This is a genomic window from Candidatus Competibacter phosphatis, assembly GCF_012939995.1.
Lineage (GTDB): Bacteria > Pseudomonadota > Gammaproteobacteria > Competibacterales > Competibacteraceae > Competibacter > Competibacter phosphatis.
In genome coordinates this window covers 1-57,671 of record NZ_SPMZ01000004.1, presented here as the reverse complement: position 1 = coordinate 57,671, position 57,671 = coordinate 1, and the positions used below count along the sequence as shown (strand labels likewise).

Here is a 57,671-nt window from a genome sequence, read left to right as displayed (position 1 = left end):
TTCGCGCGGCTGGCGCGGGTCGTCGCCGGCCTGTTGGCGGGCTACTTGCTGCTGCGCTGGGGCGATCTGGCCTATCGCGGTTATCTGGGTTTGGCCTTCGCCGGCGATTGGGACGGCAATCTATTCCTGATCGAGACCGCGCTGTTCCTGGTGCCTCTCTTCGTACTGGTTTCGCATCGCCGGACCCGCCAGCGCTGGCAGTTTCTGGCAGCGGTCTCCCTGCTCGCCGGCGGTTCGTTGTATCGGCTTAACGCCTACCTGATGGCCGTGCGGCCTGGCAATGGCTGGACCTATTTCCCCTCGGCGCCGGAGCTGATGATCACCATCGGCGTCATCTGTCTGGAAATCATGCTCTATTTGCTGTTCATCAAGACCCTGCCGGTGCTGCACGGCGCCCATCAGGCCCAACCATGACGATCGGAGACTGTCCGTGGCCAGAATAACCATTGATCCCATCACCCGCATCGAGGGTCATCTGCGGATCGACTGCGAGGTTAACAACGGCAAGGTGAGTAACGCTTGGTCGTCTGGGCAGATGTGGCGTGGCATCGAGATCATCTTGCAGGGCCGCGACCCGCGCGACGCCTGGCTGTTTACTCAGCGCATCTGCGGCGTTTGTACCACGGTTCACGCCATCGTGTCGGTGCGCGCGGTCGAGAATGCCCTGGATCTGGAGGTGCCGCTCAACGCTCAGTACATCCGCAACATGATCGTCGCCGCGCATGGCATTCACGATCACATCGTGCATTTTTATCAATTGGCGGCGCTCGACTGGGTCGATATCGTCTCGGCCTTGTCGGCCAGCCCCGAGGGCGCGGCCAAGCTGGGGGCCAGTTTGTCCGACTACCGCCGCAACGGCTTGCCGGAGATTCGCCAGATCCAGGAGAAGCTCAAGGCCTTCGTCGGTAGCGGCCAGTTGGGAGTGTTCGCTAGCGGTTATTGGGGTCATCCGGCGATGAAGCTGCCGCCAGAGGTGAACCTGTTGGCGGCGACCCATTATTTGCAGGCGCTGGAGTATCAGCGTATCGCCAACCGCATTGTCGCCATTTTGGGTTCGAAGACCCCTCACATCCAGAACCTGGCCGTTGGTGGAGTGGCCAACCCGATCAACCCGGACAGCCAATCCACGCTGACTCTGGAACGGCTGTTCGCCATCAAGGCGGAGATCGACAAGCTCGGCGAATTCGTCAATCAAGCGATGATTCCCGATGTAGCGGCGGTGGGCGCGCTGTACGCCGACTGGACCCGCCACGGCGCCGGTGTTACCGACTATCTGTCGGTACCCGACCTGCCGCTGGATACCAAGGGCACGCAGTTCGAACTACCCGGCGGTTATGTACCCAAGGGCGATCTATCCCAATTCAAGCCGATCGCCAGCTATCGGGACGCCTACTTTCGTGACGGGGTCAAGGAGAGCGTCAAGCACGCTTGGTATCAGTACAAAGGCAACGACGCGGCACGCCATCCCTACGAGGGTCAGACCCACCCGCATCACACCGCCTTCCAGGACGATGGCAAGTATTCCTGGGTCAAGGCGCCCACTTTTTACGACCAGCGAGTCCAGGTGGGGCCGCTGGCGAACGTGTTGGCCATGGTTGCCGCCGGCCATGAGCCGACCCAACGCCATCTCAAACGCTTGCTCGACATTGCCGGCGCGGTGGCCGGCTCGCCGATCCCGGTCGAGGCGCTGCACTCGACCATCGGCCGGATCGCCGCCCGAGCGGTACGTTGCGCGGTGTTGCTGGAATCGCTACAAAATCAGTGGCAACTGTTGATCAACAACATCGCCAAGGGGGATTTCACCACCTTCAACCGGCCGGTGTTTCCCAAGGGCGAGATTCGCGGTTTCGGTTATCACGAAGCGCCGCGCGGGGTCTTGTCGCACTGGACGGTGATCGAGAACGGCAAGATCAAGAACTATCAGGCAGTGGTGCCCAGCACCTGGAACGCCGGCCCACGCGACGACGCCGATGCGCTGGGGCCGTATGAGGCATCGCTGGTCGATAATCCGGTCGCCGATCCCGAACTGCCTTTGGAAGTGTTGCGCACGGTGCATTCCTTCGATCCCTGCTTGGCTTGCGCGATCCACCTGACCGACACTCGTCGGCGTTCCACCGTCCAGGTGAAAGCGTTCTGATGAGAATCGTGGTCTTGGGTCTCGGCAACATCCTGCTGCGCGACGAGGGGGTCGGCGTCCGGGTGGTCGAGGCGCTGGCTGCGCGCTACGTCCTACCGGCGGTGGTCGAGGTGGTCGACGGCGGCACCACTGGCATGGAACTACTGGACACCCTGGCCGGTTGCGATCATCTGCTGGTGTGCGATGCGGTGCAAACCGGTGCGCCGCCCGGGTCGGTGGTAAAATTGGCCGATGCTGAAGTGCCGGCTTTGTTTCAAGCGCGCTTCTCTCCGCATCAGTTGGGTTTAGCGGAGGTGCTAGCGACCTTGATCCTGATGGAAGAAGCGCCGACCACATTCACTCTGGTCGGGGTGGTGCCGGTCGATCTGGAATTGGGAATCGAGCTGTCGCCCGAAGTGGCGGCCGTGGTGGAACACGCGGTGGCGTGTCTGGTGGACACGCTGCATAGGCTTGGTTTTCCCCTGACGCCGCGTCGTGCCGCGCCGGTTGCGGCGATCTAGCTTCATGTGCATCGCTATTCCCGCCCAAGTGATCGAAGTCCGCGACGCCAGCGCGGTGGTGGAGCGTTACGGTGAGCGGCTGGAAGTGAACCTGCTGCTACTTCAGGACGAGGTCGCGGTTGGCGATTTTCTGATCCTGCAAGCGCGCGCTTTCGCCGTGGAAAAGATCGAGCCCGAACAGGCGGCCGAGATTTACCGCTTGTTCGACGAGTTCGTCGGCGCGACCAGCGACAAGGCGGCATGACGGCGAAGTCGGCCGGCATGTTGCCCGATCTTCTCATCGTTCCGCGACGAAATTGTCAGTCCTGACATGACGGACGGCGTGGCTAGCGGAGTCGAAGGTGGCCTGAACATCCAGGTCGTGGTGCAAGGTGGTGTAATCACGGCGGTCGATGTGTATTCGAGCCGGCCGGTGAAGCTGTGCGCCGCGCTGGTGGGACGCGATGTCGGCGCCGCCATGGCGTTGCTGCCGCGATTGTTCGGGGTGTGCCGCATCGCGCAGACCATTGCTGGTCTTGCCGCCGTCGAAGCTGCTCTCGGTGTTGTCCCCGCATCTCCGCAACTGGCCGCCCGCCGTTTTCTGGTGGCCGCCGAATCCCTCGAACAAACCGCTTGGCGTCTGTTGCTGGATTGGCCGCGTTGCGTCGGCGTGAGTCCCGCGCTCGACACCCTGAAACGATTGCGGCAACTCTTGTCTGTCCTGCCGCGCAAGCTATTCCCCGACTTGGTCTGGAATCACATCGGTGGCGCGCGGCTGGCACCGGCTCGGGCGGATCTTGCCGCGATGCTCGATCAACTCCAGCATGAAATCCACCAAGTGGTTTGCGGCGACGCGACCCGCAATGACTGGCCATTGACCGATCGTCGAAATTTCGAGTGCTGGTTGCGCCACGCCTCCACACCGGCGGCATTGACGCTGCGTTGTCTGTGCGAGCAAGGCTTGGCGGATTTCGGAGGCGGATCGGTGGAGCCACTGCCGGCGTTCAATCTCGCCGTGCTGGAGCGGCGGATGGCGGCAGCCGACGGTTATGCGTTTTGCGCCCGCCCCGATCTGGATGGCGCGGTCCATGAAACCGGCGCCTTGGCCCGGTGGTGGCGGCATCCACTGATTGCCGATCTGCGCGCCGACCATGGCAATGGTCTACTCACTCGTTGGGCAGCGCGATGGGTGGAGATGGATGGGCTGCTGGCCGAACTCCACGCACAGTTTGCGCTGCTGGAGGCGCATCCTGGAGCATCGATGGAGCAGAACGGCACCGGTACCGGCCTAGATTTGGTGGAAAGCGCGCGTGGTTGTTTGTGCCATCGGGTGGCGGTGGTGGCGGGACGGGTGAGCGATTACAAGATTCTCGCGCCGACCGAATGGAATTTTCACCCGGAAGGACCGTTGACCCGCGGTCTATTGGGCGCGCGGGTCGCTGAAGCCGCCGATCCGCCGATCCGCCGCGCCGTTGCTCTGTTGGCGACGGCACTCGACCCTTGCGTTGGTTTCGAGTTGGTCGTCGATGAATCCTGAACGGCCATGTGATAAAACGCAAAATTTATTGCAGTGCAACATTCGATTTGTTAGGATATCTGCAATTCGGATGCACTTAGAAGGAAAGCTGGGCCTCTTGTCAGCAGGAAAGAGAGGTGTTCCGCCACAGGCAGTTTCTATCATGACTCGTTTACAGGATACCGAAGCACGAGTCTCCACACGCTGGGCGGCGCGCCGGAAGGTTGGGTCAGCCTTTGCTCGATCATTTTGATCCCGGACGGCAAGCGCACTGTCAGAATACGAAGCCGCCCGCAACTGAGCTTCTGACATCTAAACAGATGGAGGACGCCGGTGGTCTCTGTCCTGAGAGATTGGGTTTCCACTGCGTAATATCATGAGAAACATCATCAAAATAGCAGTTCTAGCAATCGTGGTTTTGGCCTTGTCTCCCGCGCTGGGTTTCTGGATCGTCGCACTGGTTGGCGCGGCGCTATTCCTGCTCCCCGCCGGCGCGGCGGTTTCGGTGCTCTTTCCGAAAGCGTGGCGGCATATTGAAGACAGCTTGTTTTCCAGAACACATCTATTGACAAGTATTTGATCCAAGGCGATTTCGCCAAAAAAACCCGGGTAAACCGGGTTTTTTTGCGCCCTTTGCCGGGATTTCGCGATCGAGTCGCGGATCATCGCGAATCCCACATGCGAAGCGGTGGAATCGACTACTATTTCCATGACGTGCGCCGCTGGTGATCCTTGGGCAAATAACGGCGACGGAACGTGAGGAGAGAGGCGACATGTTCAAGACAGCGCATCGCGAAAGTCGGGTGGTTGCCGTTTCCACCGAGCGGATGTTCGACCTCGTCGCCGATGTGGAGCGCTATCCGGAATTTCTGCCGTTGATGCGGGAGGCGAGGATCGTCAGCCGCCACGCTAGCGGCTATGAGACGGAACAGGTGTTGATGCTGGGTTTGCTGGCGTATCGTTTTCGTACCCGCACCGAACTGGAACCCCCTCATGCCATCGCCGTCACTTCGGCCGACCGCAACTTCCGTCGTTTCGAGATCCGCTGGTCGTTGGCGCCCGCGACCGAGGGGGGGTGCCGCATCGATTTTTCGCTTGACTGCGAGGTCCGCTCGCTCTGGTTCAAACCCCTGGGCGATGTATTGGTGACGCAGATGGCGTTGACCACCGTCAACGCCTTCGCGGCGCGGGCACGCCGGCTGGAGGCCGGACAAGCCCTGTCGGTCCAGCGCCCTAGAGCGTGACGACCACCTTCTGATACAAGCCGCCGAAAAAAGTCTCCTTCTTGACGGTTGCGGTCCGCGCCCGTTCTTCCGGTATCCATTCGGCGATTTCCTTACGCCACAGGTCCATGGCGAAAGGTTCCAGCGTGGTGAGAATAGGCACCATGACGTAGCGGAACGGGTTGCTCAGCTGCGGGCGATGGTAGTCGACGAAGATTACCTTGCCGCCTGGTTTGACCACGCGCAAGGCTTGCGCGACGGTTTGCGCGCGGACCTCTTCCGGTTGTTCGTGCAGCAGGAAGAACAGCACCACGCAATCGTAGCTGGCATCGGCGAAATGCAGGTTGCTAGAGTCCTGGTGGTGTAGGGCGATACGTGAAGCGCCGCCGTCCAGCTTGGCCTTTAGATTTTCCAACTGGACGGGCGCCACGTCCACTACATCCAGCCGCGCGGTCGGCTTCAGCCGTTGGGCCAGCCGTTCGGTGAAATCGCCGTAAACGCAGGCGACCTGCAGGATGTTGCCGTCGATGGTGGCGCCCATTTCGTCCAGGGCGACGTCGCGCAGTTGGGCGAAGTTACCCCACAGGATCAAATTGACCAGCCACTGCCGTTCGAATACCCGTACCGCGGCGGGGTGAAGGTACGCCCACCAGTAGACCTGTTGCAGATAAGCCGGCAACGGAACCTGCGCCGGGGCGGAAATCTCCTGATCGGGCTCCTGGCGATGGGCCGCGTTTTCGACATCGGTGCTTACTGGCTCCAAGACCATGTCTTTATCCGATGATCGCAGCCGAACCAGCGCGGCCGTGGCAGGTTGGGAACTCATGGGGAGTTTTCCTCAATGATTGTGGGGTGCACGCGCGCCCGCGCCGGGTTTGGCCAGCGTGGACACCACGTCGACGGTGGTTATCCCGGAACAGTTTCGCACGGTACGCCTCGATTAAAAGGGCAAGAGTTTACGGGGATTGTGGTCGCTTTAGCCAGATTCCGTCCGCCCCAACAGACAAGACGCCGCTTTCCGCGATAGCGGGAAGCGGCGCCACAGTGATGGCGAAGCGGCTATATTCGCGCCCCGCTTCCGCGAACCTGGGCGGGCTCGCGAAATCGGGGCTGGCGGGATTCCTTGGCCCGTCAGATGCGCAGCAGATAAATGATCGTCAGCAGCGTGCCCAGACCCGCCAGCCCATAGACGACATAGGCGACCAGCGTGTCGGCGCGGACGCCGAAGTCGTGAACGGTGACCCGTAACCGGTGGGCGGCGTGCCACAACGACAGCAGGATGATGCCGAAGATGACCAGCTTGCCCAGCCAATTCGCCGCAAAGGCATGCAGGTACTCATAGGTGAACAGCGCCGGCGAGAAACGCATGGCGGCGAACAGTGTGATCAGCACCAGCACCGGGGTCACGAACGCCGTGACCGTGCCGCCCGCGGCGAACAGTCCCCAGAAGATCGGTTTGTTGGATTTGGCCATGATTACACTCCCAGGAACAGGACGATCAGCGAGACCACCGCCCAGGCACCGTAATGGGCGCTGACGATGATCTTGCCCGGTACGAACTCTTCACCCATCTGAATGGGCATGGCCTGAGGCGTGACGTTGAACCACGACATGCTGTGATACACCGTCGCGATCAGGACCGCCACGTTGAACAACACGCCCAGTGGACTGCGCAGCGCGTCCAGGAATTCCTGAAAAGCATCCGGCCCTTGCGCCAGCCGTGCCAACGCCACGATCAGTAGGAACGTGTAGGCAAAGATGAAAATGCAGGTGACTTCGCGGGCCATGTAGCGCTTGTAGCGTGGCTGGCTCAGAAACCAGGTCGTTTTGGACATCTCTCGGACATAAGGTTTGCTGCTCATTTTTTCACCCAGGGCATCAAGTGTTCTTTGTACCAGTCGATGGTGCTGGCCACCTTGACCTGCTGCAGGGCGCCGGCGGGGTCGACATGCTTGGGGCAGACTTCGGAGCAGGCACCGACGAACGAGCATTCCCACACGCCTTCGTCGGTGGCGATTACCTCCTGACGCTGGTCCCGGCCACCATCGCGGGAATCCTGGTTGTAGCGGTGCGCCATGGAGATCGCCGCCGGGCCGAGGAATTCCGGCACCAGGCCGTATTGCGGACACGCGGCGTAGCACAACATGCAGTTGATGCACAGCGTGTACTGCTTGAACTTCTTCAATTCCGCCGGCGTCTGCTTGAATTCGCCAGCGCTGACGGGCTGATCCGACTTGGGAATCAGGTAGGGCTTGACGCTGGCCAGCTTGGTGATGAAGTCCTCGACCGTCGTGACCAGATCGCGCTCGATGGGGAAATTCGCCATCGGTTCGACCTTGATCTGATCGCCATACTCGTGGATGAAGGCCTTGCAAGCCAGTTTCGGCTCGCCATTGACCATCATGCCGCAACTGCCGCAGACCGCCATGTGGCAGGACCAGCGATAGCTCAGCGTCGGATCGAGGTGATCCTTGACGTAGTTCAGCGCATCCAACACCACCCATTCGTTGAGGCAGGGCACGGAATAGGTCTGATACCGGGGCGCGGTATCGGTCTCCGGGTTGTAGCGGAGCACCTCCAGTTGGATCTGGCGTTTCTGGAGTTCGCTCATTTCTTGGCTCCTGAGTAGTCCCGGACACCGGGCTGCGACTTGGTGATGACGACATCGAGATACTCGATGCGCGGTGGCTCCGTGGGATGGTAATGGGCCAGCGAATGTTTGAGCAGGTTCTCATCGTCACGGGCGGTGAAATCCAGTCGCTGATGCGCGCCCCGCGATTCCTTGCGATCCCGTGCACCCACCGTGACTGCTTCGGCACAGTCGAGCATCGATCCCAGTTCCAGCGCCTGCATCAGATCGGTGTTGTAGACGTGGCTCTTGTCGGTCAGCGCGATGTTGGCGTAGCGCCGACGCAGCTCGGCAATCTTTTCGCACGCCGCCGCCAGACCTTCGCCGGTGCGATAGATGCCGACGTTCGCTTCCATGGTGTCCATCATTTCCTGACGCAATCCCGCGATGGTCTCCGTGCCGTCGCTCTTGTCGAACAAGGCTTGGATGCGGTTTTGCGACTCTTTCGCCTTCGCCGCGAGCGCCGCGTCGCTGCTGGGGGTCGGATTGGATTGCAGATGGGCCATGGCGCTGAGCGCCGCCCGCCGCCCGAAGACCAGCAGTTCGGTCAGCGAGTTGGAGCCGAGTCGGTTGGCGCCGTTGATGCTGACGCAGGCGCATTCGCCGGCGGCGAACAGTCCCGGCAGCCGAGTCGCGGCCTGCACATCGGTATGGATGCCGCCCATCATGTAATGGACGACCGGGCGAATCGGAATCGGCTCCTTGACCGGGTCCTTGCCCAGGTAGCTGATGCACAGATCGCGCACCAGCGGCAGCCGCTCGTCGATTTTCTTTTCGCCCAGATGGCGCATGTCCAGCAACACGCAGTCGCCCCATGGGGTTTTGACCGTGTTGCCCTTCTGCTGCTCGCCCCAGAATGCCTGGCTGAGTCGGTCGCGTGGACCCAGTTCCATGGTCTTGAGCACCGGCTGACCGACCGGCGTTTCCGGTCCCATGCCGTAGTCCTGCAAATAGCGCCGGCCGTCCTTGTTCAACAGAATGCCGCCTTCGCCGCGGCAACCTTCGGTGAGCAGGATGCCGTTGTTCGGCAGGCCGGTGGGATGGTACTGGACGAATTCCATGTCCTTGAGCGGCGTTCCGGCGCGATAAGCGAGGGCCATGCCATCGCCGGTCTTGATGTTGCCGTTGGTGGTGAACGGGAACATCTTCCCGCCGCCGCCCGCCGCGATGATGACCGCGCCCGCCTGAAACTGCTTCATTTCCCCATTGCGAATTTCCAGGGCGGTGAGTCCTTGACAGCGCCCGTCCTCGACCAGCAGGTCGGTGGCGTAGTACTCGTCGAAGCGCTGGATGCTGGGATACTTCAGCGAAGTCTGAAACAAGGTGTGGAGGATATGGAACCCCGACTTGTCGGCGGCGAACCAGGTGCGCTTGATCTTCATGCCGCCGAACGGGCGTACGGCGACGGAACCATCCGGCTCACGGCTCCACGGACAGCCCCAATGTTCCAGTTGGGTCAGTTCCTTGGGTGCCTCGTTGATGAAATACTCGACGGCGTCCTGATCGCTCAGCCAGTCGCCGCCGCCCACCGTGTCGTTGAAGTGCAGGTCGAGGCTATCATCGGACTTGACGACACCCGCGGCTCCGCCCTCGGCGGCACAGGTGTGACTGCGCATGGGATAGACTTTCGAAATTAAGGCGATGCGTAATTTCGGGTCGGCTTCAGCGAGGGCGATGGCGGCTCGCAGCCCCGCGCCTCCCGCTCCGACGATGGCAACGTCGGTTTTGATGATCTCCATTACTTCGGCTCCTCGGCGTGATGCCAGGCAGAGTGGGTGAATTGACGAGAGAGTACATGATGTCGATCCGACAGTTTAGCTTGTTTCCGTAAGGTGGCGATCAAGCACAATCCACGTCGCGGTTTGCCGTTGGGGTCGGGGCATTTTGTGGACGAAAGCACGGACACCGGGGCGGTGGTGTCCACTCTGGGGATGATGGCCTGGAATGGTTGCCATCCCGTCGAACCCCGGAATTATAGGATATGTTCGGCCAGGTCAAGTCCTGGGATGCGCGCGCAAGCCATGACCGCTGGGCATCCGCTCACGGCGCCGCGGTTTCGACCGAGTAGGGTGGGGAGCCGATCTCAGCCCAGGGCTGCTGCTTTCAGGACCCCCGGTTCGACTTGCAGCGGTACCACATCGACGCTGTCGAGGCGGGCACAGTAGTCCAGATCCTGCTCGCAGCCCAGCGCCGCCAGGCCGCGACCGTGATGAGCGTAGCGCAGTAATTGCGGTAAGCGGGTCTGCCAGCGTTCGAACAACGCCATGGCGGCGATCGACTCGTCGTCGCCGGCGCAGTCGCTGTCCCGTTCGACGCTGAGGGCGCAGGCGATGGCCCCGGCACAGATGGTGTCCTCCAGCGAAAACCCACCACGCCAGCCGGCGGCCACGATCCATACCGTGTGCGGCTGTTCCCACAGTAGATAACGCACCACCGCCGCCCGGTTGGTCAGCGAGGCCGTCAGCAGGATCGGTACTTGCCGCACCCGTTCCAGGGCACGAGTGCCGTTGGTGGTGCTCATGAACAGCCGCTTGCCGCCGACCCGCGCGGGGGTGCATTCCGACGGCGAATTGCCGAGGTCGAAGTCTTCCAGTTTTTCGCCGCCGCGCTCGCCGGCCAACAACCGCCGTTCGGCTGGCCAGCGTTCGCTGGTCCGGAACAGGACGTCGAGATCGTCGAAGACCTGGATGGCTTCCGCCCCCGATTCCAGTGCGGTCGCCATGGTGGTGGTGGCGCGCAGCACGTCGATGACGATGGCGCAGGCCGGCAGATCGAGCGTGAGGCCACCCTTGCGAGCCTCTTTATTTATGTCGGGGACTTGATCGGGGGTGTGGTAAACGAAGATTTCCATGGTGGCTGTTCTAGTGGGTAACGATGTGGCTTGGCTTGGCTTGGCTTGGCTTGGCTTGGCTTGGCTTGGCTTGGTTCGGGGAGGATTGGCCGGGGATTATCGGCCTGTTTTTTATAAGGTTAATCCAACACGGCACAAAGCGCCATAGCTCGGGCATGGCGGGTCCGTGAAGTGGTGGATGTCCGGACCGGAACGGTTCGCTGATGATCGCTTCCCGATGTCCTACAACACGAACATTGGGTGCGGAGAGTGCTTGCATTCCGAACTCGAACAGCACCAAACCGGTTAGCATCAAACCGCGACGATAGTGAAATCTCGCTGTTCCGCCAGCGTCCGCGCGTTGCTTAACACCGCGCAGCGGGCCTGTTCCGGTTGCAGGTAGCTTGTCGCCACTCTCTTGAGGTCGTCCAGCGTAACCGCCGGCACCCGTTGCCGATAGGCGCGGCGCTGTTCCGGGGTACGGTCGAACAGGATGCCGAAGAAGGCGCTGATGGCCTCGCCGGCTGGGGAACCGGGTTTGTCGATGGCGGCGACGACGCCGAGAATCGCTTCCTCCAGCGTTCGGGCGGGATGATCGTGGGTACGCAGCCAGTCCAATGCCCGGTCGAAATCGGCCAGTGTGTCCGCCAGTCGGGGATCACGGTAGGAGTAGAAGCGGAATGCGCCGCTGTCGGGATGGTAGCCGGCGCCGCCGCCGTAAGCGCCGCCCTGTTCGCGGATGGCCCGATGCAGGTAGCCGTTGCGCAGGAAATCGCCCAGCACATGCAGCGTCGGAGCGTCGGGGTGGTTGGGCGCGACGGTGGGGTAGGCCTTGGCGCAGAAGTTGACTTGGGTGTTGACGCTGAACCCCTGCCGGGCCGGCGATGCTTCCGGCATGGCCAGCACGAACGGTTCGATCGCGCCGGTCGCGCCTTCGCGCCAGTGAGTCGCCAGCGCCGCCGCGATGTCGTCCTGTCGTTCGGCTTCGCTGACGGCCAGCAGTTGCCGGGGCGCATGTTGCAAACGGTCGCGCAGTCGCTCCAGCCGCGCGGCGAAGGCGGCCAGCGCGGTGGGATCGTCCAACGTATCGTCCAGCGCCTTGAGGTCCCGCAAACCCTGTAAGCCATCCCAGCGATGGTTGAGCGCCGCTGTCGGACTCAAGCCGGCGCTGGCGGCGGCCAGTGCCAGCATGTGCCCGTGGTCGGTGACCGCTTCCTCGCGCTGGGCGCGCATCTGGGCGACCAGTTCCCGCAGTCGGGGCAGTTCGTCGAAGCGGGAACGGGTCAGCGTTTCCCACAATAACTCGGACAGCGCGGCCTGATTGCGGGCCAACGCCTTGCCGGCCAGGACCAGGACGCCCTTGACTCGGTGTACGTTGTCCACCCCACCACGTACGTTGGCGCGGGCGCTGATGCCACCGGTGACCGCCGCCTGTCGGGCCTGGGTGGCGCGGTAATCGCGTCCGGCGCTGCCGACCTCGGGCAGGCAAGCGCACAACAGCGGCAGCAGGTCCAGTTCCTCGGGCTCCAGCGCCGGCAGATCGAGCACGGCTTGCAGATACACCATGCCGTTGGTGCCCTGCGCGTACCAGGTGGCGGGCAGTGCGCCGACCGGCCGGGCGACGCCTTCGGCGATTTTCAGATCCGGTGGTACGTCTTCCAGTCCCACCTTGGGCAACAGTTCGGGATCGTCCTGACGTTGTTGGCGTTCGGCCAGGATGTGTGCCTGTTTGACCAGACGGACCTGGTCGGTCTCGGTCAACGCCGCGCGGATCGCGGCTAGCCGTTCCCGCTCCGTGGCCGCCTGTTTCACGCTCATCTCCGCATCCGGGGCCATGGTCAGCCGTACCCGGTGCGGATTATCCAACAGCAGTTGCCGGACCAGACGCGGGATGAATGCCGGATCGCGGCTTTCCACCCGCAACTGTTCCAGCAGCGGATTGCTGTCCAGCGCCGGCAGTGGGTCCGCGCCGTGAATGGCTGGCGTCAACGCTTCCATCAGCAAGTGCAGGCCATAAGGAAAGCCGTCGCCGGTGATTTCCCGTTCGCTCAATTCCAGTTGATGCAGGGCGGCGTCCACTGCCTCTTGCGGTACGCCATCGGCCGCGACCTGTTGCAGTACCTGGAGCACCAAGGCCTCGACGGCTTCGGCATGTTCGGGGTTGGAACCCTCCAGCCCGCAAACGAAGGTGGCTTCGCGGGTGGCGGTGTCGAAGCCGCACAGCGGCGAGGGCGCGGCGCCCAGTTCCGAGGTTTCCAGGGCATTGCGCAGCGGCGAGCTGCTGTTGTCCAGCAGCACATCGCTCAACAAGTGCGCGCGCAACGTCGCCAGTGGGTCGGTGATCGGTCCCAGCAGCCAGCCCAGCACGACGTGAGTCTGGTCGCTCAGGTCTTCGGCGTCGTCCAGGGGATAGTGGGTGAGGTCGGCGAGCGGCGCGGAATGGCGGCGTTCGTCGGGAATGGCCAAGTCCAGGGACAGCGCCTGGAAACGATTGAGTGCTTGCGCCTCGAAACGTTGCTGATGCTCGGCGGCGGGAATGTCACCGTAGGTCAGGAAGATCGCGTTCGAGGGATGATAGTGGCGGGCGTGGAAGGCTTTGAGTTGTTCGTGGGTCAGGTAAGGAATCGCCTCGGGGTCGCCGCCGCTGTTGTAGTGATAGGTGATGGTCGGGAACAGCCGGTGTTGCAGTTCTTGGCCGAGCCGCTGCACTGGCGAACTCATCGCGCCCTTCATTTCGTTGAACACCACACCCTTGAACAGCAGTTCCGAGTGGGGGTCGTTGGCTTGGGCGAATTCCAGCCGGTGGCCTTCCTGGGCGAAGTCGCGCTCGTCGAGCAGTGGGAAGAACGCGGCATCCAAGTAGACATCCAGCAGATTGTTGAAGTCCTTTTTGTTCTGGCTGGCGAAGGGGTAGGCGGTCCAGTCGCTGCTGGTGAAGGCATTCATGAAGGTGTTGAGCGACCGGCGGATCATCATGAAGAACGGATCGCGCACCGGATAGCGCCGGCTGCCGCACAGGGCGGTGTGTTCGAGAATGTGCGCCACGCCGCTCGAATCCTGGGGCACGGTAAGGAAGGCGACCATGAAGGCGTTGTGCGGGTCGTCGGCGGCCAGATGCAGATGCCGGGCGCCGGTGGCACGGTGGCGATATTCCTGAAACTCCAGCCGCAGGGCGGGAACGGGATGGCTACGCAGGTGTTCGAAGGCGGAATGAGGCATGATTTCTCTCTATTCTCCGGTCATGCCGCCCCAGGCGGGGTCGGTGGCGTGCCGTTCCAGGTACCAGTCCACGGTCTTGGCGATGCCGGTATTGAAGGTTTCTTCCGGCCGCCAGCTCAGTTCCTCGCTCATCTTGCGGGGGTCGATGGCATAGCGCCAGTCGTGACCGGGCCGGTCGGCGACGAAGGTGATCAGCCGCTCGTGCGGAGCGTGTGCCGGTCGGCGTTGATCCAGCAGCGCGCAGATCAGCTTGGCGATGTTGATGTTCGCCCATTCGTTGTCGCCGCCGATGTTGTAGGTTTCGCCCAGCTTGCCGCGCCGGATCGCCGCGTCGATGCCTCGGCAATGGTCTTCGACGTACAGCCAGTCGCGGATATTGCTGCCATCGCCGTACACCGGAATCGGCCGTTGCAGCAGGCAGGAGCGAATTACGGTGGGAATGAATTTCTCGCCATGCTGGTAGGGGCCGTAATTGTTGGAGCAGTTGGTGGTGACCACCGGCAGGCCGTAGGTGTGGAAATAGGCTCGCACCAGATGGTCGGAACCGGCCTTGGAGGCGGAATAGGGCGAGTTGGGCGCGTAGGGCGTGGTTTCGCTGAACGGTGGATCGCCGTGCTTGAGGGTGCCGTAGACTTCGTCGGTGGAAATGTGGTGGAAGCGGCAATGTTCGGCGGTTTTGCCCCCTTCCAGCCAAGCCCCGCGAGCGGCTTCCAGCAGTGTGAAGGTGCCGACCAGATTGGTTTGGACGAAGGCCGCCGGGCCGGTGATGGATCGGTCCACATGGCTTTCGGCGGCGAAGTGGGCGATGGTGTCGATGGCGTGCTCGCGCAACAGCCGGTCCACCAGCGGCCGGTCGCAGATGTCGCCTTGAACGAAGGTATGCCGGGCGGGATCGGGCAGCTCGCGCAAGTTGTCCAGCGAACCGGCGTAGGTCAACAGGTCAAGGGTGACGATGCGGGCATCCGGCTCGGTCGCCAGCAGGTGGCGGACGAAATTGCAGCCGATGAAACCGGCGCCGCCGGTCACCAGTACGTTACGGGGATGATGTTCCATGAGGACTCGGTTCAGTGGAGTTCAAGGTCGAATTCGGCGATCACCGGGGCGTGATCGGACGGGCGCTCCAGCCGGCGCGGGGCTTTGTCCACCCAACAGGCGGTGCAGGTCGCGGCCAGCGCCGGGCTGAGCAGGAGATGGTCGATGCGCAGTCCCAGATTGCGGCGGAAGCCGGCGGCGCGGTAATCCCACCAGCTAAAGGTATTTTCTTCCTGTGGAAATCGTCGAAACGCGTCCTGAAGGCCCAGATCCAGCAGCCGCCGGAACGCGGCGCGCTCGGCGTCGCTGCACAATATTTGCCCGGCCCAGGCGGCGGGATCGTGCACGTCGCGGTCTTCCGGCGCGATGTTGAAATCGCCCAGCGCGATCAAGCGGGGATGGCGGGTCAGTTCGGTTTCCAGCCATTGCGCCAGTTTGTCCAGCCAGTTCAGCTTGTAGGTGTATTTGTCGGAACCGACGGATTGACCGTTTGGAACGTAGAGATTGATGACACGTACCCCGCCGACGGTTACGCCCAATACCCGCCGTTGCGGATCGTCCAGTCCCGGCAAGTCGGCGACGGTTTCGCCAAGAGGCAAACGGCTGAGCACCGCCACGCCGTTGTAGGTTTTCTGACCGACGAAAGCGGCTTGATAGCCGGCGCTGGCGATGTCGAGCGTCGGAAAATCGGGATCGGTCAACTTGGTTTCCTGCAAGGCCAGGATGTCGGGTTGCCGCTCGCCCAGCCAGTCCAATACCTGCGGCAGGCGCACCTTCAGGGAGTTGACGTTCCAGCTTGCGATTTTCATGAATGAATAAATGATTCAAGTATTTTTAATATATATAATGAGTTAGTTGTTTTATATCATGGCCATCACAGCGGCGATATCGCCAGGAGACAGGAAAGCCAGTATAGCACCCCTCCATCACCCAAGGTGCCGATGGGGTGGGCCTCGCTGGTCGGTATTGTCAGGGTTCGTGACCCACGGCGCGTGCTGGTCGAGCAGATGCGCTCCGCCCCGACCCGTGCAAAGATGGGAGCGAATACCATTGAGCTGGGTGTGATGAATCGATCCTCCGGCCGTTTGCGGGGTGGCCTCATTTCACCTAGCGCATTTTCTTTTGCGGGATGACCCACTGATATGAGCTTTACGACACTGATCGGCATACTCGCGGTGATGGGGGTTGGCCTGTGGTTCTGGCGCGATAGCCTCGGTGCCCGCGAGCAGGCCCGCACCGCCAGTTCCCGTGCTTGCCGGCAGAGTAACGTGCAATTATTGGACGATACCGTGGCGTTGGAGCGGCTGTGGCTGCGGCGCGACCGCGATGGGCGGCTCAAGCTGGAGCGGCTGTACGTGTTCGAGTTCACCGACACCGGCCAGCACCGTCAGGTCGGGAGTGTGTTGCTGGTCGGCTGGCGGGTGGAAGTCCTGCATATGGAAGGTGGCGACCTGTTGCTGCCTTGAGATATCCATTTGAACGCGGGCGATCGTTTCGAGAACCCGCTGCTGTCGCCTCAGGCTCCCAGCAGCGCCGCATAAACGTGCAGCAACGCGATGGCCACCCCCAGACATTTCAGGACGTAGCCGGCGTTCCAGCGTAGAAAGGCGTAGCCGTCGATCCCATAGCGGCCTTGCATCATCAAATGCAGACCGGACAGCGGATTGGCCGGCACGCCGATGGCCCAACTCATCAACAGGGTGATCGCCAGCAGGTTGGGCTCGGGATGCAGCGGCGCCAACCAGACGCCGAAGCTGGCGATGGCGATGACCGGGTGTACGCCCAGCGCGGCGGCGCCAACCATGACGATGAGCAGCAGGCTGGCCTGCGGCGCCCCGAAGCGCTCGAACGGCAGCCAATCGCCCAGCGATCCGGTCACGCTGATCAGCCCCGCCGCCAGCACGCCCGCCGCCAGGAACAGTGCCAGTTCGTTGACCGTGCTGGCCAACCCTCGCGCGATGTGCTCCCTGAGCGGAGGCCAGGCCTCGAATCCCCGTTGCGCGATCAGAATCAGAATCGTCAACAGCGGTGCGCTGAAGGCGATGATGGCCAGGATCGACCAGTCCGGCACCAAGGCGTGGACGGTCAGCACGATGAGCACTAATAGGCCGGGAATCCACAGAGCGCTGAAACGCATCGGGTAACCGATGAACGGCGCACCCAGCTTGGGGTCCTCGGGATCGATGTCGCGGGTGGTCAGCCAGAGCGCGAGCGCGGCCATCGGCAGGCCCGCCAGCACGACCACGCTCAGCCGCGCGCCCGGTGCGTAGGTCAGCGCGGCGGCCATGGCCGAAAAGAACGGCGACCAGAACGCCGCCGCCGCGAAGCCCCGGGTCAGCGCCAGCGCCCGGCGCTTGCCCAAGCGCCCGCGAGTGGCCATCCGGTCGCCCAGAATGACCACGGTGGATAAATTGATCACCGCGCCGAACAGATGTACGCCGAGCAGGGTTCGCCATAAGGCTTTTCGACCGCGCGGCGCGGGTAGATCGAGATCCATTCCTCCTGGTCGGGCCACCAAGCGCAGGAACGACACCGCTGCCAGCAGGCTGACCAGTCCCTGATTGCTGGCGAATATCGGGCTCGCCTTGAATGGCGTTCCGTGCAGCGTGCCCCAGGCGATGCCGGCGCCGCCGAGCCCGATCAACCAGGCGCTTTGAATGCGCTGCCGTCGGCCCAGCCGGTAACTCAGCAGCAGGGCGGCGGCCCAACCCAGTAGCCCGGCGGGGAGCAGCGACACGCCCGGGGCGACCGAGGCGGCGATCATCAGCGTCAGCAGGATGCCGGCCAAGGCGTCACGCCGAGCTGGCGGCGGAATGGCTGGAAAGAAGCGGCTTTGCACGGCGATGTGGGATAGGGTGGCGGCGAGCGGTTCAGTCGCGATTCTAATGTCGCTGATTATGTTGAGCGATGGGTTTAGCTATAATGCCCGACCAATTTCAATTCGAACAATGCCGATGTGCGACGAGGTGGACGATGCGATTGATGAAGACGACAGCGACTGTGGCGGTGGTATTGGCGGCGGGCCTGGTGTTGAGCGGTTGTCCGGCCAGTATGTCCGGCGGTGCCTATAGCCGTGATCAGGCCCGCGAGGCCCAGGAGGTGCGTTTGGGCTATGTGGAGAGCGTCCGCCAGGTTTTGATCGAGGGGACCAAGAGTGGCGTGGGCGCGGTGAGCGGCGCGGCCTTGGGTGGTGTGGCCGGTAGCACCATCGGCAGGGGTCGGGGCCAGGTGGCCGGCGCCATCGGCGGAGCGGTGCTGGGCGGGTTGGCCGGTTCGGCGATCGAGGAGAACGCGACCCGGCAGCCGGGTCTGGAAATCACCGTCCAATTGGATAACGGTCGGATGGTGGCCGTCACCCAGGCGGCCGATGAGCCGTTTTATCCCGGCGATCGGGTACGGGTGTTGATCGGTAACGACGGCACGACCCGGGTTGCGCATTATTGAAATGCTTTTCCCGCGCTCGGACCCTTTCCCGTTACGGGACAGGGCCGATGACGCGGTGGCTTATCGGTTGTTCCCACCCTGCTAATGCAGCCGCTCCGTCGATGCCGGCAGGTCGGCGACGGTCGCGGCCCGCAAGTTTCGCCCGCGTTCCGAGTACAGTAGCCGTCCCGGATGCAGGACCTGTCGCTCGACGGCTTGTTCGTCGCAGCGTTGGATCAAGCGGTCGATGATCGTATTCAAGCCCTGCGGTCGCAGCGGGTAGTGATGCTCCAGCCGCAACAATTGCCCATTGTCGTCCAGGGTGGTGACCGTATAGGCCAGCGTGCCTAGCTCCGGGTCGGCCTGATTGGTGATCGACATCCGCCGTTCCGGATGCTCGTTGTCGTTCTGGAAAATCGCCTCGACCAGATAATCCCCCGACAGGCAGGGAATTTCCCGGAACGCCGCCAGCGCCGCCTCGTCGTCCGCAGTGGCCAGCGTTGTCTCCAGTTGCGGGTTGGCCAGCACCCAGCGCACATGCAGTCCGTAGGCTTCCAGCGCCAATGCATATTGTCGCTGCAAGCGCGCCCAACGCCGGTAGCCCTCTCCCAGTTCCATCGCCGGCAGGGCACGACCTGGCCCAAACTGCGCCCAGTCATCGAAGGTGTAAAACGGGGTATGGGCGTGATCGCCGGCCACCAGAAAGCGGTTGCCGCCGTCCAGGGTCGCGGAACGCACGCCGGGCCGCTCGAACCAGGACTGCTCCAGCAATTCCCAGAGTGGCAGCAACCCGTTGCCATCCAGTTGTACCCGCAGCAGCGCGCACAGGTCACCGATGGTGGCGTAGGACAGATTCATCGCGGTCAATCCGAACGCTTCCTGGACCGCCTCGCGCGTGGCTTGCGAGGTTTCGCCATTTTGCAGCAGGGTATCTTCCATGACACGCGCCAATCGGGCGATGTCGTCGCGCGGGCCGACGAAACAGAACGGCAGCAGTAGCAGGGGCCCGGAACCGGGCCGGCGCCGTGGATCGATGCCGGCCACCGGGAAATAGCCGCGGTCGCTGCCCAAGGCGATCAAGCGGGGTTTGAAAATCCGGTCACGGTCGCTGCCGCTGTATAATTCGGTCAAGGCGTCGATCAAGGGGAAGCCGGGGCGAAGAATCTCGGTCTGATCGTACAGCGCCCCCGGCAGGATCAGTCCCAGATGGTGAATGCCGTCGAGAATGCGGTCCAGATCCTTGGCGAGATGGCCGGCCAGGGCGGTGGCGGCCGCCACGCTCAAGGGCTCGGGGTGGCACGTCGCTGAAATCGGCCCGTTGCGGGTCCAGTTCGAGCGCCAGCAAGCCGGCGTAGTGGCTGATTTTGTTCGATGCGGTAGAAGAGGTTGTGGCCACGATAAGTCTCTTGCGGTGCGGCGCCGCGCCGGAATTTCGGAAGCGCCGGCATGACGATGGGAGGGGGGATCGGGGGGAGTCAGGATCACGCCCCTGCCCCGAGAATTTCGGATTATAAGGGATAATCGCCAGTGAGCCGATCCACTCTCGCCAGAACCGGCAAGACGGTTCACGACGGTCGTTTTCGGAATGCAAGCGGCCGATTTCCGCCGGGATTTTTTGCCGCTGTGCCGGTTCAGGTCGTGTGCTCCAAGCGATTTTCCCTTACACTTCGCGGTTAGAACTTACTAAATTTATGGTTTTCGCGAATAACCGTCACCAGATGAGGTAAACCCATGTCCGCACCGATCCAGAATCCGGCAGAGCAGTTGCAGCAGGCCGTCCTGGCGCTGAACGCCGTCCAGAAAGCGCTCGACTTCGCGTTGGCGGATCTCAAGGAACGGACCCAGAAAGCCGATGGCAAGGTATCCGCCGCGCTGCTCGACCAACACCAATTGGCGAGCTACGACTTGGCGTTGTCCTGCGCGGAAGTGACCGGTGCCCGCTTCATGCTCGATTACGCCGCGCGCGCGCGCGCGGCCGGTGGCGGTTCGACTAGCGAGGCGATCCTGGAAGAGCGGTTCGCGTTGCTGTTCACCGCCGAGGCTTTACAGGGGGTCCGCAACCGTTTGAGCGCTCGCCCGGCCGATTTCGGCCTGAACGACAACTGGCTGAGCGCCACCGTGGATCATCCGGCGGTGCGGGGGTTCTGTGTGGCGCAACTGCCGGCGGCCACGCTCGCCGACCTGGGGCAGCGGGTACGCAGCCAGGATGGCGTGACCGGCGCCTATCTGTTGGACGATCATCACGAGATGATGCGCGACACCTTCCGCCGGGTGGCCGAGGAAGTGGTGATGCCGCTGGCGGAGGAGATCCACCGCCACGATCTCGACATTCCCGACACCATTCTCGATCAGGTCCGGGAAATGGGTTGCTTTGGCATTTCCATTCCAGAGCGCTTCGGCGGCATTCAGAGCGACGAGCACGAAGACAATCTGGGCATGATCGTGGTGACCGAGGAGCTGACTCGCGGTTCGCTGGGCGCCGCCGGTAGCCTGATTACCCGGCCCGAGATCCTGTCCAAGGCGTTGCTCAAGGGTGGCACCGAGGAGCAGAAAGAGAAATGGCTGCCGCAACTGGCATCCGGCGATCTGCTGTGCGCGGTGGCGGTGACCGAACCCAACTACGGTTCCGACGTGGCCAACATGCGGCTGAAGGCCACCAAGACCGAGGGCGGCTGGCTGCTGAATGGCGCCAAGACGTGGTGCACCTTCGGCGGTAAGGCGGGGGTGCTGCTGATTCTGGCCCGCACCAACCCCGATATTTCCGTTGGCCATCGCGGCCTGTCGATGTTCCTGCTGGAGAAGCCGAGCTATTCCGGTCACGCCTTCGAGTTCACGCAGGAAGGCGGCGGCAAGTTGGGCGGCAAGGCGATTTCCACCATCGGCTATCGCGGGATGCACTCCTTCGACCTGTTCTTCGACAATGTCTTCGTCCCGGACGAAAACATGCTGGGTGGGCCGAAAGGCGAAGGCAAGGGCTTCTATTTCACCATGGCCGGTTTTTCCGGCGGCCGCATTCAAACCGCCGCTCGGGCGATAGGCGTCATGCAGGCGGCCTACGAACGGGCGCTGAGTTACGCCCAGGAACGGGTGGTCTTCGGTTATCCCATCGGTGACTACCAATTGACGCAGGTCAAACTGGCGCGGATGGCGACTTATCTGGCCGTGAGCCGTCAATTCACCTATTCGGTGGGCCGGTTGATGGATCAAGGCAAGGGTGACATGGAAGCCAGCATGGTCAAGTTCTTCACCTGCAAGACCGCCGAATGGGTAACCCGCGAGGCCTTGCAGATTCACGGTGGCATGGGTTACGCCGAGGAAATGCCGGTCAGTCGCTATTTCATCGATGCGCGGGTGCTGTCGATCTTCGAAGGTGCCGAAGAAACCCTGGCCTTGAAGGTCATTGCCCGTTCGCTGGTGGACAATGCCAAGGCCAAGGCGGAAGTGGAGGTTTGAGCCATGAGTTTCTCGATGCGACTGAGCGAACAGGCGGAAGTGGCGGGGTCGGTGGCGGTCAACCTGGAATGGGTGCGCCGGCCGCAATACGGGCGTTATCTGGATGAATTCGTGCCGGGGCAGGTGTTCGTCCATCCGCGCGGCTATACCTTCGAACGTGGGCCGATGTTGGATTTCGCCCGAGTGTTCATGCAGTGCAATCCACTGTATCTGAACCTGGAATACGCCAGGGCACACGGTTTCCAGGATCTGCCGGCCAGTCCGCAGATGGTATTCAACGTGGTGTTGTCGCTGGGTGTGCATAACGACTCCGAGAAAGCCATCGCCAATCTCGGTTATTACAACGTGCAATTCCTGCGGCCGGTCTATCCGGGCGACACCCTGCGCGGTTATACCAAGGTCATGGACCGCAAGGCGCGCGGCGAAGACAAGCCGGGTATCGTGTTGATTCGCACCTTGGGCGTGAATCAGCACAATCAGGTGGTGTTGCAATACGAGCGCAAGATCATGGTTGGTTATCGCGGCGACCGCCTGCCGACCACGCCGGCGCCGACCACGCCGGTCGAATTCCCGTGGGTGGAGCATCCGGTGGTGGATCTGCCGATCAACGCGGGCGGCTATCCCAGTCAGTTGACTGGCCCTAATACTTATTTCGAGGACTTCTCCCTCGGCGATCTGATCATCCATGCCAACGGCCGCACCATCACCGACGAGCACATGGCCTGGACCTATCTGGTCGGTAACACCCATCCGTTGCATTTCGATCGGGTGTACAGCACCGGCTTGTCGGGCAAGATGAGTGGCGAGCCGATTGTGTACGGCGGCTTGGTGTTCGCTTGGCTGGAAGGTTTGGCCAGTCGAGATGTCAGCGAAAACGCGCTGTGGGAGCTGGGCTTCACCGAGGGCTATCACACCCAACCGGCGGTGTCCGGCGACACGGTGGCGGCGCTGTCGCGGGTGGTGGCGACCGAGACCTTAGCCAATAACGATGCCGCCGGCATCGTCACCTTCCAGTTCATTGGCGTGAAGAACATCAGCGCCGCTGCCGCGTTGGAAACCCATGGCGCGGATCTGTTCATCAAGGAGAACGATAAGCAGAAGCTGAGCAAGGAGAAGATCAGCAGCAAGATTTTTTGAGATCGAACGGCGGTTGCTGATTAAGCGACGGCCGGTGTGAGGTGAGGAAGAACCCCTCTCCTGAATTGTGGCGAGGGGTTCTTAGTGGCGTTGTTGCATAATTCAACTATAACATATTGATTTATATGAAATGAATATGATTATTTTTTTTGATCTTTTTATATATTGCTTTATAATCAATATCTTATCGAATTATGCAACAACGCCATTCTTAGTTGATTGGTAGGTGATTTGGATCATGGAAAAAGATGCTCAAAAATTGTATCATTGCATGAACAGCCTAATGATTACGAGTATTGGATTTCAAGGCCGGTAAATGAACGTATAGATGCTATAGAAATCCTTCGTAATCAATATATCGAATTTAGAAAAAGATGTTGAGCCAAGACTTCAAAGAGTTTGTCGAGTTATTAAACAAAAAAGAGGTTGAGTATCTTATTGTCGGTGGTTATGCGGTGGGAATTCATGGTTATCCTCGGTATACCGGTGATTTGGATATATGGATCAATGCAACTCGACAAAATGCCCGCAAAATGGTCGCTGTGCTGACTGAATTTGGTTTTGATTCCTTCGGCTTAACAGAAGAGGATTTCACTAAATCAGGTAATGTCATACAAATGGGCTATCCACCATTTCGTATAGATATCCTCACAACAATTGATGGAGTTAGGTTCAAAGATTGTTACAAAAAATAAAATGGTGGTTTTTACACGACGAGATAACTTTAGATGTGATAGGCATTGAGGATTTGAGAAGGAATAAAAAGGTGAGTGGAAGATTGAAGGATATCGATGATTTGGAAAATTTAAAAGATTCAGATTAATAGACCAGTAATAAAATTTGCTCTCAAAGAATAACAGGGAAGTCAAGAACGTTTGCCCCTACAACAACTCCCACGAGGTGCCCGATGTCCACCCCAATCAAACGCGACAAACCCTGGCTGATGCGGACCTACTCCGGCCATTCTTCCGCCAAGGCATCCAACGAGTTGTACCGCACCAACCTCAGCAAGGGCCAAACCGGCCTGTCGGTCGCTTTCGACCTGCCGACCCAAACCGGCTACGACGCCGATCATCCGCTGGCGCGCGGCGAAGTCGGCAAGGTCGGCGTACCGATCTGCAATATCGGCGACATGGAAGCGTTGTTCGACCAGATCCCGCTCGGTCAGATGAACACCTCCATGACCATCAACGCCACCGCCGCTTGGCTGCTGTCGTTGTACGTCGCGGTAGCCGAGCGGCAGGGCGCAACGCCGGCGCAATTGCAGGGCACCACTCAAAACGACATCCTCAAGGAATACCTATCGCGCGGTACCTACATCTTCCCGCCGCAACCTTCGGTGCGATTGATCACCGACATCATCGCCTACACGGTCAAGAACATCCCCAAATGGAATCCGACTAACATCTGTAGCTACCACTTGCAGGAAGCCGGCGCGACCCCGACCCAGGAACTGGCCTACGCCCTGTCCACGTCCATTGCCATCCTCGACGCGGTTCGCGATTCCGGCCAGATCGGCGCGGAAGGCTTTGAGCAGGTGGTCGGGCGTATTTCCTTCTTCGTCAATGCCGGCATCCGCTTTATTGAGGAAACCTGCAAAATGCGGGCGTTCGGCGAGATGTGGGACCAACTGACCCAGGAACGCTATGGCGTACAGAGCGAGGACATGCGCCGCTTCCGTTATGGCGTGCAGGTCAATTCGCTGGGCCTGACCGAAGCGCAGCCGGAAAATAACGTCCAGCGCATCGTGCTGGAAATGCTCGGCGTCAGCCTGTCCAAGAAAGCCCGCGCTCGTGCCATCCAACTCCCGGCCTGGAACGAGGCGTTGGGTCTGCCGCGTCCGTGGGATCAACAATGGGCGTTGCGGATGCAGCAGGTCTTGGCTTTCGAAACCGACTTGCTGGAATACGGCGACATTTTCGACGGCTCGCCCGTCATCGCCGCCAAGGTCAAGGCGCTGGTCGATGGCGCGACAGCGGAAATGGCTCGGGTTCAAGAGCAGGGCGGGATGGTGCAAGCGATCGAATCCGGCTACGTCAAGCGGCAATTGGTCACCAGTCACACCGAGCGGATGCGCGCCATCGAGCGTGGGGATCTGAAGATCATCGGTCTGAATTGCTACCAGGAAACCGAGGTGTCGCCGCTGACCGGCGGTGTTGACAGCGGCATCATGAAAGTCGATCCGCGCGCCGAGCGCGAACAGATCGAACGGCTCAATGCCTTCCGTGCCCAGCGCAACGATACCGATGTCAAGGCGGCGCTGGCCAATCTGGCCGAGACCGCGCGCGGCGGTTCCAATATCATGCCGGCATCCATTCTATGCGCTCATGCCGGTGTCACCACCGGCGAATGGTCGCAGACTCTGCGCGACATCTTCGGCGAATATCGCGCCCCCACCGGCATCGACATTCCGGCCAACGACGACAGCCGAGGGGCGAAAGCGGTGGCGATTCGCACCGAGGTCACAAAAACCGGCAATGAACTGGGCCGGCCGCTACGTCTGCTGATCGGCAAGCCGGGTCTGGACGGTCACAGCAATGGGGCGGAACAGATTGCCGTCAAGGGCCGCGATGTTGGCTTCGAGATCGTCTACGAAGGCATCCGCCTGACTCCCGAACAAATCGCCAAGGCAGCGCTGGAAGAGGGCGTGCATCTGATCGGCCTGTCGGTACTGTCCGGCAGCCATGTGGAGATGGTGGAGGACGTCTTCAACCGGTTGAGCGAGGTCGGGTTGAAGAATCTGCCGGTGGTGATCGGCGGCATTATTCCCGAGAGCGATGCTAAGCTGCTGAAAGAGCGCGGTATCTCGGCGGTCTACACGCCCAAGGATATCGATATGAATGGCATCATGGTGGATATTCTCAACCTGATCCGTAAAAACCACGACCTGCGACCGGTCACGGTGGCATGATCCCGGCGCTTCCCGACCCAACGGCGTTGGCATCTGCGGTCAGCGCCCGAGACCGGTTGGCGTTGGCCCAGGCATTGAATCTACTGGACGACCGGCGGCCGGCGGCTCGCCAGTGCGCGGCGGCTTTTCTGGACGCACTGCCTGCGGAGAAGCTGGATACCGGTGGCCATCTGATCGGTATCACCGGTCCGCCGGGCGCAGGTAAATCCTCGCTGACCGCCGCCCTGATCCAGGTCTGGCGGCGACGCGGCTTGAAGGTCGCCATCCTGGCGGTGGACCCATCCAGCCCGATCAGCGGCGGCGCGCTGTTGGGCGATCGGCTGCGGATGCACGCCAGCGGCGCCGACCGCGAGGTGTTCATCCGTTCGCTGGCCTGTCGCGGCGAGTTTGGTGGCCTCAGCGCCGAGGTTTGGCCGATGAGTCTGGCGATGCTGGCGGCGTTCGATATCGTGCTGGTGGAGACGGTGGGGGTCGGGCAGAAAGAGATCGACGTGTCCAAGATGACCGACACCACCTGCTTCGTCGCCCAGCCGGCTTCCGGCGACAGCATTCAGTTTCTCAAGGCCGGCATCATGGAAGTGCCGCATGTGATCGTGGTCAACAAGGAAGACATCGGCATGGCCGCGCGCAAAACCTTATCCGAATTGAAAACCACGCTGGGACGACGAACCGATGCCGAAGGCTGGCAGGCGCCGGCTTTATCGGCCAGCGCCGCATTGGGCAGTGGCATCGAATCACTGGCCGACGCCCTGGACGGGCACCGGCGCTGGCTACTGGAGCGAGGACAATTCACCGCTCGCCGCCAGCGCTGTCAGGCGGAATGGCTGGTCAAGCACTTGCGCGAAGAATTCGGCCGCCATGGCATCGGTCTGCTGGGTGGCGAAAGCGCCCTGTTCACGGAATTGACCCACTCGCCGCGTCGCTCGCCGATCGCCGCTTATGAAGATTTGCGCGTTCGAGTGGTTTCTGGTTTCTGATGATTCGATCTTCGAACAAACAACCCCAACAGAGAGGAATACAGCAAACATGGCCAAAGAACTATACGACTTAGGTGAAATGCCTCCCTTGGGTGAAATTCCCGAAAAGATGCACGCCTGGCTGATCCGGGCGGAACGGTTTGGCAAGCCGACCGAAGCGTTCCAGCAGGAAGTGGTGAATGTCCCGCCGATCGCCGACGACGAAGTACTGGTCTACGTCATGGCGGCCGGCATCAACTACAACAACGTCTGGGCCGGACTCGGTATTCCAGTCAACGTCATCGGCGCCCGCAACAAAGCCGGCGAACCCGAAGACTTCCACATCGGCGGCAGCGACGCCTCCGGCATCGTCTACAAAGTCGGTAAGGACGTGACCAACGTCCAGGTGGGCGACGAAGTCGTGATGCACTGCGGCCAATACAGCCGCGACTGTGCTTGGGTCAAGAGCGGCGGTGATCCCATGTACTCGCCGACCTTCCGCATCTGGGGTTACGAAACCAACTGGGGCAGCTTCGCCCAATTCACCAAGGTCCAGGCCCAGCAATGCATGCCCAAGCCCAAGCACATGAACTGGGAAGAAGCCGCATCCTACACCCTGGTTGCGGCCACCGCCTGGCGCATGCTGCACGGCTGGGGCGCCAACGCCATCAAGAAAGGGGATGTCGCCTTGATCTGGGGCGGCGCCGGTGGCCTGGGATCCATGGCCATTCAAATCGTCAAAGCCGCTGGAGCGACCTCGGTGGCCATGGTCTCCGGCGAAGACAAATTCGACTACTGCATGAAGCTCGGCGCCAAAGGCTGCATCAACCGCAACGAATTCGACCACTGGGGCATGTTGCCGCACTGGAAGGACAATGCCGGTTACGCCAAATGGATGAAAGGCGTGCGAGCCTTCGGCGCCAAGATCTGGGAAGTGCTGGGCGAAAAGCGGGCGCCCAACCTGGTGTTCGAGCATCCGGGCGAAACCACCATTCCCACCTCGATCTTCGTCTGCGAAACTGGCGGCATGGTCGTGGTCTGCGCCGGCACCACCGGTTACAACGCCACGGTCGATCTGCGCTACCTGTGGATGCGGCAAAAACGGTTGCAAGGCTCGCACTTCGCCAACACCGAGCAATCCAATCAGATGAACGAACTGGCGCTGCGCGGCCTGCTCGATCCCTGCCTATCGCGGGCCTTCACTTACGAGGAAATCCCGGTCGCTCATCAACTGATGTACGAAAACAAGCATCCTCACGGCAACATGGCGGTGCTGGTCGGCGCGACTGAATTTGGCCAGGGCGCCAGCGGCCAACCGCCGGTCGCCATTGTGCATCCCACTCTGCCCAAGGGCGATGTGCATACCACGCCGCATCCTTACCCGATGTCCGAACCCCTGCCCAGCATCGCCGAGGCCGAAGCCATCACCATCGCCGACGACGGCACGAGAGTGAAAGACTTGATGCATCGCGGCATCATCGCCTGCGCGCCCGACGACACCATCGCCCAGGTGGCGAAGCTGATGATCGACAAGGAGATCCACGCCGTGGTGGTCATGGATGGAGGTAAGGCGACCGGCGTGGTGTCGCAAACCGATCTGGTGCTGGCCCGCCAGGGCCGCAGTCCCGAGGAAGCGCGGGCCTTGTTGGCCGGCGCCATCATGACGCCCGGTTGCGCCACTTGCGATGCGGAAATGCTCTTGAGCGAGGCGGTCAGCCTGATGACCAGTCGGCGCATGCATCGCTTGGTGGTCACCGAAAACGATCAGCCCACCGGCGTGATCTCCATGACCGACGTGGTCCGTAAACTCATCGGGGCGTAAACCGACGAAAAACGGGGGCGCGTCGGCGCCCCCGTTTTTTTTCTGGAACGGTTTGGGAGCCGACCATGAAAGCCATTGTTTGCCATGAATTGACTGGACCCGCCGCGCTGCGGTTGGAGGACGTGCCGGAGCCGCGTCCCGGTTCCGGTCAGGTACGGATACGAGTGCGGGCCTGTGGGGTCAATTTCGCCGATAGTCTGATCACCCGCGGCCAATATCAAGCGCAGCCAAAGCCGCCGTTCAGCCCCGGTTTCGAGGTGGCGGGCGAGGTGCTGGAGTTGGGCGCCGGAGTCGAAGGGTTGGCGGTCGGCGACCGGGTCATCGCCATGACGCCTCATGGGGGTTATGCCGAGCAGGTGGTGGCGAGCGCCAGCCGCTGCGTGGCCATGCCGGCGGCGATGCCGGATGCGCATGGCGCGGCATTTCCAGTGGTGTTCGGCACCTCGCATATGGCGTTGTGGCATCGGGCGCGCTTGCAAGCCGGCGAGACGCTGGTGGTGCATGGTGCCGGTGGTGGGGTGGGATTGACAGCGGTGGCCATCGGCAAGCGGCTGGGCGCGACGGTCATCGCCACCGCCAGCGGTACTGAAAAACTGGCGGTGGCGGCCGAACACGGGGCGGACCATTTGATCGATGTCGGCCGCGAGGACGTACGAGCGCGGATCAAGGAGCTGACCGATGGCCGTGGCGCGGATGTGGTGTACGATCCGGTCGGCGGCGAGTTGTTCACCGCCTCGCTGCGCAGCATTGCTTTCGAGGGACGGATTCTGGTCATTGGTTTTGCCGGCGGCACCGTGCCGCAGATCCCCGCCAATCATTTGCTGGTCAAGAACGTCGATGTCATCGGTCTCAATTGGCCGGCCTACGCCGAGCTCAACCCACGAGTGATGACGGAAAGCTTCCAGATTCTTCTGCAGTGGTATCTGGAGGGAGCGCTCCAGCCTTACGTGTCGGCGATCTATGCCCTGGATCGGGCGACCGACGCCCTGGATCGGGTGGTCGCGCGCAAGTCCACCGGCAAGGTGGTCATCAGTGTGGATTGAACGCGCGTGAAGGCGGAATCAATTGAACTGACCATTCGGCATTTAGGTCGGGTGACCCGAGCGACGGGGCGGGGTGATGACGTGCGATTCAAAAAATTCCGCGCGGCCTTGCTGCTGAAGGGGTTTACGGTTACCAGTGAACGGGATGATCGGCTGGATTTGCGGCGACGGGCTTATCTGCTACAAGACGATTGGCCGATGAAAGTATCCGTTCGCCGTGACGGAAACCGCTTCGAGGTCGATTACTGCTTGTTCATTCCCTGGGGATGGATTGCGGGACTGAGTGTGTTCACTTGGTTGGCCTTGCCTTTCGCCGGGTTCCAGAATGCGGGTTTGGCGTTCGTGTTGGCGTTGCTGGTTACGGCACTGGCCATCTACAAGCAGAAATTCGATTGCCGATCCGATGCCCGGTTCTGGCAGCAGCGTTCCAGGCAGCGTTGGGGCGAAATCATGGAACGGCTACTGCAGGAAGCGTTCGAGTAGCCACTATGATCGAGCGACGGAGGGAAGCCGGAAATGGAAAGCGGCGGGCTGCATCCAGGCTGCCCGCCGGGTTGGGAATCAACCTTTCGGCAACAGCAGGGCGATGAAGGTCGCCGCGAAGATGGCGCTGGTGATGACGCCACTGATGCTTGCGCCAAGCGCGTGCGGCAGGACGACAACACCGGGTCCGACCGATTTCTGCGCTACCTTGGCGCAGGTGGGCACGCAGCTCACCCCGGCGATGCCGGTCACCGGGTTGTACTTCTTACCGGACAGATAGTACATCGCATAACCGCCCAGAATACCGCCAATGCCGGAAATCAGCAGTGCCAGAATGCCCAGCACCAGCAGTTTCAATACCACCGGATTCAGGATGGTGCCGGCTTCGCACAGAACTCCCAGCAGCAGCCCCAGAAAGAATGTCGCGCTGTACAACACCGTGTTCGAGAACAGTTCAAAGAAGTAGGTGAGTTCGCTTTCACGAACCACCACGCCGATAAACAGCGACAGGAACAGCGGCGAGGCGACCGGAAACAACAGGCTGAGCAGTACGCAGGCGATCACGGCGAACACCAGCTTTTGGTTGGACGTGATCGGCTTGGTCTTCTCCATCGGCATGGGCAGGCGACGTAGCCGTTCGGGGATCAGCAGCTTGATCAGGTACGGATACCCGCCGTAGGTCAGCCCCAGATACAGATAGGCCACCACAGTGATCGGCACGAATAGATCCCGCGCCAACTGCAGCGAAGTAAACAGCACCATGGGTCCGTCGGCGCCGCCGATGGTCGATACTGCCGCCGCCTGACCGGGCGTCAGACCCAGCGCCACGGCGATCGGGAACACGAAGACTGTACCCAGCTCCGCGAACAGGGCGACGAACATGCTCTGGAACGGACGGGCCATCACGAAGCCCACGTCCAGCAGGGAGCCGATGCCCATGAACACTAGGCAGGCGATCAGACCGTTGCTGAACATGAAGGTGTAGATCGGTTGCAGCCAGTTGATCTGGAGGATGTTCACCAGCGCGGTGGTATCCGAGGCCAGCGGCGCGACGAACAGCGTGCCGGGCATCTGCTGCGCCGCTTGGCCGGCGACGACGTTCATGCCGGTTGCCGGGTCGTAGGCGGAGAAGAACATCACCCCCGCATTAATGGTGGCCATGCCCAAGCCCATCGGGATCATCAGCAGGGCTTCCAGTACCCCTTTGCGGCCCAGATAGAGCAACACAACCCCCAACGCCATCAGAAAGATACGGCCGAAGGCGATCTTGGGGTCGGTGGAAAAGCCTTGAACCAGGGTGCTAATGCCCTGGAAGATATCAAGTACATTGAGGGATTCCATAACGGAACACTCCCGGCCTTAGCCAATGCTCAGCAATACCTGCCCCGCATCCACCGGATCTCCCGGCTTGACCGCGATGCTGGTCACCTTACCGCCGCGTTGGGCGACCACATGGGTAACCATCTTCATGGCTTCCAGCGAGATCAGTTTATCGCCCTCGTTGACCACCTGCCCGACGCTGACGTGCACCGTCTGCACGACGCCGCCCAGCGGCGCGACTTCGTCGCCCGGGCCTGCCGCCGCCGCTGCCGGGGAGGCGGATGCCGCCGGTGCGGGGGCGGTGGGGACTGGCGCCGCCGGTTGCGGGGCAATGTTCATGCTGCCCGGTTCCGGATAAATACCTTGAGTGCCGCCGGTGGTGATGTCCTCGACCGCGACGATGTACTGCTTGCCTTCGACGGTGATGCGAAATTTCTTTTCCATTTTGGGTACGCTCGCAAGGGAAGAAAAAAAACGATGAATTCAGGGCTTGTGCGGGGTGTGGGACGTGTGATGGACCGTGCGCGCCTCGGCGGTCCAACTGTAGCCGCGTCCCGGCGTTTCGATGTGTACGATACGGTGGGCACCGAGCATGGCGGCTATCGTCGCGGTAATCACGGCCAGGTGTTCCTGTGGCACGCCCTCAACAACCGCCGGTTGCAAGGCCGGCGCGGGTTTGGCCGGCGCCTTGGGTGCCTCCTGAGCCGGGCTGCGCGACAGTGCCCAGACGATGCCGCGGATGACCACGGCGACCAACATCGAGACGACGATCACGATGCCGTAGATCACGAAGATGTCGCCAATGGCGTCCATCGTGGTGTAGGTCTTCATCGGTGGATTCCCGTTAAGTTGGGTTGTGGCGGTCCGAACCGGCCCGAGCCGGTTGTCGGACAGGGTTCAGAGCGGGATGCAACCATGCTTCTTGGACGGGCGCAATTCACGTTTGCTCAGCAACTTGCGCAGCGACAAGGCGATGGTGGCCCGGGTGTCGGCGGGCTCGATCACATCGGTGATGTAGCCGCGCGAGGCTGACATATAGGGCGAGGCGAACTTGGCCCGGTATTCGGCCGCCAGTTCGGTTGCCTTGGCCTTGCGGTCCTCGGCGGCCTTGAGTTCGCCGCGGTAGAGGATGTTGACCGCGCCTTCCGCGCCCATCACCGCGATTTCGGCGGTTGGCCAGGCAAATACCAGATCGGCGCCCATCTCTTGGGCGCACATGGCCAGGTAGGAACCGCCATAAGCCTTGCGCAGGATGATGGTGATCTTGGGCACGGTGGCCGATGCGTAGGTGTAGAGCATCTTGGCGCCATGGCGAATGATGCCGCCGCGCTCCTGTTCGATGCCGGGCAGGAAGCCGGGCACATCCACCAGCGTCACCAGCGGGATGTTGAAGGCATTGCAGAAACGGATGAATCGGGCGCCCTTGTCGGAAGCGTCGATGTCCATCGCTCCGGCCCTGACCAGCGACTGATTGGCGAGGATGCCGACCACGGTACCCTGAATGCGGGCGAAGCCCACCACGATGTTACCGGCCCAGCCCGCATGGACTTCCAGGAATTGGCCGTTATCGACCAGTCGCTTGATGATGGGTTGCACGTCCATGGGTTCCGAGGACGTATCGGGGATCAGGTCGTTGATGCCTTCGTCCGAAGACAGATCGAGGTCAGGGTAGGGTTGATGCGGTGGATCCTCGGTATTGTTAGACGGCATGTAGCTCAACAACGCCTTGGCGATCTGGATGGCATGGCGATCATCATCGGCGACGAAGTGGACGTTGCCGCTGACCGTGGCGTGCATCTGGGCGCTGCCGACCTCGTCCAGGCTGGTGGTGCGGCCGGTGACCGCCTTGATCACCTCCGGGCCGGTGATGAACATGTAGGCGTTCTGCTTGGTCATGATGATGAAATCCATCAGCGCCGGCGAATACGACGCGCCGCCGGCGCAAGGGCCGGCGATGATGGCGATCTGTGGCACGACGCCCGATAGCAGGACGTTGTTGTAGAACACCTCGCCGTAACCGGACAGTGCGTCCACCGCTTCCTGGATGCGGGCGCCGGCGGAATCCTTGAAGGCGACCACGGGAGCGCCGATTTTCAGGGCCAGTTGCATGGATTGCACGATCTTCTTGGCGTGCATCTTCCCCAGCGTGCCGCCCATCACCGTGAAGTCCTGGCTGAACGCCGCGACCGGCCGGCCATCCACGAACCCGGTACCGACGATCACCCCGTCGGAAGGGAGTTCCTTGTCGGCCAGGCCAAAGTGCTTGGCGGCGTGCTTGGCATGGGTGGCGATTTCCTGGAAGGTGTCCGGTTGGAACAGGGCCAGCAGCCGCTCGCGGGCGCCCATCAATCCCTTGGCGTGCCGTTCCTGGAGTTTGTCCTCGCCACCGCCCGCTAGGACCTTGGCGCGGCGTTCCCGCAAAATATCGAGCTGTTTCTCGGAGAGCATGATCCTCACCTCACATGGTGTTCGAGTTGGTCGGCAAACGGACAAGCAACAAACTTTCCCCCACTGGCCCGCATACGGGGAAGCAGGCTGACTTATGGATTTATAGGTGCGGGGGAACAATGATTTCAGCGGAGCGGTAAACGATGGGCGGAAAGGGTAACGCCCACCTATACCAGACCACCATTCTCAACTTCTGCCTAAGGGTAGCCGAAATCCGAATAAACGCGATAGCCGTCCATGGGCTTTTGCGAAAGGTCATGGACATCGGCGTGATCCTTTTGTCCCCGGAAAATGCGGGCGGAGCACGCTGGGGCACAGTTAGACCAGAGGTTCGGTGGTTTTGCGGTCCTTGGTCAGCGGTTCGGAGTCGGGTGTCGGTTGGGTGGAGGCCACGGTATCCTCCGCGATGTACCGAATCAGTTCGCTGCGGCGGTGGACGCGCTTCATCGCTTCCTGGCCGAGGAGGCGGCGGGTACGTTGGGCGTGGGCGGCGGCGCGGTGCATCATGATTGCAGGGCCATTGCGGTTTCCCGCAAGGTCTGGCTGTTGATGGCGGCGTGGTAGTGGGCACTGAAGTCGGAGCCGCGCAGCGCTTTCTTGATCATGCTTTCCAGGTTGGGGCGCTTGTCCTCCGGCGCGGCGCCGGTGCCCAGCCCACCGCCGAATTCGACGATCGTGGTGATACCGTCATGGAAGGCGGCTTCCAGGTTGTCGATCCAGTGGACCGGATGGAACAGTTGGAAGAACAGCCGGGTCTTGATGGCGGCGGGGTCGGGATCGTGATAGGTGCCGGTATAGTTGGACAGCACGCGGACGGTCGGCGCGCTCATTTCGGCGGCGTCCAGGACCGGGCGGAAGTGCAGGGCGGCGGTGATCATATGGAAGGTGTGGAAGGCGCCTTCGGTCTTCAACCGGGTCGGTCGCTTGCGCGGGAATTGGGCGTGGGCCTCGGTGGTCAGTCGGTCCAGATCGTCGGTGAGACCGCCGACCACGGTCTGGTCGAGCAGGTTGCGGGCGGAAATGACGCAGTAATGCTTCTCCGCCAATGGGTGGATATTGTCGAGGTGCAATGGGAAGGCCAACATTTCCCCGGCACCGTAAGTACCCATGAACTCTCCCCGTTTCCGCACCAACTCCAGGGCGGTTTCGAAGCTCAGGGTGCCGGCGGCGACCAGGGCGCAATATTCGCCGAGGCTATGGCCGGCGGTCAGGACCGGTTGTACTTGGTTGTCGGTCAGTTCGCGGAAGATTTCCAGGCAAGCCAGCGAGTGGACCAGCAGGGCGGGTTGGGTATGGCGGGTCAGCCGCAGATCGTCTTCTGGCCCCTCCAGGCAGAGTTTGAGGAGGTCGTAACCGAGGATATCGTTGGCCTGCTGGTAAAGCCGTTGGGCCACCGGAAAATCGCGGATCAGGTCGCTGCCCATCCCGACATACTGGGAACCTTGCCCCGGAAACACGAACATGATTTGCTGGTCCTGACTCGACACGACTGCTGCGCTCCTGTGGGGAGGTGTTGAAACAAGCCGGCAAAGATACGGTGAAGCGCCGGACAAGGCAAGGTGTTTTCAATCGGGATGGACGCATGGAAAGTGCGATATTACCGGTTCGAAATTCACTGCCGGGGACGGCGCCGGTCCAGCCTCGACGCGCGTTTCGTGCCATGCCGGAGCCAGTTGCGTTTGTAGTAACATGGCAAAAAATTCAGAGGATCGCGAGGAACTCATGGCCAAGGCCACTATCATCGACGGCAAGCATTTCGCCACCCGTTTACGCGTCGGCATTGCCGCCCAGGTCGCCCGACTCAAGGCAGACCACGACCTGACTCCAGGCTTGGCGGTGGTATTGGTGGGCGAAGACCCCGCCAGTCAGATTTATGTCCGCAACAAGGGCTTGCAGGCACGGGACGCGGGCATGAATTCCTTCGAGTACCGTTTGCCGGCCGACACGAGTCAGACCGAGCTGCTGGCGCGCATCGTCGAATTGAACCGGGATCCGACGGTCAACGGCATTCTGGTGCAACTGCCGCTGCCGAGGCAGATCGACCCGGAGGCGGTGATCGAGACGATCGCCGTGGAAAAGGATGTGGACGGATTTCATCCGTTCAATGCGGGGCTGTTGGCGGTGGGGGGAGCCGGGGATGGTGCCGGTGTACGCCGCTGGGGTGTTTGATGATGCTGAAGCATTTTGCCGGTGAACTGGCGGGTCAACGGGCCTTGGTGCTGGGGCGATCCAACATTGTCGGCAAACCCATGGCGGCGCTGCTGCTGCGGGAACATTGCACGGTGACCATCGCCCATTCCCGCACTCGCGATCTGGCCGAAGAGTGCCGGCGAGCCGATGTTCTGGTCGCGGCGACCGGCCGAGCGCACATGGTCAAGGGCGACTGGATCAGGCCGGGCGCGACCGTGATCGATGTCGGTATCAATCGCATCCCCACGCCGGATGGCAAGGGGCGGCTGGTGGGTGATGTGGACTTCGATTCGGCGGTTGCGGTGGCCGGCGCCATCACGCCGGTGCCGGGCGGGGTCGGTCCGATGACCATCGCTTGTCTGCTGCTGAATACCCTGACCGCCACTTGTCGGCAACATGGCTTGCCAGTACCCGAAGTTGGCCCAGCGGCGGAGTAGATGCTGCTCTTGCTTTTGGTTCCGGTATCTCCGCGCCTTCTTCAAGACGTGGAGAGCGAGGAAGGTTCAGGCAAGGCGTCCGGTGACTTTCGATATTCTGCCGCCATCATTCGGTCTGGCCTCGTTCGTGTAGGGGCCACCGTCGGCCGGGCTGAGAATCTTGCCGCTGGTTTACCCATCGCCCGCTTTTTTTTGAACCCCACGGAATACGTATCCCCGCCAGTGGGTTATCCTTCGGTTTGTCCTTGCGCTTGCCGCGGGTTCGCTTAGTGGTGTCTTCCTTAATCGATCCTGTTGCGATGCTATCGATCGAGTTGCAATTGCTGTTGCTGATTTTGGTTGCGAACGGCACGCCGATCATCGCCACGGCGGTTTGTGGCGCCTGGGGCGCTCAGCCCTTGGACGGTGGACGGGTGCTGGCGGATGGCCATCGTCTGCTGGGTGATGCGAAGACCTGGCGGGGGGTGGTGCTGGCACCGCTGGTCACTGGGTTGGCGGCGGCGTTGTCCGAGTTGCCAGCGGCGGTTGGCGTGGTCATCGGTCTGGCCGCGATGCTGGGCGATCTGTTGTCGAGCTTCGTCAAGCGACGCTTGGGCATGGCCTCCAGCAGCATGGCCTTCGGCTTGGATCAGATCCCGGAAGCCTGGTTGCCATTACTGGCGGTGTCCAGTCTGTTCGAGCTGACCGGGTCGGTCATCGCCGGAATGGTGGCCGGTTTCATCGTGCTGGAACTGGTGCTGTCGCGGCTGCTGTATTGGCTCGGCATCCGCAAGCGGCCCTACTGAGCCGGGCGCGCCCGCAGGTGGTGCAGGGTGATTTCCGGCGGGCAGTTGAAGCGCACGCCAACCACCGATGACCCCGATCCCAAGGAGGTATAGCCCTGCATGTGGTGGTAGCGCCAGGCACCGCGACAGAATCGGCGTGGGCAATCGGCGTTGGTCATCAGCGCGACACCACCCGGCAGGCAGATTTGACCGCCGTGAGTATGTCCGCTCAGCATCAGATCGAAACCGGTGTGGGCGGCCAGCCGGTAGGGTTCCGGCGAATGCGACAACAGAATGGCGATGGCCTCCGGGGGAATGTTTTGGGCGGCCTTCTCGAAATTGTCCACCTGAAAGAAGTGTGGATCGTCGATGCCGGCCAAGTGGATGAAGGCGCCACCGCGCTCCAGAATCGCCGATTCGTTGAGCAGCACGCCGATGCCCAGCGCCTCGATGCCAGGCACCATGCGGATGGAATCGTGGTTGCCCAGAATGGCATAGATCGGGCCGCGCAGATGCGGCCGCACCTGCGCCAGTGCCTCGATGGCGGCCTCATGGGGACCATGGGTTTTGGCCCGGAAGTCGCCGGTCATGACGCAGACGTCGTAGCGCACCTGCCGCAAGCGCTCGATCAGCGCGGTGGGGTAGCCACTGTCCATGTCCAGGTGCAGGTCACTGAGATGAAGCAGGGTGAAATCGTGCAGGGCGTCCGGCAGGTTGGGAACGATGACTTCGTTGTGGCGGATCTGGATGGCGGTGGCGTTGCGGATTCCTCGGCGGTACAGCCCCAGGCAGCGCAGGCCGAGACGGATGAGGCTGTGGATCGAGTACCAATTCTCGATGTGGAAAAAGGTCCGGCCGTGCCCGAAAACTTGGGTGGCGTGATCGGCCTCAATGCCGAGGCGTTGTCGCAGGTGAATCTTTCCGATCCTTTTTTCCAGTCGCTTCAGTTCGACCGTTTCCCGGTCGACGATCACGCTGCTTGCGGGACGCGCGCCAGGTGGTTTGGAGAGAGGAGAGTCGTCGTGGGCGGAAGGTTTCTTCATGGTAGACCCTCTTGGACAGTCACGTTCCAAACCTTATGCATTCCGCTGAGCAACCATGCGAAGGTCGACCCAATGCCAAAGAGTCGGCGGACGGGAAATCGGCGATTCCGACACTGGATTACAGCCTTCGCGCGAGTATTTCGGTAATTTCGGTGTCGTTCAGCACCAGCGGATTGGTCTTCATGCTGCCGCCGCGCGAGTGGGCGACGACATGCGCGAAATCGCTTTCCTGAACCCCGTAGGCATTTAACCGGGATAGCGTCAATCGTTCGGTCCATTCATCCAACAACGCCAGCAGCGCGGCATGCCCTTCTTCGGGACTGGGGAAATGCCGTCCGTGCAAAAGATCGCCGGCTCGGGCGTACTTGCGCCAAGCCGGGTTGCCGGGATCGCGTTCCCGCAGCGCGGCCAGATTGACGCGGGTAGCGGCGCCGACCAAGGTACCGCAAACCACGCCGTGCGGGATCGGGAAGAATGCGCCCAGTGGCGAGGCCAAGCCATGGACCGAGCCTAGACCGGTCTGCGCCAGGCAAACACCCGATAGCAGAGCGGCATACGCCAAGCGGGCGCGGCCGGTGGCGGCATGTTCTCCAGCCTCGTACCACGCGAACAAGCCGTCGCGCACCGCTTTTAAGCCACTTTCCGCCAGTGCGTCGGTGAAGGGATTGGCCTTGATCGAGACATAGGATTCCAGGAGTTGCGTCAGGGCGTCCATGGCATTGGCGGCAATCTGCGGTTTGGGGCAGGTGGCCAGCAGGTCCGGGTCGAGCAGGGCGTATTCCGGCACCAGCAATTCGTGGCGGAAGGATTTCTTGAATCCGTTGGGGCCGCGCACGCTCAGCACGGCGTTCTTGGTGGCTTCGCTGCCGGTGCCGGCGGTGGTGGGTACGGCGATGAACGGCGTGGCGGGACCGTGATAGGTTTTTTCCGGTCCGACTCCTTCCAGATAATCTATGACCGAATCGCCGCTCGGCAGCAGACCGGCGATCGCCTTGGCGGCGTCCAGCACGCTGCCACCGCCGATGCCGACAACCGCCACGATGCCCGCGCCGTGGAATTGCCGAACCGTTTCGTCCACGAGTTGCGGCGAGGGTTCGTCAGCGACCCGCGCCTGTTCCCAGCCGATGCCGGCTTTCTCAAGCGCCATCCGCAGCGTCGGCCAATGTGATGAATCCAGGAACGCACGCTGGCCGGTGACCAGCAATACCCGGTTGCCATATTGGACGATTAGACCAGGGAGTTTTTTTTATGCCGCCAGCGCCGAATTCGATGCGGGGCAGACGGGCGATGGAGAACGGCTGGATCATCATGAGCGGTTGCTCCAGTAGGCGGCGTGGTGGGAAGTGTCGCGGCGAGAAGGGGGATTGTCCCGCTCCATGGCGGAGCGGGACGGTTGGCAAGAACTAGAATCCGTACAGGGCTTTGTACTCGGCATCGCGGCTGGCGATCAGTTGGGCGAGGTTAAGGACGACCTTGCACTGTTTCCAGGTGGCGTCGTCCTGCATCTTGCCGTCGATCATCACCGCGCCGCTGCCGTCGGGCATCGCTTCGACCACGCGCTTCGCCCAGGCGACTTCGTCCGCTTTCGGGCTGAATACTCGCTTGGCGATGGCGATTTGGTTGGGATGCAAGCTCCAGGCACCGACGCAACCCATCAGATAGGCATTGCGGAACTGGTCTTCGCAGGCGGTCAAGTCGGCGATGTCGCCGAACGGCCCGTAGAACGGCAATGCGCCGACACTCGCGCAAGCGTCCACCATCTTGGCCATGGTGTAATGCCACAAATCCTGTTGCGCCGTGGGGCGTGGGGCTTCGGGATTGGCGGGATCGGGGTCGGTGCGCACCACATAATCGGGATGACCGCCACCGACTCGGGTGGTCTTCATCCGCCGCGACGCCGCCAAGTCGGCGGGCCCGAGGCTCATGCCCTGCATGCGCGGGCTGGCATTGGCGATTTCGTCCACATTCGCCACGCCCAGCGCGGTTTCCAGGATGGCGTGAATCATCAGCGGCTTCTTGACGCCGTATTTGGCTTCCAGTTGCGCCAGCAGTTGATCGGCGAAATGGATGTCCCAGGCGCCCTGAATCTTGGGCAGCATGATCACGTCCAGCTTGTCGCCGATCTCGCCGACCAACCGGATCAGATCGTCGAGGAACCAGGGGCTGTCCAGGCTGTTGACGCGGGTCCAGAACTGGGTGTTGCCGAAATCCACGTTCTTGCCGATTTGCACCAGCCCTTCGCGGGCGGCTTCCTTGCGGTCGATCGGCACGGCGTCTTCCAGATTGCCGAGCATGATATCCACAGTCTTGGCGATGTCTGGCACCTTGACCGCCATCTTGGGGTTGCTGGGATCGAAGAAGTGGATCATCCGCGAAGGTAATACCGGAATCTCGCGGAGTGGTTCGGGGGCACCGACGACTTTGGGTTTAAAGAAATCGCGGGGACTTCGTAACATGGTTATTTCTCCCGGGTTTAACGACCTTCGTATTTATGAATCAGTTGTTGGGCGGCCACGGTCGGCGGTATATGTCCGTTGAGCACGGCCTCCTCGATCTTCTTGCGAATGCCACCCACGCCAGCATGGTTGAAAAAGCTGGCGCGCAAATGCTCCTCGACCATTGAGTACACCCAATCCAGGGTTTGTCGTTGCCGGCGTCTCTCGAACGCGCCATTCTTGGTGACGTGTTGGCGGAAATCGCCGATCACCTTCCAGATGGCGTCGATACCTTCGCCGTTGAGGGAAGAACAGGTGTAGGCCTTGGTGTACCAGCCCTCGGTGGCTGGGGCGAGATAGTGCAACGCTCGGTTGTAGTCGGCGCGGGCGGCGTTGGCGCGGAGCTTGTTGTCGCCGTCGGCCTTGTTGACCAATAGAGCGTCGGCCAACTCCATGATGCCTTTTTTGATGCCCTGCAACTCGTCGCCGGCTCCGGCGATCATCAGCAGCAAGAAGAAATCGACCATCGAGCGCACCGTGGTTTCGCTCTGGCCGACGCCGACGGTTTCCACCAGGATCACGTCGAAACCAGCGGCTTCGCAGACCAGGATGGTTTCGCGGCTCTTGCGGGTCACGCCGCCCAGCGTGCCGCTGGATGGGGAAGGGCGGATGAAAGCGCGCAGGTCGCGCGAGAGCAGCTCCATCCGCGTTTTGTCACCGAGGATGCTGCCGCGCGTCACCGTACTGCTGGGGTCCACCGCCAACACCGCGACTTTGTGACCCTGTTCGCACAGGTGCAGGCCGAGCGCTTCGATGAATGTGCTCTTGCCGGCGCCAGGGACGCCGGTAATGCCGATCCGAATCGAGTTACCGGTGTGAGGAATGAGTTGCCGCAGTACTTCCTGCCCCATGTCGAAGTGCGCTTGGGAATTGCTTTCCACCAGGGTGATGGTTTGTCCCAGCACATTGCGGTCGCCGGCCAAGACACCGGCCACGTATTCATCCACCGTCAGCCGGCGGCGGCGCGGGGTGTGCTTACGCGGCACCGCCACGCTGGCTTGGCCCGGAATGCCGTCGTGGCCGCCATCGACCCCGGACATCACCGAAGTGGTGAACTCCGCACCGGCATTTTCGGGAACCCAGTCGGGTTTTTGATGTTTTTTGGTCATATGAATGGTCTTTGCGCTCTGGAAGTGATTCGATCAATCAGGCCAATAATCACTGTTTAGCGCCTGTTTTTGTGTGAAAGGGCAAGCAGTTGGAAAGATATTCTTGTCACAGTCCATTTCTCGCGCCGCGATCAGGATCGCGTCGCCATAGGCATTTTCAAAAGCTGTTTCTAGTCTGGAGGTTAAGCTGGGATTTTCATCTAGCAGACGTTCTATACGTCGCCGTTGTTCTTCGATCGTGTATCGCCAACTGTTGCCGCGTCGCTCGGGTTGGAAACGCCATTTAAGCAAGTGGGCAAGCAGTACGGCGAAACGATTGGCTAACTCATGCCGTTCGCTACGCCCCATGTTTTCCAATTCCTCGGCGATATTATCCACGTCAATCTCCGCAAAACGCCGTTGCCGCAATAATTCAGCGTTCTCAAGCGTCCAGGCATGGAAATCTTTTTCGTAATCAGTCGCGATGCTTTTCATAGAAACTGTAGCACTGTTTCATCGATTCACTGGTTTCTTCTTAGTGTATAGAATCTCACTAGAACCAATATCTGTGTAAAGGCTTTTTAAATTTTCAATCAGTTCTTTTTTTGATAGAGCCTGAGCCTGATAATCGGAGTGGCCATTCAAGAAACCTAATAAGGAACTTGCTGTCTTTTAGTAGGTAAATTTGAGTGCTTTTGTTATATTTTCAATCAGGAGCTGTGTTTTTGGTATAGAGGTTACCTCCAAATTAGGGTACGCAGTATGTAGTGTTCTCAACTCAGCTCAACTCAGTTTGATAATAGTGGCAATATCATGGGGACGGTTTGAGAAAGTTGGGGTATACTTAAATAAATAGTCAGGGTTGCTGCAACTGCATTGAGATCGTCCAAAACACGCTGACCAAGTTTGTGGTCTTTCAGGAAATCAAGGAATTTTTTTGTCTCTGCACGAATGACCGACTATCGATTCAACCTGTTTTAGAATTGCCTCTCCGCCAGTGATTTTATACTCTCGAAGAGTTTGGAGTAAGATCGAAAAGATCTCGAAGCAAGTATAGTTTTTAAGTCGCTTTTCGAGGTCGCTATTTTCAAATCTCAGCAATTAAAGTTGTTATTTTGCTAATTAAATCATTAATTTTCTCTAATTGAACTGTTTTTGCATTTAGTTTATTGTGTAAAATATCGGCTATAAAACTAAGGTAGTTTATGCAATGAACGTTAATCTGATTTATGAAAGATTCCCATTTTCCACTCAGTTGTTGGTTCATGAAGGCGCTATCGATCTGGTTACGCCAGTGAGAGGATGTCTCAATGTGGTGGGGAGAGTGTGTTTGCAACAAAAATTATAATTTTTTTGGGGTAACTCCATAGTTTTTCCGAGACGATGAAATAGATCACCTGCATCATTTGGGTTAGCTTCAAGTAATTTACGCCACACTGTAATGCAGCTTTGGTCTTTGTTTTCTTTGAGTCCAGCATCAAGAATAGCCTTGAGACGAGCGGCTGGATTATCGTAAATCATATTTTGTGTACAAATCCTAACAAATTAATAAAGCCCTCTCTACAAATCACAGAGAGGGCTATTCCTCAGAGCATCACGCAGCCAGACGCTCGTTCAATTCCACCAATACCTTCTGCGCGGCGATTGGAACGACGGTGCCGGGGCCAAAGATGGCGGCGGCGCCATTGGCCTTGAGGTACTCATAGTCCTGCGCGGGAATGACGCCGCCGATGACGACCATAATGTCCTCGCGGCCCAGCTTCTTCAATTCCCCAATGAGTTGCGGCAACAGGGTCTTGTGACCGGCGGCCAGCGAACTCATGCCGACCACATGCACGTCGTTTTCCACCGCCTGTCGGGCGACTTCCTCCGGGGTTTGGAACAGCGCGCCGATATCCACGTCGAAGCCAAGGTCGGCAAAGGCCGTGGCAATGACCTTGGCACCCCGGTCATGCCCATCCTGACCAATCTTGGCTACCAGGATACGGGGACGGCGACCTTCGTTCTGCTCGAACTCATCGGCCATCTGGCGGACCTTGGCGATCTCTTCAGCCTCGCCGAACTCGCTGCTATACACGCCGGAAATGGCGCGGATGACCGCCTTATGCCGGCCGAACACCTTCTCCATGGCATCGGAGATTTCGCCCAGACTGGCGCGGGCGCGAGCGGCTTCCACCGCCTTCTCCAGCAAGTTGCCGGAACCGGCGCTGGCGGCTTCGGTAATCGCGTTCAGGCAGGCTTTCACCTTGGCCTCGTCGCGGTTGGCGCGCAGTTTCTGCAGACGCTGCACCTGCGATTCGCGCACCGCCGTATTGTCGATGCTGAGGATTTCCAGCGGGTCTTCCTTGGACAGCCGGTACTTGTTGACGCCGACGATGGTTTCCTTGCCGGAATCGATATGCGCTTGTTTCCGCGCCGCCGCTTCCTCGATACGCATCTTGGGCAGTCCGGTCTCGATGGCCTTGGTCATGCCGCCCAGACTTTCTACTTCCTGGATGTGGCCCCAAGCCCGCTTGATCAACTCGTTGGTCAACGCCTCGACGTAGTAGGAGCCGCCCCACGGGTCCAGCACCTTGCAGATCGCTGTTTCATCCTGGAGGTAGAGCTGGGTGTTGCGGGCGATGCGCGCCGAGAAGTCGGTTGGCAGCGCGATGGCTTCATCCAGGGCGTTGGTGTGCAGGGATTGGGTGTGGCCCAGTGCCGCCGCCAGCGCCTCGACGCAGGTGCGGGCGACATTGTTGAACGGGTCTTGCTCGGTCAAGCTCCAGCCCGAGGTCTGGCTATGGGTCCGCAAGGCCATCGACTTGTCGTTCTTGGGATTGAACTGCTTGATGATCTTGGCCCACAGCAACCGCCCGGCCCGCATCTTGGCTACTTCCATGAAGTAGTTCATGCCGATGGCCCAGAAGAACGACAGCCGAGGCGCGAAGGTGTCGATGTCCATGCCGGCCTTGACGCCGGTGCGCACGTACTCCAGACCGTCCGCCAGCGTGTAGCCCAGTTCCAGATCCGCCGTCGCGCCCGCTTCCTGCATGTGATAGCCGGAGATCGAGATGCTGTTGAACTTCGGCATCTCCTTGGACGTATAGGCGAAGATGTCGCCGATGATGCGGATCGACGGATCGGGCGGATAAATATAGGTGTTGCGCACCATGTACTCTTTCAGAATGTCGTTCTGAATGGTGCCGGTGAGCTTGTCGTGGGGAACGCCCTGTTCCTCGGCGGAGACGATGTAGAAGGCCAAGACCGGCAAGACCGCGCCGTTCATGGTCATCGACACCGACATCTGATCCAGAGGGATGCCGCCGAACAGCACTTCCATATCCAAAATCGAGTCGATCGCCACGCCAGCCTTGCCGACGTCGCCGACCACGCGCGGATGATCGGAGTCGTAGCCGCGATGGGTGGCTAGATCGAAGGCGATGGACAAGCCTTTCTGCCCCGCCGCCAGATTGCGACGATAGAAAGCGTTGGACTCTTCCGCCGTGGAGAAACCGGCGTACTGGCGCACCGTCCACGGCTGAGTGACGTACATGGCCGGGTAGGGGCCGCGCAGGAAGGGCGGTACCCCGGCGGCGTAGCCCAGGTGCTTGAGATCCTTGATATCGTCCTGGGTGTAGAGCGGATTGACGTCGATCTGCTCCATGGTCGCCCAGACCAGCTGCTCCAGGGTTTTACCGGTGGTTTTTTCCACCATCGCCTTCCACTCGGCGAAACTGGGCTTGGGGAAGTCCAGGCCATAGGCCATGGAAGCGAAATCAGGTGATTGGCTCATTGGGCGACCCCCATTTTCTTTTGCAGCATGGTCAACAGCGCCAGGCAATTGGCATTCAGGTGAATGAAATCATCGACGCCGGCGGTCTTGAAGGCCTCGACGTGATCGGCTGGGTAGCCGGCCAGCAATACGGTGAGATCCGGGCTGGCCTGCTTGAGTTTCTGCGCCAGCGGCGGGACGATGTCGGGGTAGGTCGGGTCGGTGGAGCAGATCACCACGGCTTTGGCGCCCGACGCCAGTGCCGCGTCCGCCGCTTCTTCGGGGGTGCTGAAACCGGATGGGTAAATCGTTTCGAAGCCGCCCACACCCAGGAACGCGGTCGAGAAATCGGCGCGGCCCTTGTGCTGGGTCAGCGGCCCCATGGTGGCGAGAAAGACCAACGGTCGCTGGCCGATACGGGCCACATAGGTTTCCGCCGCCTGTCGCAGTGCCTCGAAGGCTTGCGCGCCGCGATGGGCGTGGACGGGGTTGGTGGTGGGGCCGGCTTTGGCGCCGGTGCGTGCGGCTTGAGCGATTTCACCCAGGCTTGCGCCAGCCAACGCGGCTTGAATCGCGGCATCGACGCTGTTCGTTCCCGCTTTGGCGAGCGCGTCCAGGGCCGCCTGCTTTTGATTCGCGTCAGCCGTCGCCCGAAACTGGTTGATCGACGTGGTTCGTTCCGTCTGAACCGCCCACGCATCCACCGACGCCGGCTCGATCCGAGTTTCCTTCATGTTCGGATACATATTGGTGCCGACGAAAATGTCCTTGCGCTTGGCGATGTTGGCGGCGCGCTTGGCGGCGGTGTCGGCAATTTGGGATTGCGGCCAGCCGGCTAGCAGTGTTTTCGTCATGCCACCCTGTTTCTCGACCTCCTGGAAGATCGCCCAGGTCTGGCGGGCCACCGCATCGGTCAGGGTTTCCACATACCAGGAGCCGCCCGCCGGATCGACGGTGTGAGTGATATGGGTTTCTTCGCTCAGCACGGTATGGGTGTTACGGGCGACGCGCCGGGAGAAGTCGTCCGGGACACGCACCAATTCGTCGAAAGGCGAGATGTGCAGGCTGTCGCAGCCGCCGACCACCGCCGAGAACGCTTCGGTGGTGCCGCGCAACAGATTGACGTGCGGGTCGTAAACGGTCTGGTTCCAGGCCGAGGTGCGGGCATGAATGCGCATCTTCTGCGATTCGGCATTGCCACCGAACGCCTGGACGATCTTGGCCCATAGCAGCCGTGCGGCGCGCAGTCGGGCGATTTCCATGAAGAAGTTGGAGCCGATCGACAAGGCGAAGCGGAAGCGCGGCGCGGCGTCGTCCACGCTCAGTCCGCGAGCCTGCATGGCGCGCAGATATTCGACGGCGGTGGCCAGCGCGAAGGCCAGCTCCTGCGTGGCGCTGGCGCCGCCGTTATGATAGGGGTTGCCCTGCACGGTGATCGTCTGCAACTGGGGCGCATTGGCCTGGGCCCAGGCGGTGAGTTGCGCCATCACGTCGTGGATGCCGTCCAGATCGCGGGGTAGCCGACCATCGCGGGCCAACTGGCCCAAGGGGTCCATGCCGATGGCGCCGCGCATCTTGGCGAGCGATTTGCCCTGTTTTTTTCACCAGCGCCGCCAGCAGCGCGGTGAAGGTCAGCGCGCTGGTGCTGGCCTGAATGAAAAGAGGCGTGCTTTCGAGATCGACCCCATCCAAGGCCTGAGCGAGATCGTCGACACTGGAGATGGACAGGCCGCCTTTTCCTACATCATCGGCTTCGGCTTGATCGGCATCGATACCGGCCAGCGTCGGGCGGTCGAGCACCAGGTTGATGGCGTTTTGGCCACGCGCCAAGTCGGCGCGCAAGGCCGCGTTGAAAGCGGCTGGCGTTCCGCAGGCGATTTCCTGAGCGACATCCCAACTGGCGGCGACATAGCCCAGCGGAGCCGCGCCGCGCACGTAGGGGGCAAAACCGGGCAAGCCGTCGATCTGCGGCAGTCCGGCAATATCCTCCTGCCGGTACATGGGTTGCAGGTCGATGTTTTCGTAGGTTTTGGTGACCAGTCGTTTCTCGAACGGCGCGCCCTTAAGGAATTTGTCGACGACCTTCCGCCATTCCTCGTAAGGCGTGGGGGCGAACTCGTCGAAAGTGGGAGCGGGCAGATCCGCGGTTTGTGGGTTTGACATGCACATCCTCCAATGGGATTGGAACACGTTGGGTGGGCGATACCGAAGAAGTATAACCGAAGATTCCGCCGATTCCCGGCGTGGAGCCGGTTGGGAAATCGATGGGCCACGGTTGCAATCGCAAGGCGGAATGACATACTGAAAAGGTCTGTTATCTTGATGCTTTCCCAATTCGAACCCCAATCACTGAGGAGCTCCTTGTGTCCGATAGACCGTTTAAAGTTCTGGGCATCCAGCAAATCGCCATCGGCGGGCTGGATAAGAGTAAGTTGAGCCGGCTGTGGGTGGATACCCTGGGCCTGACCCTGACCGGCAACTTCCGCAGCGAGCGGGAGAACGTGGACGAGGATATTGCCGCCATTGGTTCCGGTCCGTTCAAGGTGGAAGTGGACCTGATGCAGCCGATCGACCCGGGCAAGGCGCCCAAGGTGCATGAGCCACAGCTCAATCACATCGGGTTGTGGATCGATAATCTGGCTGCGGCGGTGGAATGGCTGACCGCTCAGGGGATGCGCTTCACGCCTGGTGGTATCCGCAAGGGCGCGGCCGGTTACGATGTTTGCTTCCTACACCCCAAGGGCAACGATGCCACGCCGCTGAGTGGCGAGGGCGTGCTGATCGAGCTGATTCAGGCACCGTCGGAGGTGATCGAGGCGTTCGCCAAAGTTCAGGCTTGACGACGACCCAAGCGGTCGGTCTGGCGAAGCCCGGCGGCAAAGCCGGGCTTTTTTGTGGCGACGGGTAGGACGGTCGATCCGAACAGGCGCCAGCGAGAGCTATTCCAGTCCCAGCTTCTTCAACCGGTAGCGTAGCGCCCGGAAGCTGATGCCCAGCTTTTCGGCGGCGGCGGTTTTGTTGTAACGGGTCGATTCCAGCGCCCGCAGAATCGCTGTCCGCTCGATTTCCTCCAGATAGCCTTCCAGATTGCCCGATGGCGGCTGTAGGATCGGTACGGTTCTGGGTTCGAATTCGCCGCGCGGGGGTTCATGCCGTTCGGGAGCCGCCGGTGCCGGAGTTCTCGGTGGCGATGGTTCCGGGTTTGGCCGGATCGAAGTCGGTTCCCCCGGCAGCAGTAGTTCCCCAGCTTGGATCACACCATCCTCACACAAGGTGAAAGCCCGCTCAAGGATATTCTCCAATTCGCGGATGTTGCCCGGAAATGCGTAGGCGGCCAGCGCTGCTAGCGCGGTCGGCGCCAGCTTCGGCGCCAGCTTCGGTGCCTGCAGGCCGGACTGCCGGCTCAACCGCGCGAGGATTGCCTCGACCAGCTCTGGAATATCCTGCGGGTGCTCGCGCAGGCTCGGCATTCGCAGGTCGATCACGTTCAGCCGATAAAACAGATCTTGGCGAAAGGCGCCTTGCTTGACCAGTTCCGCTAGGCTCTTGTGGGTGGCGCTGAGAAGGCGCACGTCGGTGGCCACTTCGGTTTGGGCGCCCACCGGCCGCACCGCCCGCTCCTGAATTGCACGCAGCAACTTGACTTGCATCGAGATCGGTAGATCCGCCACCTCGTCCAGAAACAGCGTGCCGCCCTGCGCTGCCTGGAACAGGCCGCCCTTGTCCTGGGTGGCGCCGGTGAAACTGCCTTTCTTGTAGCCGAAGAACTCGCTCTCCATCAGGTGTTCGGGAATCGCTCCGCAGTTGACCGGCACGAACGGTTTGTCGGCCCGCGGTCCGGACCAGTGGATCAGACGTGCCGCCATTTCCTTGCCGGTGCCCGATTCGCCGCTGATCAAAATGGGTGCCTGGCTGCGCGCCAGTTTGGCGATCATCTGCCGCACGTTTTCCATCACCGCCGCATGGCCGAGCAGGATAGGGCGGTTGGCGTCAAGGTGATCCTCGCTGCGGCTCAAGCGCAGCGCGGTCGCCACCATGTTGCGCAGTACCGCCAGCTCGAACGGTTTGGAGACAAAATCGAACGCGCCCAGCTTGAGCGCTTCCACCGCGCTTTCCACGTTGCCGTGCGCGGTGATCACCGCCACCGGCAGATTGGGGTAATGTCTCTGAATATGCGCCACCAGTTCCAGCCCACTGCCGTCCGGTAGCCGTAGGTCAGTGATACAAAAGCCGAACGCGTGATTTTTAAGCAAAGCGTATGCCTCGCCGAGATCGGCCGCTGGATGACAGGTTACGCCCAGCGGCAGCAGGGTCATCTCGATCAGTTCGCGGATATCGGCTTCGTCATCCACGATCAAGGCGTTGCAGGCATCCATCAATTCGTCTCCGATACGAGGTTCGCGGCGGTAAAGGTGATGCGAAAACAACCGCCGCCTTCGGGTGGGGGGCGGTATTGCAACTGGGCCCGGTTAGCCTCGCACAACTCCCGAGCCAGATACAGGCCCAGACCGGTACCTTTGGTCCGGGTGGTAAAGAACGGTTCGAACAGTTTGGCGACATTGTCGGACGCAACGCCAGCTCCGGTGTCGCGCACGTCCAGAAATGGTCGGGTGCGACCGTCGTCCAGGCCGGCCCGCAGCTCGATTTGCGGCGTTTCGCCGACCCGGCTCCCGTGTTGGCAGGCGTTGGCGCAAAGGTTCCACAACACCTGCCACAATTGATGCGGATCGAATATCACGGCCAGTTCGGCCGGCTCCACGCTCTGGCGCCACTCGGGTGTCGGCCAGTCCCGCCCGCGCAGGAATTCCTGCCTGAAATTCTCCAGCCACGGTTCCAGTACCAGCCGCTCCGGTTTGAGCTGGTCGCGCCGGGCCAGATCGAGCACGTCGCCGATGATGCGGTTGGCCCGCTTGACGTTGTCGTGAACGATCTGCGCCAGCCGCCGCTCGCTGGGGCCGAGACCAGTCGATTCCTGCAAGAGTTGGGCGGCGTGGCCGATCGCCGCCAGCGGGTTGCGGATCTCGTGAGCGATGCCGGCGGTCAACCGTCCCAGCGCCGCCAGCTTGAGCTGTTGCAGCCGCTCGGTGGCTTGCTGGGAATCTTCCAGCAGTATCAGCACGCTCGCCGCTTGACGGCCGCTGAGTCGGGTGAAGCGGGGAATCAATTCCGGGCGATGCTCGGTCGGTCGGAAGGCTGGATGTTCCAGGCTGCCGTCCAGCCAGTCCCGCAGTCGCCGCGCCAACGGTGGCGACAGGGTTTCCAGCGGCAGGCCGGGCGTGGTTTGCGGGCAGTCCAGCCATTCCTGGGCGGTTTCGTTCAGGAGTTGCACCTGACCGGTCGGATCGACCACCACCACGCCGTTTTGCAGGTGGCGGATGATGCCTTGGCTCAGTTCGGCCGCTTCGAACAGTTCCAGGGTGCGCTGGCGGGCCAGCGCCTCGCCGCGCCGGGCGCGTTCGGCCAGTGCGTAGGTGAGTCCGGCGGCGATGAACAGCGCGGCGCCCAGCACGCCCAGTCGCACCAGATCGTCGTTGGCGTCGCCCAGACGGCTCCACAGGCCGGGCCAGCCCGCCGGGCCACGATTCGCCCGCGCCAATACCTGGACAGTGTGCCATTGGTCCAGCAACCAGGATACCGTCAGCAGTATGAAGCCCAGGGCGGCGGCCAGCAGTGCCGAATTGAGTGGTAGCAGGATGCTGCTGGCGGCGACGGCGGTGATCAACAGGCTGTTCAGGCTGCTGGTGATGCCGCCCGAGGCGCTGATCATCACGGTCAGCGTCACCAGATCGACCACCATTTGCAGGTGCGCTTGCACCGTCAGTCGTGGTCGCCGCCAGTAGGTACCGGCAATGGCGAGTAGCGCCAACGCCAGGTAGCCCAGCGCCACCCACGAAAACAGTTGCGGGTTCTGTTTGCCGAATAGCCGATTTTGTTCGTCCAGCGTCGTCGCCGCCAGCAGCAACGCCGCCAGGATCAACCGGAAGAAGCTGGAGGCGCGGAACACCCGCCACAGGTAGCGGCGGTCCATGAAGCGGTTGGGCAGCAGGGCGGCGATCGGTTTGGTAACGGTCATGACAGGGCGGCGCGGGGCAGCAATTCCTCGGGGCTGGGCGATTCCACGTATAATTTAATCACACCGGCGCCTCGATGGGCTGGCCATCGCCAATCTCACGGCGAATACGTGAAGATTGGGGTATTTCGGGATACAATGGCAACCTCACTGTAAAAGGGGGATGTAATCCGCATGAACCTGCACGAGTACCAAGCAAAAGAACTACTCCAACAATTCGGCGTGGCGGTCCCACGCGGCACCAAGGTTACCTCCCAGCAGGAAGCGGTGGAGGCCGCCAAGGCGTTGGGCGGCCCGCTCTGGGTGGTCAAGGCCCAGGTCCACGCCGGTGGTCGCGGTAAGGCCGGCGGTGTCAAGTTGGCACGCAGCCTCCAGGATGTCGAAGAGATCTCCGGTCGATTGCTGGGCTCCACCCTGGTCACTAAACAGACCGGCGCCGAAGGCGTTCCGGTTCACGCTCTGCTGATTCAGGATGGGGTGGATATCACCAACGAACTGTATCTGAGCTGCCTGGTGGACCGCAGCAAGAAGCGCATCGTCTTCATCGGTTCGTCCGAGGGCGGCATGGACATCGAGGAAGTCGCCGCCAAGAGCCCGGAAAAAATCCTGACCATCGCCATCGATCCGATCGCCGGCATTCAGCCTTATCAATGCCGCAATCTCGGTTTCCAGATGGGATTGGGCAAGGATGAGGTCAACCAACTGGTCAAGATCATGACCGGTATTTACAACACCTTCGTGCAAAAGGATTGCAGCCTGGTCGAGATCAACCCGTTGATCATCGCCGACAACGGCCAGATGATGGCCCTGGACGCCAAGATCACCCTGGACGACAACGCCATGTATCGGCACAAGGATACCGCCGAGCTGCGCGATCCCACCCAGGAGGACGAGCGCGAGCACATCGCCCATGAGATCGGCCTCAACTACGTGGCGCTGGACGGCAACATCGGCTGCATGGTCAACGGCGCCGGTTTGGCCATGGCGACCATGGACGTTTGTAAGCTGCACGGCGGCGAGCCGGCCAACTTCCTTGACGTGGGCGGCGGCGCCACCGCCGACCGGGTGGCCCGTGCCTTCAAGCTGATTTTGTCTTCCGAAAAAGTTAAGGCGATTCTGGTCAATATTTTCGGCGGCATCGTCCGTTGCGACCTGATCGCCGAGGGCATCATCCAGGCCGTCAAGGAAGTGGGTCTGACGCTGCCGGTGGTGGTGCGGCTGCAGGGCACCAACGTCGAGGCCGGGCGCGAGATGCTGGCCAAGTCCGGCATGAACATCATGACCGCCGACGACTTGACCGACGCCGCCAAGATGGCGGTGGCTGCGGCCGCCAAGTAACCACTGGCCGACCTTGGGCCTCTCACCTCATCAGGGGAATTAGCGCACCATGAGTATTTTGATCGACAAAAACACCAAGGTTATCTGCCAGGGGTTCACCGGCTCGCAGGGCACCTTCCACGCTGAACAGGCCATCGCTTACGGCACCAATCTGGTCGGCGGCATCAGCCCCGGCAAGGGCGGTAGTACCCACCTGGGCAAGCCGGTGTTCAACACCGTGTACGAAGCGGTCGCCGCCACCGGCGCCGATGCGAGCATGATCTACGTGCCGGCCGCGTTCGCCGGCGATGCCATCCTGGAAGCGGCCGACGCCGGCATCAAGGTGATCGCCTGCATCACCGAAGGCATTCCGGTGACGGACATGTTGAAGGTCAAGGCGACCTTGCAGACCAGCTATCCGGATGTCTATCTGATCGGCCCCAACTGTCCGGGCGTGATCACTCCCGGCGGTTGCAAGATGGGGATCATGCCCGGCCATATCCACCTGCCCGGCAAGATCGGCATCGTCTCCCGCTCCGGCACCCTGACCTACGAAGCGGTCTGGCAGACCACTCAGACCGGTCTTGGCCAGTCCACCTGCATCGGGATCGGCGGCGACCCGATCCACGGCATGAGCTTCGTCGACGTGCTGAAGCTGTTCAAGGATGATCCGCAGACCGAAGGCATCGTGATGGTGGGCGAGATCGGCGGCAGCGCCGAGGAGGAAGGCGCCGAGTACATCAAGGCCAATATCAAGAAGCCGGTGGTCGCCTACATCGCCGGTGTTACCGCGCCCCCCGGCAAGCGCATGGGTCACGCCGGCGCCATCATCATGGGCGGCAAGGGTACGGCGGCCGACAAGTTCGCGGCGCTGGAAGCTGCTGGCGCCAAGATCGTCCGCTCGCCGGCCGACATCGGCGCGGCGATGAAGGCGTATTTCCCCGGCTGATCCAATCAGAGTTACGGTCCGGGAATTGAAAGGGGCGCTTCGGCGCCCCTGTTCGTTTTTACGCTGTCCGACTGAAAGGGCGGCCATGGGCGGCAAGTGAATGGATAGACGCGATGATTGATCCTGTTCCCAATCTCCGGGTCGTCATGGCCCAACTTAATCTCCTGGTCGGCGATATCCCCGGCAATACCGAAAAGATCGTCGTCGCCGCCCGAGAGGCCCGCGATCGCTGGCGGGCCGATGCGATCGTGTTCCCGGAGCTGACCGTCACTGGCTATCCCCCCGGAAGATTTGTTGCTTCGCCCCGGGTTTCGTGGGCCAGGTGGAACCGGCCATGCGGCGGCTTTGCGCCGAAATCCAAGGGATAACCGCCATCGTCGGCTATCCCGCCGCGACGCCGGAGGGACTGCGCAATTCGGCCGCCGTCATCGCCGACGGCGGGATTCGGGCGGTCTATCACAAGCAATGTCTGCCCAATTACAGTGTGTTCGACGAGAAACGCTATTTCGTGGCGGGCACGGAACCGTTGGTGTTCGAACTCAAGGGTGCGCGGGTCGGCGTCACCATCTGCGAGGACGTGTGGCAGGCCGGGCCAGCGCGCCAGGCCGCCAAGGCCGGCGCGCAACTGCTGCTCAATCTGAACGCCTCGCCCTTTCACGCCGGCAAAAGCCGGTTGCGGCTGGAGATCCTGCGACAGCGGGCGGTCGAAAATGGCCTGTCCATCCTTTACACCAACTTGGTTGGCGGGCAGGACGAACTGGTGTTCGACGGCGATTCGCAAGTGGTCAACGGACGCGGGGAACTGACCCAACGGGCTCCGCTTTGCGTCGAGGGTCTGTATCCGGTGGATTTCAGCGTCGGCGCGACGGTGGAACCCCGTCCCAGCGAAATTATCTCGGAGCCGGCCGAGGAAGCCGCGATTTATCAGGCCATCGTGCTGGGCGTGCGCGATTATGTGAACAAGAACGGGTTCCCCGGCGCGGTGTTGGGGCTATCCGGCGGCATCGATTCGGCGCTGACCCTGGCCATCGCCGTCGACGCGCTGGGATCGGAACGGGTGGAAGCGGTGCTGATGCCGTCGCGCTACACCGCCGAAATGAGCAATTCCGACGCCGAGCAGGAAGCGCGGGCCTTGGGCGTCAAGTATCATCTGATGCCGATCGAGCCGGCGTTCGAATCTTTTCTCGGCATCTTGCAACCGGTATTGGCGGGATTGCCACCGGATAGCACCGAAGAGAACATCCAGGCCCGTTGCCGAGGGGTGATCCTGATGGCGATCTCCAACAAGACCGGTAAGCTAGTGTTGACCACCGGCAACAAGAGCGAGACTGCCGTGGGTTATTCCACCTTGTACGGCGACATGGCCGGCGGGTTCGCTCCGATCAAGGACGTGCTGAAGATGATGGTGTACCGGTTGGTGGTCTATCGCAACAGTCTATCGCCGGTGATCCCGCAACGGGTGCTGGACCGGCCGCCGTCGGCCGAACTGCGCCCGGATCAGACCGATCAGGACAGCCTGCCGCCCTACGACCTGCTGGATGCCATCCTGCAAGCTTACGTCGAGGAGGACCACTCGGTGGAGGAGTTGGTCGCGGCGGGTTACGATCGAGCGACGGTGGAGCGGGTGGCGCGGCTGGTGATCGTCAACGAATACAAGCGCCGCCAGGCCGCGCCGGGCGTGCGGATCACCCCGCGCGCTTTCGGACGGGACCGGCGCTATCCGATTACCTCGGGATTCCGGCGCTGACCCGGTAAGCCGCTGACTGTCAGCCGCTCAGATGCGGCCGCATTTCTTGTAGCAGGGCCTTGAACACCTTGGGGTTGCCGGCAACGATGTTGCCGGATTTCATGAAGTCGTTGCCGCCGACGAAATCGCTGACCAACCCCCCGGCTTCCTGCACCAGCAGCGCGCCGGCCGCGATATCCCATTCCTTCAGACCGAACTCCCAGTAGCCATCCAGCCGGCCGGAGGCCACGTAGGCCAGATCCAGCGAGGCCGCGCCGGCCCGGCGCACTTCCACGCACTTGCCGAACAGGCTGCCAAAGAAATTGAGATAGGCGGGCTGGTGCTGGGGGTGACGGAACGGAAAACCGGTGCCGAGCAGGGCGTTTTCCATTTGCGGGATGTTGCTGACTCGCATGCGCCGGTCGTTCATCTGTGCGCCGGCGCCGCGCGAAGCGGTGAACATCTCCTGCCGGATTGGGTCGTAGACCAGCCCCGCTTCCAACCGGTTCTTGTGGCGAAAACCGATGGAGATGGCGAAATGCGGAATGCCGTGCAGAAAGTTAGTGGTGCCGTCCAGCGGATCGATCACCCATTGATAATCGTCGTGGCCGTGCTGTTCGCCGCTTTCCTCGGCCAGAATGCCGTGGTTGGGATAGTCTTGCGCAGGGTCTGAATAATTTCCTGTTCGGCCTGCACATCCGCTTCACTGACGAAGTCGTTGCGCTGTTTGGCGGTGACGCTCAGCCGTTCGAGGTTATCGAAGTGACGGAGCAGGATGCGGCTGGCGCTCAAGGCGGCGCGCTTGGCGATGGTTAGAGCTGGATGCATGGCGGATCGAATTGGTTAGAGAGCACAAGCGGCCGGAGTCTTCGGCGGCGGGCGGGCCATGATAACAGAACCCGGCCAACATCTTGTGGGAGAACGTGCTTGAACAACACGGCGAATTTAGTCGAACGGGCAAATCGATGCAGTCGAGGGTTGCAATCGGCGATGTGGGGCTGGTGTCAACCTTCCAGGAGTTCCACCTTATCGTAGACCTCCGCCAGCGCCAGATCACAATCGATGGACAGTAGCCGAAGCGTGCCGTCAAGTTCGCTGCATTCCCGCAACAGCCATTGTTGGTCGGCTTGCCGCCGATAGGATTCGATGTGTGGGCGGTTTTGGGCGATCAGTACATATTCGACCAGCGAACCCAGCTTGCGGTAATGCTCGAACTTACGCCCACGGTCGTAAGCCTCGGTGGAGTCGGACGGGATCTCGACGATCAAAACGGGATTCAGCAAAGTGTCGAGGTGCGTATCGTCGAATTGGGCTTTGCCGCAAGTCACCACTACGTCCGGGTAGGTATATAGCCCGGTCGGATCGACCTTGACGCGCATGTCGTTTGCGTAGACTTTGCAGGGGCGCTTTTTTTTTAAGGTGATTTCCGAAGATAAATATACCATTGTGTGCGATAGTTACAGCTCTTTCGTAACTTTGATGAGCTGAACCTGATGTCTCCTCTCTGTGTTTCTGAGAACCAAGCCGTAGCGGATGTCGGACATCTGGACGATATCAAACTTGCATCTTCCAAGATGCTGGGGGCGGAGCGGCGAGCATTTCAGGCGGCGATGGCGTTGAAGTATTGCGCAGGGAGTCCTCGGCAGGCGGAGGCGGTGTTTGGTTGGAGCCGCGCAGCGGTGGAACTGGGGTTGCACGAGACACGCACGGGCATCGTCTGTGTGAGTGCGCACGCGGCCTTTTCCGGCGACAAGCTGTGGGAGGAGAAACACCCAGA

The 57,671-nt window shown here is 61.2% G+C and carries 47 protein-coding genes and 8 pseudogenes (1 of these 55 running past the window's edge); 25 read left to right on the top strand and 30 right to left on the bottom strand.

The window, feature by feature from the left end:
- The 7 genes from nrfD to E4P82_RS01135 all read left to right on the top strand — a co-directional run.
- Window positions 1-414, top strand: partial view of an NrfD/PsrC family molybdoenzyme membrane anchor subunit gene (nrfD, locus tag E4P82_RS01165; RefSeq protein WP_246327283.1) — the 3' end only. It extends 621 nt beyond the left edge of the window; the window shows 414 of its 1,035 coding nt (coding positions 622-1,035); its start codon lies off the left edge, out of view; the stop codon is at window positions 412-414.
- 10 nt (window positions 415-424) lie between these two features.
- A complete protein-coding gene (locus E4P82_RS01160) occupies window positions 425-2,137 on the top strand; it encodes a nickel-dependent hydrogenase large subunit (RefSeq protein WP_169247235.1) in 1,713 nt (570 codons plus the stop codon).
- Window positions 2,137-2,637: a HyaD/HybD family hydrogenase maturation endopeptidase gene (gene hybD, locus E4P82_RS01155; RefSeq protein WP_169247187.1), complete on the top strand. Its 501-nt coding sequence runs from the start codon at window positions 2,137-2,139 to the stop codon at window positions 2,635-2,637. Before E4P82_RS01160 ends, hybD begins: the two co-directional genes overlap by 1 nt.
- A 4-nt stretch (window positions 2,638-2,641) precedes the next feature.
- On the top strand, window positions 2,642-2,881 hold the full coding sequence (locus E4P82_RS01150) for a HypC/HybG/HupF family hydrogenase formation chaperone (protein ID WP_169247186.1): 240 nt from the start codon (window positions 2,642-2,644) through the stop codon (window positions 2,879-2,881).
- A 78-nt stretch (window positions 2,882-2,959) separates the two neighbouring features.
- Window positions 2,960-4,153 carry a nickel-dependent hydrogenase large subunit gene (locus E4P82_RS23015; RefSeq protein ID WP_169247185.1) on the top strand — a complete coding sequence of 398 codons (1,194 nt, stop codon included), beginning with the start codon at window positions 2,960-2,962 and terminating at the stop codon, window positions 4,151-4,153.
- Between the two features lie 355 nt (window positions 4,154-4,508).
- On the top strand, window positions 4,509-4,712 hold the full coding sequence (locus E4P82_RS01140; RefSeq protein ID WP_169247184.1) for a hypothetical protein: 204 nt from the start codon (window positions 4,509-4,511) through the stop codon (window positions 4,710-4,712).
- 193 nt (window positions 4,713-4,905) lie between these two features.
- Complete coding sequence (locus E4P82_RS01135; protein WP_169247183.1) at window positions 4,906-5,376, top strand: type II toxin-antitoxin system RatA family toxin; 471 nt, start codon at window positions 4,906-4,908, stop codon at window positions 5,374-5,376.
- Here the strand turns inward: E4P82_RS01135 and rquA are convergent.
- The 9 genes from rquA to xth form a co-directional block, all read right to left on the bottom strand.
- Window positions 5,366-6,181, bottom strand: a complete 816-nt coding sequence (rquA, locus tag E4P82_RS01130) for a rhodoquinone biosynthesis methyltransferase RquA (RefSeq protein ID WP_246327282.1) — start codon at window positions 6,179-6,181, stop codon at window positions 5,366-5,368. The two genes, E4P82_RS01135 and rquA, sit on opposite strands and share 11 nt — an antisense overlap.
- A gap of 305 nt (window positions 6,182-6,486) precedes the next feature.
- Window positions 6,487-6,828: a fumarate reductase subunit FrdD gene (gene frdD, locus E4P82_RS01125; protein WP_169247182.1), complete on the bottom strand. Its 342-nt coding sequence runs from the start codon at window positions 6,826-6,828 to the stop codon at window positions 6,487-6,489.
- A 2-nt stretch (window positions 6,829-6,830) separates the two neighbouring features.
- A complete protein-coding gene (locus tag E4P82_RS01120) occupies window positions 6,831-7,217 on the bottom strand; it encodes a fumarate reductase subunit C (RefSeq protein ID WP_169247181.1) in 387 nt (128 codons plus the stop codon).
- Entirely contained in the window at window positions 7,214-7,966 is a 753-nt protein-coding gene (locus E4P82_RS01115; protein ID WP_169247180.1) for a succinate dehydrogenase/fumarate reductase iron-sulfur subunit, read from the bottom strand. Before E4P82_RS01115 ends, E4P82_RS01120 begins: the two co-directional genes overlap by 4 nt.
- A complete protein-coding gene (gene frdA / locus E4P82_RS01110) occupies window positions 7,963-9,723 on the bottom strand; it encodes a fumarate reductase (quinol) flavoprotein subunit (RefSeq protein WP_169247179.1) in 1,761 nt (586 codons plus the stop codon). Before frdA ends, E4P82_RS01115 begins: the two co-directional genes overlap by 4 nt.
- Window positions 9,724-10,067: 344 nt before the next feature.
- On the bottom strand, window positions 10,068-10,835 hold the full coding sequence (locus E4P82_RS01105) for a 2-phosphosulfolactate phosphatase family protein (protein WP_169247178.1): 768 nt from the start codon (window positions 10,833-10,835) through the stop codon (window positions 10,068-10,070).
- A gap of 291 nt (window positions 10,836-11,126) precedes the next feature.
- The gene (locus tag E4P82_RS01100; RefSeq protein WP_169247177.1) at window positions 11,127-14,033 is read right to left on the bottom strand and encodes an insulinase family protein; all 2,907 of its coding nucleotides are present in this window, start codon (window positions 14,031-14,033) and stop codon (window positions 11,127-11,129) included.
- 9 nt (window positions 14,034-14,042) lie between these two features.
- Complete coding sequence (rfbB, locus tag E4P82_RS01095) at window positions 14,043-15,086, bottom strand: dTDP-glucose 4,6-dehydratase (RefSeq protein WP_169247176.1); 1,044 nt, start codon at window positions 15,084-15,086, stop codon at window positions 14,043-14,045.
- 11 nt (window positions 15,087-15,097) lie between these two features.
- On the bottom strand, window positions 15,098-15,874 hold the full coding sequence (gene xth, locus E4P82_RS01090) for an exodeoxyribonuclease III (protein ID WP_169247175.1): 777 nt from the start codon (window positions 15,872-15,874) through the stop codon (window positions 15,098-15,100).
- A gap of 333 nt (window positions 15,875-16,207) precedes the next feature.
- On the opposite strand from xth, the gene E4P82_RS01085 reads away from it, so the two are divergent.
- Window positions 16,208-16,531: a DUF3301 domain-containing protein gene (locus tag E4P82_RS01085; RefSeq protein ID WP_169247174.1), complete on the top strand. Its 324-nt coding sequence runs from the start codon at window positions 16,208-16,210 to the stop codon at window positions 16,529-16,531.
- Window positions 16,532-16,581: 50 nt separating this feature from the next.
- On the opposite strand, the gene E4P82_RS01080 is transcribed toward E4P82_RS01085, so the two are convergent.
- On the bottom strand, window positions 16,582-17,904 hold the full coding sequence (locus E4P82_RS01080) for a hypothetical protein (RefSeq protein ID WP_169247173.1): 1,323 nt from the start codon (window positions 17,902-17,904) through the stop codon (window positions 16,582-16,584).
- A 143-nt stretch (window positions 17,905-18,047) separates the two neighbouring features.
- On the opposite strand from E4P82_RS01080, the gene E4P82_RS01075 reads away from it, so the two are divergent.
- The gene (locus E4P82_RS01075; protein WP_169247172.1) at window positions 18,048-18,509 is read left to right on the top strand and encodes an outer membrane lipoprotein; all 462 of its coding nucleotides are present in this window, start codon (window positions 18,048-18,050) and stop codon (window positions 18,507-18,509) included.
- Window positions 18,510-18,590: 81 nt separating this feature from the next.
- Here the strand turns inward: E4P82_RS01075 and E4P82_RS01070 are convergent, their stop codons facing one another.
- Window positions 18,591-19,766, bottom strand: a complete 1,176-nt coding sequence (locus E4P82_RS01070) for a hypothetical protein (protein WP_169247171.1) — start codon at window positions 19,764-19,766, stop codon at window positions 18,591-18,593.
- A gap of 453 nt (window positions 19,767-20,219) precedes the next feature.
- On the opposite strand from E4P82_RS01070, the gene E4P82_RS01065 reads away from it, so the two are divergent.
- The 9 genes and pseudogenes from E4P82_RS01065 (at window position 20,220) to E4P82_RS01030 (ending at window position 30,293) form a co-directional block, all read left to right on the top strand.
- A complete protein-coding gene (locus E4P82_RS01065) occupies window positions 20,220-21,941 on the top strand; it encodes an acyl-CoA dehydrogenase family protein (protein WP_169247170.1) in 1,722 nt (573 codons plus the stop codon).
- Window positions 21,942-21,956: 15 nt separating this feature from the next.
- A pseudogene (locus E4P82_RS01060) lies at window positions 21,957-23,118 on the top strand (MaoC family dehydratase).
- A gap of 334 nt (window positions 23,119-23,452) precedes the next feature.
- Window positions 23,453-23,773 carry a hypothetical protein gene (locus E4P82_RS01055; protein ID WP_246327281.1) on the top strand — a complete coding sequence of 107 codons (321 nt, stop codon included), beginning with the start codon at window positions 23,453-23,455 and terminating at the stop codon, window positions 23,771-23,773.
- Window positions 23,774-23,985: 212 nt separating this feature from the next.
- Window positions 23,986-25,989, top strand: coding sequence for a protein meaA (locus E4P82_RS01050; protein ID WP_169247169.1), 2,004 nt, complete (start codon window positions 23,986-23,988; stop codon window positions 25,987-25,989).
- The gene (gene meaB / locus E4P82_RS01045) at window positions 25,986-26,966 is read left to right on the top strand and encodes a methylmalonyl Co-A mutase-associated GTPase MeaB (protein ID WP_169247168.1); all 981 of its coding nucleotides are present in this window, start codon (window positions 25,986-25,988) and stop codon (window positions 26,964-26,966) included. Before E4P82_RS01050 ends, meaB (E4P82_RS01045) begins: the two co-directional genes overlap by 4 nt.
- Window positions 26,967-27,015: 49 nt before the next feature.
- Window positions 27,016-28,248, top strand: a pseudogene (gene ccrA, locus E4P82_RS01040) (crotonyl-CoA carboxylase/reductase); the annotation flags it as partial.
- An 81-nt stretch (window positions 28,249-28,329) separates the two neighbouring features.
- Window positions 28,330-28,767 (top strand): CBS domain-containing protein, encoded by a 438-nt coding sequence (locus E4P82_RS21630; protein WP_312913790.1) that lies wholly within the window; start codon window positions 28,330-28,332, stop codon window positions 28,765-28,767.
- A gap of 65 nt (window positions 28,768-28,832) precedes the next feature.
- Window positions 28,833-29,810 carry an NADPH:quinone oxidoreductase family protein gene (locus E4P82_RS01035; protein WP_169247166.1) on the top strand — a complete coding sequence of 326 codons (978 nt, stop codon included), beginning with the start codon at window positions 28,833-28,835 and terminating at the stop codon, window positions 29,808-29,810.
- Window positions 29,811-29,891: 81 nt separating this feature from the next.
- On the top strand, window positions 29,892-30,293 hold the full coding sequence (locus E4P82_RS01030; RefSeq protein WP_169247165.1) for a hypothetical protein: 402 nt from the start codon (window positions 29,892-29,894) through the stop codon (window positions 30,291-30,293).
- 78 nt (window positions 30,294-30,371) lie between these two features.
- On the opposite strand, the gene E4P82_RS01025 is transcribed toward E4P82_RS01030, so the two are convergent.
- The 6 genes from E4P82_RS01025 to E4P82_RS01000 form a co-directional block, all read right to left on the bottom strand.
- Window positions 30,372-31,634, bottom strand: a complete 1,263-nt coding sequence (locus E4P82_RS01025; RefSeq protein ID WP_169247164.1) for a sodium ion-translocating decarboxylase subunit beta — start codon at window positions 31,632-31,634, stop codon at window positions 30,372-30,374.
- Window positions 31,635-31,652: 18 nt separating this feature from the next.
- Complete coding sequence (locus tag E4P82_RS01020) at window positions 31,653-32,057, bottom strand: biotin/lipoyl-containing protein (RefSeq protein ID WP_169247163.1); 405 nt, start codon at window positions 32,055-32,057, stop codon at window positions 31,653-31,655.
- A 39-nt stretch (window positions 32,058-32,096) separates the two neighbouring features.
- Window positions 32,097-32,444, bottom strand: coding sequence for an OadG family transporter subunit (locus E4P82_RS01015; protein WP_169247162.1), 348 nt, complete (start codon window positions 32,442-32,444; stop codon window positions 32,097-32,099).
- A gap of 66 nt (window positions 32,445-32,510) precedes the next feature.
- Window positions 32,511-34,061, bottom strand: a complete 1,551-nt coding sequence (locus E4P82_RS01010) for an acyl-CoA carboxylase subunit beta (RefSeq protein WP_211202985.1) — start codon at window positions 34,059-34,061, stop codon at window positions 32,511-32,513.
- Between the two features lie 318 nt (window positions 34,062-34,379).
- Complete coding sequence (locus E4P82_RS01005; protein ID WP_169247161.1) at window positions 34,380-34,568, bottom strand: hypothetical protein; 189 nt, start codon at window positions 34,566-34,568, stop codon at window positions 34,380-34,382.
- Window positions 34,565-35,548 (bottom strand): ACP S-malonyltransferase, encoded by a 984-nt coding sequence (locus tag E4P82_RS01000; RefSeq protein WP_169247160.1) that lies wholly within the window; start codon window positions 35,546-35,548, stop codon window positions 34,565-34,567. Before E4P82_RS01000 ends, E4P82_RS01005 begins: the two co-directional genes overlap by 4 nt.
- Before the next feature lie 235 nt (window positions 35,549-35,783).
- Here E4P82_RS01000 and E4P82_RS00995 point away from each other — a divergent pair.
- Both E4P82_RS00995 and E4P82_RS00990 read left to right on the top strand, forming a co-directional pair.
- Window positions 35,784-36,688: pseudogene (locus E4P82_RS00995) on the top strand (bifunctional methylenetetrahydrofolate dehydrogenase/methenyltetrahydrofolate cyclohydrolase).
- A gap of 299 nt (window positions 36,689-36,987) precedes the next feature.
- Entirely contained in the window at window positions 36,988-37,473 is a 486-nt protein-coding gene (locus tag E4P82_RS00990) for a CDP-archaeol synthase (RefSeq protein ID WP_169247159.1), read from the top strand.
- Here E4P82_RS00990 and E4P82_RS00985 read toward each other — a convergent pair.
- From E4P82_RS00985 to E4P82_RS22670, 9 genes and pseudogenes are all read right to left on the bottom strand, one after another.
- Complete coding sequence (locus E4P82_RS00985; RefSeq protein ID WP_169247158.1) at window positions 37,467-38,495, bottom strand: metallophosphoesterase; 1,029 nt, start codon at window positions 38,493-38,495, stop codon at window positions 37,467-37,469. The two genes, E4P82_RS00990 and E4P82_RS00985, sit on opposite strands and share 7 nt — an antisense overlap.
- 118 nt (window positions 38,496-38,613) lie before the next feature.
- Window positions 38,614-39,805: pseudogene (locus E4P82_RS00980) on the bottom strand (iron-containing alcohol dehydrogenase).
- Between the two features lie 93 nt (window positions 39,806-39,898).
- On the bottom strand, window positions 39,899-40,951 hold the full coding sequence (locus E4P82_RS00975; RefSeq protein ID WP_169247157.1) for an HpcH/HpaI aldolase/citrate lyase family protein: 1,053 nt from the start codon (window positions 40,949-40,951) through the stop codon (window positions 39,899-39,901).
- Window positions 40,952-40,968: 17 nt separating this feature from the next.
- Window positions 40,969-42,099: a methylmalonyl Co-A mutase-associated GTPase MeaB gene (gene meaB / locus E4P82_RS00970; protein WP_169247156.1), complete on the bottom strand. Its 1,131-nt coding sequence runs from the start codon at window positions 42,097-42,099 to the stop codon at window positions 40,969-40,971.
- Window positions 42,100-42,132: 33 nt separating this feature from the next.
- Window positions 42,133-42,573, bottom strand: a complete 441-nt coding sequence (locus tag E4P82_RS00965; protein ID WP_169247155.1) for a DUF29 domain-containing protein — start codon at window positions 42,571-42,573, stop codon at window positions 42,133-42,135.
- A 592-nt stretch (window positions 42,574-43,165) separates the two neighbouring features.
- Window positions 43,166-43,345 (bottom strand): hypothetical protein, encoded by a 180-nt coding sequence (locus E4P82_RS00960; protein WP_169247154.1) that lies wholly within the window; start codon window positions 43,343-43,345, stop codon window positions 43,166-43,168.
- A gap of 327 nt (window positions 43,346-43,672) precedes the next feature.
- The gene (scpA, locus tag E4P82_RS00955) at window positions 43,673-45,853 is read right to left on the bottom strand and encodes a methylmalonyl-CoA mutase (RefSeq protein WP_169247153.1); all 2,181 of its coding nucleotides are present in this window, start codon (window positions 45,851-45,853) and stop codon (window positions 43,673-43,675) included.
- On the bottom strand, window positions 45,850-47,388 hold the full coding sequence (locus E4P82_RS00950; protein WP_281383627.1) for a methylmalonyl-CoA mutase family protein: 1,539 nt from the start codon (window positions 47,386-47,388) through the stop codon (window positions 45,850-45,852). Before E4P82_RS00950 ends, scpA begins: the two co-directional genes overlap by 4 nt.
- A 106-nt stretch (window positions 47,389-47,494) precedes the next feature.
- Window positions 47,495-47,833: pseudogene (locus E4P82_RS22670) on the bottom strand (methylmalonyl-CoA mutase family protein); the annotation flags it as partial.
- A 362-nt stretch (window positions 47,834-48,195) separates the two neighbouring features.
- On the opposite strand from E4P82_RS22670, the gene E4P82_RS00945 reads away from it, so the two are divergent.
- Complete coding sequence (locus tag E4P82_RS00945) at window positions 48,196-48,672, top strand: VOC family protein (protein WP_169247152.1); 477 nt, start codon at window positions 48,196-48,198, stop codon at window positions 48,670-48,672.
- Window positions 48,673-48,771: 99 nt separating this feature from the next.
- Here E4P82_RS00945 and E4P82_RS00940 read toward each other — a convergent pair whose 3' ends face one another.
- Both E4P82_RS00940 and E4P82_RS00935 read right to left on the bottom strand, forming a co-directional pair.
- A complete protein-coding gene (locus E4P82_RS00940) occupies window positions 48,772-50,208 on the bottom strand; it encodes a sigma-54-dependent transcriptional regulator (RefSeq protein WP_169247151.1) in 1,437 nt (478 codons plus the stop codon).
- Window positions 50,208-51,905, bottom strand: a complete 1,698-nt coding sequence (locus tag E4P82_RS00935; protein ID WP_169247150.1) for a sensor histidine kinase — start codon at window positions 51,903-51,905, stop codon at window positions 50,208-50,210. Before E4P82_RS00935 ends, E4P82_RS00940 begins: the two co-directional genes overlap by 1 nt.
- A 171-nt stretch (window positions 51,906-52,076) precedes the next feature.
- Between E4P82_RS00935 and sucC the strand changes: the two genes are divergently transcribed.
- The 3 genes and pseudogenes from sucC (at window position 52,077) to E4P82_RS00920 (ending at window position 55,915) form a co-directional block, all read left to right on the top strand.
- Window positions 52,077-53,240 (top strand): ADP-forming succinate--CoA ligase subunit beta, encoded by a 1,164-nt coding sequence (sucC, locus tag E4P82_RS00930; RefSeq protein ID WP_169247149.1) that lies wholly within the window; start codon window positions 52,077-52,079, stop codon window positions 53,238-53,240.
- Between the two features lie 49 nt (window positions 53,241-53,289).
- Window positions 53,290-54,168, top strand: a complete 879-nt coding sequence (gene sucD, locus E4P82_RS00925) for a succinate--CoA ligase subunit alpha (RefSeq protein ID WP_169247148.1) — start codon at window positions 53,290-53,292, stop codon at window positions 54,166-54,168.
- A gap of 113 nt (window positions 54,169-54,281) precedes the next feature.
- A pseudogene (locus E4P82_RS00920) lies at window positions 54,282-55,915 on the top strand (NAD+ synthase).
- Between the two features lie 19 nt (window positions 55,916-55,934).
- Here E4P82_RS00920 and suhB read toward each other — a convergent pair.
- Together suhB and E4P82_RS00910 are read right to left on the bottom strand one after the other, a co-directional pair.
- Window positions 55,935-56,722, bottom strand: a pseudogene (gene suhB / locus E4P82_RS00915) (inositol-1-monophosphatase).
- Between the two features lie 176 nt (window positions 56,723-56,898).
- Entirely contained in the window at window positions 56,899-57,339 is a 441-nt protein-coding gene (locus E4P82_RS00910) for a Uma2 family endonuclease (RefSeq protein WP_169247147.1), read from the bottom strand.
- A gap of 48 nt (window positions 57,340-57,387) precedes the next feature.
- Here E4P82_RS00910 and E4P82_RS00905 point away from each other — a divergent pair.
- Window positions 57,388-57,671, top strand: a pseudogene (locus E4P82_RS00905) (ISAzo13-like element transposase-related protein); the annotation flags it as partial.

Bases quoted from the DNA above. Each gene is read 5' to 3' on its own strand.
- hybD (WP_169247187.1), top strand. From the start codon at position 2,137: ATGAGAATCGTGGTCTTGGGTCTCGGCAACATCCTGCTGCGCGACGAG.
- E4P82_RS01150 (WP_169247186.1), top strand. From the start codon at position 2,642: ATGTGCATCGCTATTCCCGCCCAAGTGATCGAAGTCCGCGACGCCAGC.
- E4P82_RS01140 (WP_169247184.1), top strand. From the start codon at position 4,509: ATGAGAAACATCATCAAAATAGCAGTTCTAGCAATCGTGGTTTTGGCC.
- E4P82_RS01135 (WP_169247183.1), top strand. From the start codon at position 4,906: ATGTTCAAGACAGCGCATCGCGAAAGTCGGGTGGTTGCCGTTTCCACC.
- rquA (WP_246327282.1), bottom strand. From the start codon at position 6,181: ATGAGTTCCCAACCTGCCACGGCCGCGCTGGTTCGGCTGCGATCATCG.
- frdD (WP_169247182.1), bottom strand. From the start codon at position 6,828: ATGGCCAAATCCAACAAACCGATCTTCTGGGGACTGTTCGCCGCGGGC.
- E4P82_RS01120 (WP_169247181.1), bottom strand. From the start codon at position 7,217: ATGAGCAGCAAACCTTATGTCCGAGAGATGTCCAAAACGACCTGGTTT.
- E4P82_RS01115 (WP_169247180.1), bottom strand. From the start codon at position 7,966: ATGAGCGAACTCCAGAAACGCCAGATCCAACTGGAGGTGCTCCGCTAC.
- frdA (WP_169247179.1), bottom strand. From the start codon at position 9,723: ATGGAGATCATCAAAACCGACGTTGCCATCGTCGGAGCGGGAGGCGCG.
- E4P82_RS01105 (WP_169247178.1), bottom strand. From the start codon at position 10,835: ATGGAAATCTTCGTTTACCACACCCCCGATCAAGTCCCCGACATAAAT.
- E4P82_RS01100 (WP_169247177.1), bottom strand. From the start codon at position 14,033: ATGCCTCATTCCGCCTTCGAACACCTGCGTAGCCATCCCGTTCCCGCC.
- rfbB (WP_169247176.1), bottom strand. From the start codon at position 15,086: ATGGAACATCATCCCCGTAACGTACTGGTGACCGGCGGCGCCGGTTTC.
- xth (WP_169247175.1), bottom strand. From the start codon at position 15,874: ATGAAAATCGCAAGCTGGAACGTCAACTCCCTGAAGGTGCGCCTGCCG.
- E4P82_RS01085 (WP_169247174.1), top strand. From the start codon at position 16,208: ATGAGCTTTACGACACTGATCGGCATACTCGCGGTGATGGGGGTTGGC.
- E4P82_RS01075 (WP_169247172.1), top strand. From the start codon at position 18,048: ATGAAGACGACAGCGACTGTGGCGGTGGTATTGGCGGCGGGCCTGGTG.
- E4P82_RS01065 (WP_169247170.1), top strand. From the start codon at position 20,220: ATGTCCGCACCGATCCAGAATCCGGCAGAGCAGTTGCAGCAGGCCGTC.
- E4P82_RS01055 (WP_246327281.1), top strand. From the start codon at position 23,453: ATGTTGAGCCAAGACTTCAAAGAGTTTGTCGAGTTATTAAACAAAAAA.
- E4P82_RS01050 (WP_169247169.1), top strand. From the start codon at position 23,986: ATGTCCACCCCAATCAAACGCGACAAACCCTGGCTGATGCGGACCTAC.
- meaB (WP_169247168.1), top strand. From the start codon at position 25,986: ATGATCCCGGCGCTTCCCGACCCAACGGCGTTGGCATCTGCGGTCAGC.
- E4P82_RS21630 (WP_312913790.1), top strand. From the start codon at position 28,330: ATGTCCGAACCCCTGCCCAGCATCGCCGAGGCCGAAGCCATCACCATC.
- E4P82_RS01035 (WP_169247166.1), top strand. From the start codon at position 28,833: ATGAAAGCCATTGTTTGCCATGAATTGACTGGACCCGCCGCGCTGCGG.
- E4P82_RS01025 (WP_169247164.1), bottom strand. From the start codon at position 31,634: ATGGAATCCCTCAATGTACTTGATATCTTCCAGGGCATTAGCACCCTG.
- E4P82_RS01020 (WP_169247163.1), bottom strand. From the start codon at position 32,057: ATGGAAAAGAAATTTCGCATCACCGTCGAAGGCAAGCAGTACATCGTC.
- E4P82_RS01015 (WP_169247162.1), bottom strand. From the start codon at position 32,444: ATGAAGACCTACACCACGATGGACGCCATTGGCGACATCTTCGTGATC.
- E4P82_RS01010 (WP_211202985.1), bottom strand. From the start codon at position 34,061: ATGCTCTCCGAGAAACAGCTCGATATTTTGCGGGAACGCCGCGCCAAG.
- E4P82_RS01005 (WP_169247161.1), bottom strand. From the start codon at position 34,568: ATGATGCACCGCGCCGCCGCCCACGCCCAACGTACCCGCCGCCTCCTC.
- E4P82_RS00990 (WP_169247159.1), top strand. From the start codon at position 36,988: ATGCTATCGATCGAGTTGCAATTGCTGTTGCTGATTTTGGTTGCGAAC.
- E4P82_RS00985 (WP_169247158.1), bottom strand. From the start codon at position 38,495: ATGAAGAAACCTTCCGCCCACGACGACTCTCCTCTCTCCAAACCACCT.
- E4P82_RS00975 (WP_169247157.1), bottom strand. From the start codon at position 40,951: ATGTTACGAAGTCCCCGCGATTTCTTTAAACCCAAAGTCGTCGGTGCC.
- meaB (WP_169247156.1), bottom strand. From the start codon at position 42,099: ATGACCAAAAAACATCAAAAACCCGACTGGGTTCCCGAAAATGCCGGT.
- E4P82_RS00965 (WP_169247155.1), bottom strand. From the start codon at position 42,573: ATGAAAAGCATCGCGACTGATTACGAAAAAGATTTCCATGCCTGGACG.
- E4P82_RS00960 (WP_169247154.1), bottom strand. From the start codon at position 43,345: ATGAACCAACAACTGAGTGGAAAATGGGAATCTTTCATAAATCAGATT.
- scpA (WP_169247153.1), bottom strand. From the start codon at position 45,853: ATGAGCCAATCACCTGATTTCGCTTCCATGGCCTATGGCCTGGACTTC.
- E4P82_RS00950 (WP_281383627.1), bottom strand. From the start codon at position 47,388: ATGGACCCCTTGGGCCAGTTGGCCCGCGATGGTCGGCTACCCCGCGAT.
- E4P82_RS00940 (WP_169247151.1), bottom strand. From the start codon at position 50,208: ATGGATGCCTGCAACGCCTTGATCGTGGATGACGAAGCCGATATCCGC.
- E4P82_RS00935 (WP_169247150.1), bottom strand. From the start codon at position 51,905: ATGACCGTTACCAAACCGATCGCCGCCCTGCTGCCCAACCGCTTCATG.
- sucC (WP_169247149.1), top strand. From the start codon at position 52,077: ATGAACCTGCACGAGTACCAAGCAAAAGAACTACTCCAACAATTCGGC.
- sucD (WP_169247148.1), top strand. From the start codon at position 53,290: ATGAGTATTTTGATCGACAAAAACACCAAGGTTATCTGCCAGGGGTTC.
- E4P82_RS00910 (WP_169247147.1), bottom strand. From the start codon at position 57,339: ATGGTATATTTATCTTCGGAAATCACCTTAAAAAAAAAGCGCCCCTGC.